Origin of the sequence: Streptosporangium lutulentum, assembly GCF_030811455.1 — a bacterium.
Classification (GTDB): Bacteria; Actinomycetota; Actinomycetes; order Streptosporangiales; family Streptosporangiaceae; genus Streptosporangium; species Streptosporangium lutulentum.
The window spans coordinates 288,357-346,027 of sequence record NZ_JAUSQU010000001.1; the positions used below are offsets into that span (position 1 = coordinate 288,357).

Consider the following 57,671-nt stretch of genomic DNA (forward strand, 5'->3'; position numbering starts at 1 on the left):
TCGGACATCTGCGCTCGCTCGGACACGAGAAGATCGGCATGGTGCTGGGGCCGCCCGACCACGTGCCCTCCCAGCGCAAGCTGACGGCGGCGAGGCTGGAGGAGGAGTTCGTCGAGCACACCATGTTCTCCCTGGAGGGCGGGCACGCGGCGGCTTCCAGGCTGATACGGCGAGGCGTGACCGGCATCATCTGCGCCAGCGACCTGATGGCCCTGGGTGCCATAAGGGCGGCTCGCAGGGCGGGGCTCTCCGTGCCCGGAGACATCTCGGTGATCGGCTACGACGACTCGGCCCTGATGAACTGCACCGACCCGCCGCTGACGACGTTGCGCCAGCCGATCGACGCGATGGGCCGTGCGGTCGTCGACCTCCTCGCCGCCCAGATCGACAAGGCGCTGGTTCCGGCCGATGAGCTGCTCTTCGAGCCGGAACTCGTGGTCAGGGCCTCGACGGGACCCGTGAAGCGCTAGACCTTCTCACGGAGGCCGGCGGGGAGCCGGGCCGCCGGAGCGATCGAGACGAGCCTCGTGGCAAGGGCGAGCCCGGTGAGGGTTCGAGTGATCGTCCTTGAAGCGGTTCCTTTCATACTGTTGTGTCCGCAGTGTGTTGTGGGCCGCTTCCGCCTGGGTCGACCGCTCACCGCAAACGAGCATCAGCCGCCTCTCAGGGGGAAGAAGGTCGAAACAGGAGGTAGCTGTCATGGAAGTGCTGGGAATCGATATCGGCGGTTCGGGCATCAAGGGGGCGCCGGTGGACGTCGCCAAGGCCGAGCTGACGCAGGAGCGGTTGCGCATCCCCACGCCCGTCCCTTCCACGCCCGACGCGGTCGCCGAGGTGGTCGGGCAGATCGCCAAGCACTTCGCCTGGGACGGACTGGTCGGGGTGACCTATCCCGGCGTCGTCGTCGACGGGGTCACGAGGTCGGCGGCGAATGTGGACAAGGCGTGGATCGGCACGGACGCGCGAGGGCTGCTCGCCAGGACGACGGGCCTCCCGGTGACGGTGCTCAACGACGCCGACGCCGCCGGGCTGGCGGAGGTGGCGGCGGGCGCGGCTCGGGGGAAGTCCGGGGTGGTGCTCATGCTGACCTTCGGCACCGGAATCGGCAGCGCGCTGATAGTCGACGGCACACTGGTGCCCAACACCGAGCTCGGCCACCTGGAGATCAGGGGCAAGGAGGCGGAGAAGCGCGCCTCGGATCACGCGCGGGAAGCTCACGACCTGAGCTGGGACGAGTGGGCGGACAAGGTGCAGGAGTATCTGAAGCACCTTGAGGCGCTGTTCTCCCCGTCGTTGTTCGTCATCGGCGGAGGCGTCAGCAAGAAGTCCGAGAAGTTTCTGCCCAGGCTGAAGCTGGACACCCCGATCGTCGTCGCGGCCATGCAGAACGAGGCGGGCATCGTGGGCGCGGCCATGGCCGCCGCGAAATCGTAGGAGCCCCGTGCGGCACCGCCGTCTCCCCGCCGTCGCAGGCGTGCCGGGGAGACGGCGGGCGGGCGGGCGGTGAGCAGACGGCGTGCGGACGAACGGCGGACGGCGGATGAAACGGCGGGCGGACGGCGGGCGGACGGCGGGCGGACGGCGGACGGACGCGGTGGCCGTGACGCGCCGAGAGCTTCCGTCGGGCGGAGCCGCGCACCGTTCGATCCCGGACCCGGAGAGGGATCTGAAACTTTCATCGGGTCCGAAAAACATTCGGTGAGGTCAGGGGCGAGAACGGCTCTTGCGGCGAGCCGACACCATGCAACAAGCTGTACACACTCGTGAAACATCCGGACTATGGGAGCGCTCCCACACACGTCCTGGAGATGATCACGAATGACAGTAAATCCGCGCCGCCATGCCTGGCGTAACCGGGCGGCGACAACGGTGGCATTGCTGGTGGCAGCCGCCGGCCTCGCCACCGGCCAAGCCGCCACGGCGCACGCCGCAGTCGCCTGCGACGTCGCCTACTCCACCAACGACTGGCAGGGCGGATTCACCGCCAACCTCACCGTCAAGAACCTCGGCGACCCGCTGACCAGCTGGACCCTCGGGTTCAACCTCGCCTCCGGGCAGCAGCTCCAACAGGGCTGGTCGGCCACCTGGTCCCAGAGCGGCACCGCCGTCACCGCCAGGAACCTGGCCTGGAACGGCGCCCTCGCCACCGGCGCCTCCATCGGCATCGGTTTCAACGGATCATGGACTGGGAGCAACCCCAAGCCCACCGCCTTCACGATCAACGGCACCACCTGCGGCGGGACCACGCCTCCCGGCAACCAGCCGCCCACGGTCAGCCTGACCGGCCCGACCTCCGGCGCCTCCTTCCCCGCGGGCTCCGCCGTACCGCTCGCGGCGACGGCCGGTGACGACGGCTCGGTCAGCAAGGTCGAGTTCTACGTCGACGGCGCGCTGGTCAACAGCGACACCACCGCCCCGTACTCCTTCTCCGCCACGGGGCTGGCGGCCGGCGCCCACACCGCCAGTGCCAGGGCCTACGACAACGCCACCCCGGCCCTGACGACGCAGACCGCCGCGGTTCCCTTCACCGTGGGCGGGACCACCGCCCGATCGATCATCGCCTCCGCGACCTCGGTCAGCGTTCCCGAGGGCGCCAGCAGGACCGTCGGGTTCAGGCTCAGCGCCGCCCCCACGGGCAACGTCACGGTCAACCTGACCAAGACCGGCGACACCAACCTCACCATCGCGCCCTCGACGCTGACCTTCACCACCGCCAACTGGAACACGGCGCAGAACGTGACGGTCTCGGCCGCCCAGGACACCGACCAGGCCAACGGCACCGCCACCATCGCGGCCGCGGCCACCGGGCACACCGGAGTCTCCGTCACCGCGACCGAGGCCGACGACGACGGCACCCCGCCGCCGACCGGCGAGCACGTCGCGAACCCCTACGCCGGGGCGACCGGCTACGTGAACCCCGACTGGTCGGCCAAGGCGGCGGCCGAGCCGGGTGGCGCCGCGGTGGCGAACATCTCGACCGGCGTGTGGCTGGACCGCATCGCGGCCATCGAGGGCACCGCCTCCGCCATGGGACTCCGCGACCACCTGGAAGAGGCCCTCGACCAGGACGCGGCCAACGGCAGCACCCCGCTGACGATCCAGTTCGTCATCTACAACCTGCCGAACCGCGACTGTTCGGCGCTGGCCTCCAACGGTGAGCTGCTCATCGCGAACAACGGCCTGAACCGCTACAAGACCGAGTACATCGACCCGATCGCAGCGATCATGGCCGACCCGAGGTACGCAGCCCTCCGCATCTCGACGATCATCGAGATCGACTCGCTGCCGAACCTGATCACCAACCTCAACGTGGCGAAGTGCCAGGAGGCGCAGAGCTCCGGCGCCTACGTCGACGGCGTCCGCTACGCCCTGAACAAGCTGCACGCGATCAACAACGTCTACACCTACATCGACGCCGCGCACCACGGCTGGCTGGGCTGGGACACCAACCTGGGCCCCGCGGCCGACCTGTTCGCGAGCACCGTCGCCGGCACCACGGCCGGCTTCGCCAGCGTCGACGGCTTCATCACCAACACCGCCAACTACTCGGCCCTGCGGGAGCCGCACTTCACCATCAACACCACCGTCAACGGCGCCTCGGTCCGCCAGTCCACCTGGCTCGACTGGAACTTCTACGTCGACGAGCTGACCTTCGCCCAGGCGTTCCGGACCATGCTGATCCAGAGGGGCTTCTCCTCGGGGATCGGCATGCTGATCGACACCTCCCGCAACGGCTGGGGTGGCTCGGCCCGCCCGTCGGCTCCCAGCACCTCCACCAACCTGAACGACTTCGTCAACCAGTCGCGGGTGGACCGTCGCATCCACGCCGGCAACTGGTGCAACCAGAGCGGCGCCGGCCTCGGCGAGCGCCCGCAGGCCAGCCCCGCCACCGGCCTGGACGCCTACGTCTGGATCAAGCCTCCGGGCGAGTCGGACGGCTCCAGCTCCCTCATCGAGAACGAAGAGGGCAAGGGCTTCGACCGGATGTGCGACCCGACCTACCTGGGCAACGAGCGCAACGGCAACAACGCGACCGGCGCCCTGCCGAACTCCCCGATCTCCGGCGGGTGGTTCTCCGCCCAGTTCCGCCAGCTCCTCCAGAACGCCTACCCGCCCCTGCCGTAACCAGCCGGCTCCCGGCCCCCGCTCCGGCGGGGGCCACCCGGGGAGCCCGTACGCGACGACCAGGGTCCCGCCGTCTCCCGGGGAGGCGGCGGGGCCCTTCTTCGTGGGTTCGGCGCGGCCCGCGCACGCCGCACGCCGTACGGGCGAATATTGGGATGCGGCGGCTCGCGCGGTCAGGCACCATTGACTGTTGGCTCCTGACGTGTGAGCCGAAAGTATCCTGGGCTCAGTATGGGAACACCTCCTTTGACATCTCCGCTCGCCGACCTGCACGCGCGGCTGCCCGAGCTCACACTGCGTGACCAGGGGCGGCTCCGCCGACGGCTCGACGGGGCCCGCAGGATCAGAAACCGCGCCACCCAGCAGAAGGTCGCCGCGGAGATCACCTCCGACATCGAGAAGGCCGAGCGCAGGGTCGCCACGCGCCGTGCCGGTGTGCCCGCCGTGACCTATCCGGAGGCGCTGCCGGTCAGCCAGCGCAAGGACGACATCCTGGAGGTGATCCGCGACCACCAGGTCGTGATCGTGGCCGGTGAGACCGGTTCGGGCAAGACCACCCAGCTGCCGAAGATCTGCCTGGAGCTGGGCAGAGGCGTCAAGGGCCTGATCGGGCACACCCAGCCCCGCCGGATCGCGGCCAGGACCGTGGCCGAGCGCGTGGCCGAGGAACTGGACACCCAGCTCGGCGACGCCGTGGGATACAAGGTGCGTTTCACCGACCAGGTGAGCGACGGCACGCTCGTCAAGGTCATGACGGACGGCATCCTGCTGGCCGAGCTGCAGAACGACCGCGAGCTCACCCAGTACGACACGCTGATCATCGACGAGGCGCACGAGCGCAGCCTCAACATCGACTTCATCCTGGGCTACCTCAAGCAGCTCCTTCCCCGCAGACCCGACCTGAAGATCATCATCACCTCGGCGACGATCGACCCCGAGCGCTTCTCCAAGCACTTCGGCGACGCCCCGATCGTGGAGGTCTCGGGACGGACCTACCCCGTCGAGGTGCGCTACCGGCCGATCGCCGAGGACGACGACCAGATCCAGGCGATCAGCAGGGCCGTCGACGAGCTCTGCGCCCAGGGCCCCGGCGACATCCTGGTCTTCCTCAGCGGAGAGCGGGAGATCCGCGACACCGCCGAGGCGCTGTCCAAGCGCAAGGATGCCGAGATCCTCCCGCTGTACGCCCGCCTGTCGGCCGCCGAGCAGCACAGGGTCTTCCAGCGGCACAGCAACCGCCGGGTCGTGCTGGCCACGAACGTCGCCGAGACCTCGCTGACCGTGCCCGGAATCAAATACGTGGTCGATCCCGGATTCGCCCGCATCTCCCGGTACAGCCATCGCACCAAGGTCCAGCGCCTGCCCATCGAGGCGATCTCCCAGGCCTCGGCCAACCAGCGCAAGGGACGCTGCGGACGTGTGTCCGAGGGCATCTGCATCCGGCTGTACGAGGAGGACGACTTCCTCACCAGGCCGGAGTTCACCGACCCGGAGATCCTGCGCACCAACCTCGCCTCGGTCATCCTGCAGATGACCTCGATCGGCCTGGGCGACATCGGGGCCTTCCCGTTCGTCGAGCCGCCGGACCAGCGCCAGGTGAAGGACGGCTACGACCTGCTCCTGGAGCTGGGCGCGTTCGACCAGGCCAGGAAGATGACCCCGCTCGGCCGTAAACTGGCCGGCCTTCCGGTCGACCCGCGCCTGGCCCGCATGGTGCTGGAGGCCGACGGCAACGGCTGCGTCAGCGAGGTCATGGTGATCGCCTCCGCGCTGTCCATCCAGGACCCGCGCGAGCGCCCGGCCGAAAAGCAGCAGGTCGCCGACGAGAAGCACCGTCGCTTCGCCGACAAGGAGTCGGACTTCGTCTCCTACCTGAACCTGTGGAACTATCTCCAGGAGCAGCAGAGGGAACTGTCGTCCAGCGCGTTCCGGCGTCTGTGCAAGGCCGAGTTCCTCAACTACCTGCGCGTGCGCGAGTGGCAGGACGTCTACGGCCAGCTCCGCCAGATGTCGAAGTCCCTCGGCATCACGCTCAACGCCACCCCCGGTGACGAGCAGAAGATCCACGTCTCCCTGCTGTCGGGTCTGCTGTCCCACATCGGCGTCAAGGACGTCATCGACAAGAAGGCCACGAACGACGGCGCCCGCCGTCCCGCCACCGAGCCGCGCAGGCCGTTCACCGAGTACATCGGCGCCCGCAACGCCCGCTTCGCCATCTTCCCCGGCTCCGCGCTGGCCAAGAAACAGCCGCTCTGGGTGATGTCCGCCGAGCTGGTGGAGACCTCCAGGCTCTGGGCGCGGGTCAATGCCAAGATCGAACCCGAGTGGGTCGAGCCGCTCGCCGCGCACCTGATCAAACGCACCTACTCCGAGCCGCACTGGGAGAAGAAGCAGGGCTCGGTGATGGCCTACGAGAAGGTCACGCTGTACGGCGTGCCGCTCGTGGTGCAGCGCAAGGTCAACTATGGCCGCATCGACCCCGAGCTGAGCCGGGAGCTGTTCATCCGGCACGCCCTGGTCGAGGGCGACTGGGAGACCCACCACGCCTTCTTCGCCGAGAACCGCAAGCTCCTGGAGGAGGTCGAGGAGCTGGAGGAGCGGGCCCGGCGCCGCGACATCCTGGTGGACGACGAGACGCTGTTCGACTTCTACGACCAGCGCGTGCCCGCCGACGTCGTCTCCGGGCGGCACTTCGACTCCTGGTGGAAGAGGACCAGGACCGACCAGCCCGACCTGCTCAGCTTCGAGAAGTCGATGCTGATCAGCGAGACGGCGGGCGATGTCAGCCAGCGTGACTACCCCGACGTGTGGCGCCAGGGCGACCTGCGCTTCCCGCTGACCTACCAGTTCGAGCCCGGCACCGACGCGGACGGCGTCACCGCGCACATCCCTCTCGCCCTGCTCAACCAGGTCAACGCCGACGGGTTCGACTGGCAGATTCCCGGTCTGCGCGAAGAACTGCTCACCGCGCTCATCCGGGCCCTTCCCAAACCCGTCCGGCGCAACTTCGTCCCCGCCCCCAACTACGCCAAGAAGGTCTTGGAGCGGGCGAAACCCACTCAGGAGCCGCTGCTGGCGGTGCTGGAGCGGGAGCTGCTGAACATGACCGGTATCCAGGTGTCACGCGAGACCTGGCAGCCCGATCTGGTCCCCGACCACCTGAAGATCACCTTCCGGGTGATCGACGGACGCAAGCAGAAGCTGGCCGAGAGCAAGGACCTGGTCGAGCTCAAACGACGGCTCGCGCCCAAGCTCCGCCAGACCCTCTCCAAGGCCTCCGGCGGGCTGGAGAAATCCGGCCTGACCACCTGGAACATGGGGCCGCTGCCCAAGACGTTCGAGCAGCGACGGATGAAGGCCTACCCGGCGCTGGCCGACGAGGGCGCCACCGTGGCCGTGCGGATGTTCGAGACCGAGGCCGAGCAGCGCAGGGCCATGTGGGAGGGCACCCGCAGGCTGCTGCTGCTCAACACCCCGTCGCCGGCCAAGGGGGTGCTCGGCCGCCTGGGCAACCAGGCCAAGCTCGCGCTCAGCCGCAGCCCGCACGCGGGTGCCGTCGCCCTGTTCGACGACTGCATCGACTGCGCCGCCGACAAGCTCATGAGCGAGTACGGCGGGCCCGTGTGGGACCAGTCCGCCTTCACCGTCCTGCACGACAAGGTCCGCGCCGAGCTGTTCGACACCACCGCCGACGTGGTCGCCAAGGTCGAGGGCATCCTCAAGGTCTGGCACACGGTCTCCGGCCTCCTGCCCGCGGCCCGCTCCACCCCCGCGATCGAGGACATCCGCGACCAGGTCGCCGGTCTGATCTACCCGGGTTTCGTCACCGACACCGGCTACAAACGCCTGCCCGACCTGCTCCGCTACCTCAGGGCGGCCGAGCGGCGGCTGGAGAAGATCTCCGACGACCCCTTCCGCGACCAGGAGCGGATGCACAAGGTCCACGATCTCGAGGACGACTACCACGAGCTGGTCGAGAAGCTTCCCCCGGCTCGCCGTTCCGACGACGACGTCCGCCAGATCCGCTGGATGATCGAGGAGCTCCGGGTCAGTTACTTCGCCCAGACTCTCGGCACCCCGTACTCGATCTCCGAAAAGCGCATCCGCAAGGCCATGGAACAGCTCTGAGGACGGGATCTCACCGGGTCCGGTGACGGAGGCGTCGTATCGGCCGGGGCGGGCCGCGTCCGGCCGGCGTCTCTGGGCGCTGTCGCGTGCTCCGGGACGAATGGGGGCGGGCGCTCTCGCGGGGGTCCGGGGCGGGGGACATCCGAGGGGTGGCTCGGATTGTCGCTCCGTTCGCCCGGGGCTAAAGGAAGATCGAGGTGTCGAGGTCGAAGTCGACGGGGGAGGGAAGCCGGACCGGCTTGCCCATCTCGGTGTTGGTGGTGGTCCGATACGTGCCCTCTACGGGATCACTGAGGACGGTGATCGCCGGGGGTGAGGCGACGGGGTCGATGATCAACACGATCGGGATGCCGCAGCCCGCGTAAATTCTGGGCTTTACGGCGCGATCCGTATCCGTGCTTCCGGGCGAGACGATCTCGGCGACCATGATCAGTGTTGAGGAGAGCAACTCACGGTCGCCCCAGAGCGGGGCGTTCACGGGCGCCAGGCAGTAGTCGGGGACCAGGGTGTCGCGCGGACCCTCTATGCACACGTCGACATCGCCGGAGAAACTTTCCCAGTCGTTCTTGTCTTCGACAGGGATCAAGGCGCGGCTGAGGCGTCTGGCGATGCGGGCGTGTTGGGGCGTCCCGGATGGGCTCATGATCAGGTTCCCGTCGATGATCTCGGCGCGAAGGCAGAGGGTGGGGGGGAGGGATTCGAAGAACTCTCTCGGCGTGCGAGGCGTGGGCTGTCCTTCGAGGGAGGTGGGCTGCTCTTCCGAAGGAGCGTGCTGAGCTTCGGGAGAGCTGTGCTGACCGGATCGTTGCGGGGCTGTCATCACCATCGACCTGTATCCCTTCGTGTCCGAACAGGAACTCTGAGTGTTCCATGAGGTTCCCCTGGGCGTGAAAGATATTCGGCACATTCATGGAACACGTCTTCGCCTGATCCACGCCCCCCATCTCGGTGCGACGCATGACGGTGGAGCCGTTGGCGTCGAGGGTCGCCGAACCGCCGACTGACCTGGTCCTGGCGCGGGAAACCCGTTTTCCCGTGGTGGAAAGGATCTTCATGATGAAACGGCCCGGCGAGGACCGGGTACGGGGAGCAAGGGACCGGGTGCCAGGACCCGCCGTGTGGGGAGCCGTGCCGAAACGGGACCCGCCGTACTGAAATAGGATCGGCGGGCCGATCGAAGGGGGAGCATCGTGGTCCGGGCAGTGGTGTTCGACGTCGGGGAGACGTTGATCGACGAGACGCGGATCTGGTCGCGCTGGGCCGACAGGCTCGGCGTCACCCGGTTCACGATGCTGGGCGTGCTGGGCGGCATGGCGGCGCTCGGCCAGTCCTTCGACGAGGCGTTCCAGATCGTCAGGCCCGGCTTCGACCTTGAGGCCGAGCAGGAGGCGTGGCGGCGGGAGGACCCCGACGGGCTCCGGGTGAACTTCGACGCCGACGACCTCTATCCGGACGTACGGCCCGGCCTGGCCGCGCTGCGCGGTCTCGGGTACGAGCTGATCATCGCGGGCAACCAGCCGCCGCAGGCCTACGACGCGCTGACCGCGATGGAGCTCCCCGTCGACGCGATCCACACCTCGGACGGCTGGGGTGTGTCCAAGCCCGACCCCGGGTTCTTCGCCAAGGTGGTCGCGGTGTCGGGGCGGGAGCCCGGAGAGATCCTCTACGTGGGCGACCGGCTCGACAACGACGTCCTCCCCGCCCGTGCGGCGGGCATGCGGACCGTCCTGATCCGCCGGGGTCCCTGGGGCTACCTGCACGCCGTCCGCCCCGAGGCCGCCGAGGCCGACCACGTCGTCGACGACCTGCACGCCCTGGTCGCGGCCCTCACCCGCTGACGGTCACCGTCGGCCGTTTCCTCCGAGGAGCCAGCGGCGGACCACGGCCCAGGCGAGCGGCAGCGGTACCGTGCCCGCGCCGAGTCCCACGTCGACCAGGAGATCGAACACCTCCTTGCGCTGGGCGGCGGTGCCGATCGCGGCGTCGATGAAGCCGGATGACTGGGCGGCGCGGGAGAGCACGTCGGTGGTGCGCAGGTGCCGCCCGAGGGTCTTCGCCAGTGCGCGCCGGTAGGCGGGCAGGGGGTCGCCGGCCGTCCGGACGGCGGCCTCGCCGGCGAGTCTGCCGGAGACCAGCGCGTAGTAGATGCCCTCGCCGGTGAGGGGATTGATGAGGCCGGCGGCGTCGCCGGCCAGCATCACCCGGCCCGCGCCGGGCCTGGGCCGGCCGGGAGACAGGGGCAGGTGGTGGGCACGCAGGTCTCGGGCGGGCAGGTGGGGCAGCAGTTCGGCGAGCCGGCCGTGCAGCACCTCGCGGCCGGGCAGGCCGGTGGCGCGCAGCCGGGGCAGGAGCATCCCGAACCCGACGTTGGCGGTGCCGTCGCCGATCGGGAAGGACCACGCGTACGCGGGCCATCCGTCCTTCTGCATGGCGATGAGCTGGGCGTCGTCGTCGGCGACGGGTATGTCGGCGTAGCCGCGCACCGCGATCGCGACGTGTTTGTCGGGGGTGGCGGGGATGCCGATGAGGCGCCGTACGGTCGAGTTGGCGCCGTCGGCGGCGACGACGGCGCGGGCGTTGACGGTGCCGTCGAGGACGAGGTGATCGTCATGGGCGTCGAGCGCGCGGACGCGGTGGTGGCGGACCTCGACGCCACAAGCACGGGCGGCGTCGACGAGCCGGGCGTCGAAGACCGTGCGGGGGACGACGTGGTTGGGCCGGGCGACGGTGGCGGAGACCCGTGCGCCGCCGGGGGAGACCACCGTCAGGCGTTGCACCGGCCGGTAGTCGGCGATGAGGTCGGGGACGCCGAGCAGGGCGAGTTCCTCGTGGCAGTGGGCGGCGATGCCGTCGCCGCAGGCTTTGTCGCGGGGGAAGTCGGCCTTGTCGAGCAGGAGCACCCGCGCGTCCGGCCGGAGTCGCTTCGCGCGCAGGGCCGCCGCGGAGCCGGCGGGACCACCACCGACGACCACCAGATCCCACATGTCATCCACGTTGGTGAACCTGCCACGTTCCGTCGTGACGAAAACCAATGTGTCGCGATTATGGGTACTTTTCGCTTTGGGTAATCAGCCGATCCGTCTCACCGGCCTGGCCCGAGGCGCGAGCGCGACCGGAACGCGCGGTGTCCGGGCCAGGGGTACGTGGCCTTCCGGAGCCGTCCCGCCGTCCCGCCGTTCCCACGGGAACGGCGGGAGCCGGTGGAACGGCCGGTACGCGGCGCCGGATCGCCCCTGACCCGGCAGCACGCCGGTTCGTGAGAGGCCGGGCGCGTTCTCAGAAGTCGCGGTACTCGATGTCGGGATCGATGTGAATGGCCCGCTCCTCGGCGGACAGGTCGCCGTCGTCGGAGCCGACGTCCGAGGCGTACTCCTCGGACGTCTCGTCCGGGCCCAGCCCCTCATCCGGCGACACCAGGCGCAGGTCGTCACGCGGGGCCCGTTCGCGATCGGGGGCCTCGCGCCAGAGGCGTTCGTCGAGACTGTCCTGGTGCTGGTCGTCGTGCTCGACGATCTCATGGTTGAGGCCGAGGTCGTCGGTCCATTCCTCGACCTCGATCGCCTGCGCGTCGTCCAGACCACCGTTGTCTGGGGGTATTTCGGTCATATCACTGCCTTACCCGTCTTATCGCTAAAACCACAACACTAGACCTCCGGCACTCACCGGGGAGATCCCCCTGATCTGGGGGAAGGCCTCGGTCGGCTCCCCTCAGAGCCCCGCGGCGGCCCCGATGATCGAACGAGGGTCGGCCGCGCCGGCCAGGACACCCGAGGCGAGCACGTCGATCAGGTGGGCGTGGCCGAAGGCGGAGCCGTACGGCTTGGAACCGACGGGGTGGCCCCGCTCGCCGAGGCCCTCAGCCCACGGGCCTCCCTCCTCGACCTCGACCACCGTCTGGTCGGGGGCCTGCCAGGTGTCGAACCCGGTGCCGTTGCCCGCCAGCCGCCAGCGCGGGGCGCCGATGGCCTCGCCGGGGGTCAGGTCGTGGACGAGCAGGCGGATGAGGACCTGGAGCAGGACCTGCGGCTGGGCGTCGCCGCCCATGGTGCCCACGACCGAGCGCAGCGACCCGTCGGGGCGGGTGACCAGCGCGGGAACGAGAGTGTGCGGGGGACGGCGGCGGGGTCCGTACTCGGCGGGGTGGCCCGGGACCAGCGAGAATCCGATGCCCCGGTTGTGCAGGTTGATGCCGGTGCGGGGTTCGAAGATCAGGCTGCCGAAGCCGGAGGCGTTGGACTGGATCAGTGAGACGCCCATGCCGTCGCCGTCCACCGCGCACAGATAGGTGGTGTCGCCGTCGGAGGTGAGGTCGCGCACCGTGGCCCGGGCGGCCGGGTCGATCAGGGCCCGACGGGCGGCGGCCGAGTCCAGCACGGCGTCGACGGACGCGCCCTCGAACAGGACGTCCAGCCGGTCGTGCCCGGCCAGCCGCGCCGCCTCCACCAGCAGGTGTGCCCAGAGCGGGTCCGCCGGGTCGTCGGGCAGGTCGAGCCCCTCGGCGATGCGGAGCGCGAGCAGCAGCAGGTATCCCTGCGAGTTGGGCGGCATGGTCCACACGTCGTGCCCGAAGGCCCGGACCCGCAGCGGGTCCACCCAGTCGGCGTTGGCGGTGGCCAGGTCATCCTCGGTGTACTCGCCGCCGCCGACCGCGAGCAGCCCCTCGCCGAACTCGCCGAGGTAGAAGCCGTCCCGGCCGTGGGTCAAGGCCTCCAGGGCCCGCGCCACCCCGGGCCGCCTGATCAGGTCACCGGCGTCGCGGGCCGTCGCGAAGTCCTCGCACAGCGGGCCGACGGTGGCCAGCCCCGGCACCATCAGCGGGGAGGCGGGGAATCCCTCGCGGGCGTGCCCGATCGCCGGGGCCAGCACCTCCGCCAGGGGCAGCTTGCCGTACCGGTCGTGCAACGCCAGCCAGCCGTCCGCGCAGCCGGGCACCGGGACCGAACGGATGTCGTGGTGGTGCGGCATGCGGTCGTGTCCCTCGGCCCTGAGCCGCTCGGGGTCGGCGCCCGAGCCCGAGCGCCCGGAGGCGTTGAGCGCCGCGGGCGTGCCGTTCCCGTCGTAGACCAGCGCGAACAGGTCCCCGCCCAGCCCGCACAGGTGGGGTGAGGTCACCGTCAGTACGGCGTTCGCCGCGACCGCCGCGTCGGCCGCCGATCCACCCCGCTCCAGCATGGCCACACCCGCGCCGGAGGCGAGATGATCAACGGTACAAACCATTCCAGAACGCGCATATCGGGTGTTTTGCATGTTCAGATCGTAAGGCCCGGCCGTCCGGCGGTAGATCCGCCCCTCCTCCGCCTTCCCCGGCGCGTAGAGCTTCCCGGACGCCTGGCTCGCGCGGAGCCCCGCGGACGCCTGGCCGGTCCGGGAGGCGAACGGCCGCGAACGACGGGGAGGGGGTCTCTCAGCCGCCGGCCGCCTCGGGCTCGCCGGGCAGATACACGGGACACCGGCTCCCGCGGGCGCGATGTGCCGCGGGCAGGCGTGCCGCGATGTTCGCCGGAAGCAGGGTGGCGGCGGTGTCCCAGGGGAAGAACGCCGCATCGTCGAGCTCTTCGACCTGCAGCCGGATGCGGCCCGGATCGCTCAGGACGCCGCCGTCGAACATAAAGTTGATCATTGAGCGGGGGCGTTCCCCCGACGGGGGCAGCCAGTGGACCACGAGGAGGTCCTCCGCCCTGACCGAGACGCCGAGCTCCTCGGCGGCCTCGCGCATGGCGCAGTCGTGGGGCGCCTCACCCGCCTCGGTGATCCCACCGGGGAAGCCCCAGCCCGGCCGATAGTTCGGCTTGACCAGCAGGACGTGGTCCCTGGCGTCGGTGAGCAGCAGGCAGGCCGAGGTGAACACGCTGGGCAGACCGGCATACCACTCGGTGGGTTCAAGATAGGGCGTGCTCATTCGGGTCACGTTACCCGAGGGATCGGCGCCGCCCCGTGACCTGGCCTCACTCCGCGCCCGCGGACGGCCGGCGCCCCATGTCGCTTCGCGCCCGCGGACGGCCGGTTCCCCGTGTCGCGCGGCGCTCCGGCCCGCGTCGGTAAAGGCGGGGTCCGTTCCGGGTAAAACTCGGAATTCGTCCGTGACGCTCAAAATCAGCGGCCGTCGTTTGGGCATGGGCACTGGGGGAGGGTCGACTACGCCGATCGGGGGTGGCGTCCATGTCAGACCGCCTGTTTCAGGACCGGCAGGACGCCGGTCGCGTCCTCGCGGGACTCCTGGCGAACCACCGGGACACGCCGGACGTCATCGTCGTGGGACTGCCCCGGGGCGGTGTGCCGGTGGCGTACGAGATCGCCATGGCCCTCGACGCCCCGCTCGACGTCTTCCTCGTGCGCAAGCTGGGCGTCCCCGGCAGGGAGGAACTGGCGATGGGGGCGATCGCCGGCGGCGGGGTCCTCGTGCTCAACGAGGACGTCATCCAGGGGATGGGGATCTCGCCGGAGGTCGTCCAGCAGACGGCCGAGCGTGAGGGCCGCGAACTTCTCAGACGGGAGAAGACCTACCGCGAAGGACGCCCCCAACCGGACTTCACCGGAAAGACCGTCATCGTGGTGGACGACGGGCTGGCGACGGGCGCGAGCATGCGCGCCGCCGTCGAGGCCCTCCGCCGCCACCGTCCGGCCAAGATCGTCGTCGCGGTCCCCGCCGCGCCCGAGTCGACCTGCCGCGAGATCGGTGCCATGGGCGACGAGCTGGTCTGCGCCAGCACCCCGTCACCCTTTCTGGCGGTCGGACGGTCCTACGGGGACTTCGCCCAGACGACCGACGAGGAGGTGCGCGACCTCCTGCGCGCCGTGTCGAGATCACGGTCGGCCGGAGCGGGCTCGCGGGACCTCGCGGAGGCGGCGGACATCCGCTCGGAGGCCCTCCCCACCGAGGAGGGCATGCCGCGCGAGGCGGACCTCTTCGAGCTGGTCGGCGACGCGCGTTTCGTGCTGATCGGGGAGGCCTCGCACGGCACCCATGAATTTTACGAGGCCCGCGCGCGCATGACGCGGCGGCTCATCGAGGAACTGGGCTTCTGCGCGGTGGCGGTGGAGGCCGACTGGGCCGACGCCTACAGGGTGAACCGGTACGTCCACGGGCGCGGCGGGGACGCGACCGCCGAGGAGGCGCTGCGCGGCTTCGATCGTTTCCCGGCCTGGATGTGGCGCAACACGGTGGTGGCGGACTTCGCCGGATGGCTGCGTGAGCACAACGACCGGGCCGGCAGGGACGAGCGGGCCAAGGTGGGTTTCCACGGGCTGGACCTCTACGGCCTGTACCGGTCCGCCCAGGAGGTCGTCGCCTTCCTCGAACGGGTCGACCCGCGGGCCGCGGCCCGCGCCCGGGAGCGCTACGCCTGCTTCGATCACCACACCGGCGGCGACGGCCGGTCGTACGGCTTCGCCGCCGCGTTCGGAGCCGGCGAGCCGTGCGAGCGGCAGGCGGTCGAGCAACTGGCCGACCTGCGGCGTCACGCGCTGGAGTACATCCGGCGGGACGGGATCCTCGCCCAGGACGAGCTCTTCCACGCCGAGCAGAGCGCACGCGCCGTGAAGGCCGCCGAGGCGTACTACCGCATGATGTTCAGCGAGAAGGCCTCCTCCTGGAACCTGCGCGTCCGCCACATGGCCTGCACCCTGGACTCCCTCGCCGAACATCTGGCCCGCCGGCGGGCCAGGCCGTCGAGGATCGTCGTGTGGGCGCACAACACGCATGTCGGCGACGCCCAGGTGACGGAGGCCGCCGCTCGCGGTGAGCTCAGCCTCGGCCGGCTGGTGCGCGAGCGGTACCCCGGCCAGTGCCGTCTCATCGGGTTCACCACCTACACCGGCACCGTGACGGCGGCCGACGACTGGGGCGGCCCGGCCGAGCGCAAGCGGGTGCTGCCGGCGCTTCCCGGATCGGCCGAGGCGTTGCTCCACGAGGCGGGGAAGAAGGAGTTCCTCCTGTCGTTCGGCGTCGCGCCCCGGGCCTTCGAAGCGCTGCGCCCACCGCGGCTGGAACGGGCGATCGGCGTCGTCTACCGCCCGCGGACCGAACGGCGGAGCCACTATCTCCACGCGCGTGTGGCGGAACAGTTCGACGCGGTGATCCACATCGACGAGACGAGGGCGGTCGAGCCGCTGGAGCGAACGGCCGGATGGACGGAGGGAGAGATCCCCGATACCTACCCGATCGGGCTGTGACCGCCGGGCCGTCCCGAGAGGAGAGGGGTGGCCCGCCCCTCCCCTCCCCGGAGAGAGCAGCCCTTTCCCGCCCGAAGGGGGAACGCCGTGAACGCCGTCCGGATGAACCTGGAGCGCCTGGAGATTCCAGCCATGGACGTCGTGCTGGAGGCCGATGTCGTGGTGCCACGGCCGGCGCGGGGAATGGTGCTCTTCGCGCACGGCAGCGGCAGCAGCCGCCACAGCCCGCGCAATCGGTACGTGGCGGGTGAGCTCCAGAGGGCGGGCCTCGCCACGATCCTCGCCGACCTGCTCACACCGGCGGAGGAACGGGTCGACGTCCAGACGGGCGAGTTCCGTTTCGACATCGGCAGGCTCGCCGTACGGCTGGCGGCCCTGACCGACTGGCTGGGGGAGCACAGACCCACCGCGGGTCTTCGCGTCGGGCTCTTCGGCGCCAGCACGGGCGCGGCGGCCGCGCTCGTCGCCGCCGCGGCCCGTCCCGCCCCGGTGAAGGCGATCGTCTCCCGTGGAGGGCGGCCGGACCTCGCCGGTGCGGCGCTCCGATCGGTTCACCAGCCCACGCTGCTGATCGTCGGAGAGCGCGATCCCGCCGTTCTCGAGCTCAACCGTGAGGCGATGAGGGAGTTGCGCGATGAGACGCTCCTGGAGGTCGTCCCCGGTGCGTCACACCTCTTCGAGGAGCCCGGGACGCTGGAGCGGGTGGCTCACCTGGCCCGGGAGTGGTTTCTCCGCCATCTGCCGCAGACGCCGGGCGGAGAGGGAGACGCTGCTGAAAGCCCCGGACCGGGCCCTCGAAAGAGGTGACCCGAACCGGCGCTTTGACCGGTCGTGCGTGATCTGCCCGCCGGGAGCCGAGCCCCCGGGCCGGGCCGGCGGGGTGGGGCATCGGATCAGACGGCGACGGTCAGGGGCTGGTCGCGGCTGACGAGGGCGGAGTAGGGGCCGTCGGCGGTGAGAAGTTCGGCGTGGGTTCCGCGCTCGACGATGCGGCCGTGGGCCAGGACCACGATCTGGTCGGCGTCGATGACCGTGGACAGGCGGTGGGCGATCGTGATGGTGGTACGGCCGCGCGACAGGGCGTCCAGCGCCTCCTGGACGGCCCGCTCCGTCTGGGTGTCCAGAGAGCTGGTGGCCTCGTCGAGGATCAGCACGGGCGGGTTGCGCAGCAGCGTCCGGGCGATGGCCAGGCGCTGCTTCTCGCCGCCGGAGAACCGGTAGCCGCGCTCGCCGACCATGGTGTCGTAGCCCTCGGGCAGCGACATGATGTGATCATGGATTCGCGCCGCCCGCGCGGCCTCGACCATCTCCTCGTCGGTCGCGGACGGCTTGGCGAAGCGGAGGTTGTCGGCGATCGAGGAGTGGAACAGGTAGGTCTCCTGGGAGACCACGCCGACCGTCTCGGCCAGCGTCTCGAAGGTCAGCTCACGCACGTCCACGCCGTCGACGGTGACCCGGCCGCCGGTCACGTCGTAGAGCCGGGGGAGAAGGTAGCTCAGCGTGGTCTTCCCCGACCCGGTCTCGCCGACCACGGCCAGGGTCGTGCCCGCGGGAACGGTGAGGTTCACGTCCGACAGCGTCGAGGGCCCATCGGGCTCAACACCGGGCTCCCCGCCGGGTTCCCCGTGCCCGGCGTCGTCGCCGGAGGGGCCGGGCACGGCGGGCTCGCCGGCGGACCCGCGGGAGGCGGAGGGCCCGGGGGAGGCGGAGGCATAGGAGAAGTCCACGTGCTCGAAGCGGATCTCGCCGCGCACGTTCGTCAGCGTCCTGGTGCCGGGGTGGATGTCCACGGGCAGGTCGAGATACTCGAAGATCCGGCCGAACAGGGACAGGGAGCTCTGCACGTCGACGCCGAGCCGCAGCAGCGACACCGTGGGCCGGAACAGGTTCGTCTGGAGCGTGGTGAAGGCGACGACGGTGCCGATGGAGATGGCCGAGGTCAGCCCGGTGGCCCAGTAGATCATCGCGGGCATGGCCGCCATGATGATCTGGATGGTCGACTGCCGCCAGCGTCCGGCCATGCTTGAGCGGACCCCCAGGTCGGCCAGCTCGTCGGAGGCCGTGGCGAACCGCCGGGTGAGCTCGGGGCTGCGGCCCATCGTCCGGCCCAGCAGGATGCCACTGATCGACAGCGACTCCTGGACCATCGACGACATGGCGGCCAGCTTCCGCTGCCGCTCAGAAGTGATCTTCCTGCGTTCCTGGCCCACCCTGCGGCTGATCCCGACGAAGACGGGGAGCAGCAGCAGCGACACGACGGTCAGCCGCCAGTTCAGCACGAGCATCGCGATGATCGTCGCGATGACGGTGGTCAGGTTGGAGACGATCGAGGCGGCCGTGGCGGTGACCACCGACTGCATGCCGCCGATGTCGTTGGCGATGCGCGACTGCACCTCGCCGGTGCGGGTGCGGGTGAAGAAGGCCAGGGACATGCGCTGCAGGTGGCCGTAGACGCCGGTGCGCAGGTCGTGCATGACGCGCTGGCCGACCCCCGTGGAGATCAGCGTCTGGAGGACGTCGAGCACGCTGGTGGCGACGGCGACCGCGATCATGCCCAGCGCCAGCAGCGTCAGCAGGCCGGTCCTGCCGTGGGGGATGGCCTCGTCGAGCACCTCGCGAAGCATGAACGGCGAGGCCAGCGAGACGAGCGAGGACAGCCCGATGAGAACGCCGACCAGGGCCAGCCGGCCGCGATAGGGGCGGAACAGGGCGACGATGCGTCGCAGGGGTACGCGGGGTTCGTCGTTCACGAGGGGGTCGCGGTTCATGTGCGTTCCTTCGTGCGGACCGGCCCCTTGGGTTCGTACGGCCATGAAACTCCTCTCTGAGGTTTACTCAAACAGAGTCTTACTCATAATCATTCCCATGAACAATGAGATACGTTCATGTCCGTGGAGACGGAACTGGCCGAGCTCGTGCACGGCGTCGGCCATCGACTGCGGCGAGGGTACGGCGAGCAGCTCGGACCGCTCGGGATGAGTCCCGGCCAGGCTCGGGCGCTGAGAGTGATCGTCGGCTCCGAGTCGCCGCTCAAGATGGTGCAGCTCGCGGAGAGGCTGAAGATCGTGCCGCGTTCGGTGACCTCTGTGGTGGACGCCCTGGAGGAGGCCGGCCTGGTTCGCCGCGAGATCGACCCGGCGAGCCGTCGTTCCACCCTGCTGGTGGCGACCTCCGAGGGCCGCGCACGGTACGAACGGGTGCGCGAGGCCCGGAGGCGAGCGGCGGGGGAGTTGTTCTCCGTACTCACCCCCGAGCAGCAGGATCAGCTCAAAGAGCTGCTGAGCGTGGTGGATCGCCAGCCCGGGTAGTGGTTCGCGCCGCGAGGGTATGCTTTTGCGGCTTTTCGGTGTTAATGACGGCATCGAAAAGGGATGGTGTGTCTGACGGAGGGTGCCTTTCGGGTCACCCTCGGCAGCCCACCGGTGGGTGAGCGCGCTCGTCCGCGCTCCGCTCGAACCCCCATTCCCCCCGATCCCCTGTCCCGTCTGCCGTTCGGCATCACACGCCAAGGAGCGCCCGTCCTCATGCCCACGCTGCATGTCATCGTCGCCAGTACCCGCCCCGGCAGGATCGGCCTGCCCGTCGCCCGGTGGTTCATCGACCAGGCGGTCAAGCACGGCGGTTTCGAGGTCAACATGGTCGATCTGGCCGAGTTGAACCTGCCGCTCATGAACGAGCCCAACCACCCCCGGTTGCGCCGCTACGAGCACCGGCACACCAAGGACTGGAGCGCCACGGTCGACGCCGCCGACGCGTTCGTCATCGTGATGCCCGAGTACAACCACGGATTCACCGCTCCGCTGAAGAACGCCCTGGACTACCTGCACAGCGAGTGGGCGTACAAGCCCGTGGGGCTGGTCAGCTACGGCGGCGTCTCGGGCGGCCTGCGCGCCGCTCAGATGATCAAGCCGGTGCTCAACGCGCTGAAGATGGTGCCCGTGTACGCGGGCGTGCCCATTCCGTCCGTCATGCGGTTCCTCAACGACGACGGTGAGATCCAGGCCGACGAGCCCGTGGAGAACGCCGCCACCGCGATGCTGGACGAGCTGCTGCGCTGGGCCGGCGCGCTGAAGCCGCTACGCGACACCGGCGCCGCCTGACCGGACGGATCTCCGCGTGTCACCGGCCCAGCTCACCGGCGCCGCCTGATCGGCGCGGCCCGCTCCCGGTGACCGCCTCGCCTCCCGGCGGCGGTCCGGCGTACGGGGTGCCCGCCCCGGGTCACGCCGGACGTCTCGTCTCGACGTCCTGGGTCTCGTCGGGGCGCCAGTGGGGCCGGCCGCCGACGATCGTGGCCACGCATCGGCCCGGCCCCTCATGGAGAAGGGCGGAGTAGGCGGTCCGCTCGTCGGCCTTCACGGCGAAGACGGCAAAATCGGCTCGGCTGCCCGGCCCCAGGCACCCCAGGCGGCCGGGGCCCTCGGCCAGGCCCAGCGCCCGCGCCCCGCCCAGCGTCACCGCCTCGACCAGAAGCCGGTCGAGACCGCGGTCGGGGCCGGGTTCGCGGTCGAGACCGGGATCCCGGGCGAGCACGCGGGCCGCGGCCAGCGGGTCGCCGCCGGTGTGGGTCCCGATGGCGATGATGTTCGCGCCGTCCAGCAGGCCGTCGGCGGCGAACGGCGACGAGATCGCCACCGCCGTGCCGCGGATCCGGAGAAGCTTGCGATCGGCCTCGTCCAGCGGTCCGGAGGTCGCCACGTGGCAACCGGGTCCGAGGGCTCCCACCTCGTCCAGGAACCCGGCCGGATGGCGGCCCAGCTCGACGTGGAGCCGGAGCCCGAACGTCCGGGACAGGATGGCCAGATCCTCCATGACCACGGGATCGGGGGAGTGCGCGGCGATTCCGATGATCCCCGGGTGGTCCACCTCGCGGATCGCGGTGATCAGCCGGTCGCGCCCGTCTTCCTCCCACCGCGTCTCGTCCTCGCAGCGGGTCTCGAGATAGGTCACGCCCCCGAGTCCGGCCTCACCGAGCGCGGACGCGGCCTCCAGGTCGCCGGCCACGCCCCCGACCGCGGTGACGCCGTGGACGACGGCCGGGGCGAGAGCGGTCCGGCCGAGCCGGAGATGCGCGTCGATCAGGCCGGGCACGATCATGCCCGGCCAGCGGACCGGGGTGAGGTCGGAATAGGCGGCCTCGATCTCCGCGCGAGGCCCGACCCTGAGCACCCGGTCGCCTCTGACGAGGACGGAGCCGTCCTCGACCGGTGGGGCGCAGACCGGGAGGATCAGCGGGGCGCTGTGTATGGAGACGGCTGCCGACGCGCGCGTGCCGATGGTCTGGTCGGCCCGCGTCGGCATAGGCGCTCCTAGGTTCGTCCCCCGGCAAGATTACGGCGATCAGCCCGTCGATCTCAAACGCGGCACGGAGAAAACGCTCAGACAGCCCAGCTTCTTTACATATGGTGTTGATCTCTATGAAACTGATCTATAACGTCTCTTACCGTGACTCGCCCCCCTAGGTCGCTGAAAGCACTGATCGCAGCCGTGGTGCTGTTTCCGATCGGCTTCGCCTCCGTACCTGCGTCCGCCGCTCCCGCTCCCGATCCCGAACAGCCCTGGCGTCTCAACCAGTGGCCCCAGACGCAGCCCTGGCAGTTGGACGCCCCCGCCGAGGGCACTCCCGACGCCGCCAGGCTGCGCACCCAGCCGAGCGGTCCGACCCCGATCGACCCTCAGAACTGGAAGAACCCGGACCACATGACGTGGGCCGACTACATCAAGCCCCCCGGCACGAAGTGGGCCGACCCCAAGGTCGCGGGCTCCAAGCGCACCTTCCGCGGCGCGCTGGTCCTGCTCGACTACCCCAACCAGCCGTTCGTGGTCACCCAGCCCAAGGGTTCCACCGTCTTCAAGAACCCCAGCGCCGAGGCCCACGACATCCCCCGGGACCAGGTCGCCACGTTCTACAAGGACTTCCTCAACACCCCGAACGAGCTCAACCGGGGCCACACCATCCACGAGTACTGGATGGAGGACTCCGGCGGTCGTTACGGCGTGGACCTGACCGCCTTCGGCCCCTACCAGATGCCGGGCAAGTCGCATGAGTACGCCATGGAGTTCCAGAGCGGCACCGCCTGCCCTGCCGGCGACTCCTGCAACAAGAACATCAGGACCGACGGGCGGGCCGCGTGGGACGCCGCCGTCGGCCCGGAGATCCCCGCCGGATTCGACTTCGTCTTCTACCTGAGCGCCGGTCAGGACGAGTCGGCCACCTGGCAGGAATTCGGCCCGATGAAGTTCCCGACCAAGGAAGCGGTGACCGACGACTTCGGCCCGCCGGACGCGGCCCTGACCAACTGGGCCAGGACCCGCTACGTGGACTGGACCTCCTGGGCCTCGGCCTCCTCGATCTGGCCCAACGCCGGAGGCGGTTCGTCCACCCAGGCGGAGAGCTCCGGACAGGGCGTCTACGCCCACGAGCTCAGCCACATCCTCGGCATCGGCGACAACTACAACAACCCGTACGGGGTGCCGGCCCGCCGGGCCTACACCGGCGTCTGGGAGATGCTCAGCCGGGGCAGCTTCAACGGACCCGGCGGCCCGCACAGCCGCTGGACGATCCCGCCCACCGGTGGCGGATCCATGGGCGCCCAGCACATGCTCCGCAACAAGATCAAGCTTGAGATGGTGGACGAGAACAACGTGCTGCGCCTGTCCCGCGAGGCGCTGGCCGAGTCGGGTCTCGTCGTGGCCAACATCACCGCCCGGGTGAACCAGCCGGGACCGAAGGGCCTGTCCGGGGTCAACATCGCCTTCGGCGACGGCGACCGCAGCCCGGCCTGCAACGTGAACACCGATCCCCTCTGCGACGGCGGCGGCTACAACAACTACACCGTCGAGGTCGTCGACAGGATGGGCGCCGACTCCTTCACCCCCGACTCCGGCGTGCTCCTGGCCAAGACCAAGGACCAGGACCGGGCACCGTTCGAATGGGTGATCGACGCCAACCCGCAGGACATCGGCATGACCGACTACGTCCTGCCGGACGGCACCGCCGTGCCCATCACGATCGGCGACTACCGTCAGCTGGCGGACGCCCTGTTCCACGCGGGCACCAACTCGGGATCGGAGTTCGAGTACGTGGACGAGGCCAACCGGCTTCACTTCTACGTCCTCGACGTCAAGCGTGACCGCAAGGGCATCCTGTCCTACACGGTGGCGATCCGCTCCCTGGACGGCGCCGGCCCGAACAAGCGCGGCGTGAAGCTGCTCCCGGCCGTCGGCGTCCCCGGCTCCAAGGGCCTGACGAACTGCACCTTCCCGCTGTTCAACACCGGCAAGGCCGCCCCGGCCAAGGGACAGCACCCCGAGGACGTGAGTTCCTACCTCAAGGGTGACGTCTACCGGCTGTCGGCGACCGTCGACGGCAAGGGCTGGACGGCCTCGCTGCCCAACGAGCTCGTGACCGCCGACTCCGGCAAGAACACGAAGGTCACCGTCAACGCCCAGCGGGCGAAGGGCGGAAGCCTCCTCGGCAAGGTCACCCTGACCGCCACCTCGGAGAGCGACCCGACCAAGACGGCCAAGGCGACCTGCCACGCGATCGGTCTGTAGCAGCCCGCGGAGGTCCGCGGGAGTCCGCAGAAGGGCACGGCCGCGAACGCGGCCGGTCCCTGGAGGATCCGTAGAAGGTCTGTAGAAGGTCTGTAGAACGGCGGCGGGGGTACGCGGCAATGCCGTACCCCCGCCGTCTGTCCTGCGGGATGTCGTGCGCGGCCGGGCCGTACCCGTTCCGCGGGAGAGCGTCCGGATAACTCCCGGTGTTCACTTCATGAAAAATACGCGTACCGACTAGTGCAACGTTCCTCATTGCATGTTGCGTTTGCCTCTGGTCAGCGGTCCTGACCAGGGGCATCGTGGATGGTGGGGAGGTGATGCTGTCATGCCGAAACTGCTGCACGCCCGGACACCGCGTGATGGCGAGGAAGAGCGTCAGATCCGCAGGCTCGCCGGTGCCCGACATGCCCCTGCCGACTGGATTCAACGTGCTCAGATCGTCGTGTTGAGCTGGGAGGGGATGCGCGGCCCGGCGATCGCCGCCCGGCTGGGCTGTCACCCGGAGACGGTGCGCCGCCGGGTGCGCCGGTTCAACGCCGAAGGCATCGACGGGCTCGGTGATCGGCCCGGGCCCGGCCGTAGACCGCGGATCACTCAGGCCGAGCGATCGCGGATCATCGCGCTGGTCAAGACGACGCCGCCGGGGCGGTTGCGCTGGCGGCCCTGGGGGGAGTTGGAGGCTGACGATGAGGAGGGGCCAGCGGTGTGGACCCTGGATGCCCTGACCGCCGCCGCCCGTGAGCAGGGCATCAACATTGCCCGCTCCCAGGTGCGCCGGATCCTGCTGAAGGAAGGGGTGAGATGGCGCCGCACCCGATCCTGGACCATGAGCAAGGACCCGGACTTCGCCGCAAAAGAACACAGGTCGTCGGCCTGTACACCGACCCGCCGCCCGGCGCGGTCGTCGTCTGCGCCGACGAACTGGGGCCGGTAACCCCGCGCACGTTCCCGCCCGCGCCCGCCTGGTCACCCGACGGCCACCGGATCAAAGCGTCGCTGGAGTACTTTCGCGGCCCTGACAAGACCTGGGTATACGGCGCGCTTCGTGTTGCCGACGGTACTGCGGTCACGATGACCGCCTCGTCTCGCAACAGCTTCTTCTACCAGCGGTTTCTCCAGCAGGTCGAGGAGGCCAATCCCGGCGAGAACGATATCTGGGTCATCGCCGACAACCTCTCCAGCCATGACAGTCTGGCCACCCGGACCTGGCTGGCCGATCACCCGCGGATCCGGCACGCGTTCATCCCGGTCGGCGCCTGCTGGCTCAACCTGCAGGAGGCGTGGTGGCGGATCTTCCGTCACCACGCGCTGGCCGGAGTGTCCTTCGCTGACGGCAGGGACATCGACCACGCCACTCGCATCGCCACCGCCCAGCTCAACCAGCGGGCTAAACCTTGGGTCTGGGGACGGCCACCACCAGCTCCCAGGCACCTACGCCGTCAGTTCACCTACAGCATTTGAGGAACGTTGCACTAGTAGGACTTGGTTACCTCGGGTAGGAGACGGTATGTCACCTGCGTTGGGGGTGAGGGAAGATGACCCCTCAAGAACTCGAGGCCGTGCGGGCGCGACTGGAGACGTTCGCCGCCGAGGTGTTCTCCTGTTTCGCCCGTGCTGATCAGCGGCGATGGGGCGAACGATATGTGCGCGGCCTGCTGACCGACGGGGCCCGTAAATCGATGGAGCCGATGGCGGCCCGGCTGGGCGTGGACCGCCAGGGGCTGCAGCAGTTTCTCACCGACGCCCCCTGGTCACATCAACTGGTGCTGGCCGAGCTGGCCTGGCGGATGGACACGGCGATCAACCCGGCCGCCTGGGTGGTCGATGATGTGTCCTTTGTCAAGGATGGTGAGGAGTCGCCGGGAGTGGCCCCGCAGTACTGCGGGGCGCTGGGCAAGACCGCTAACTGCCAGGTCGCCCCGAGTGTGCACCTGGTCACCGACGTCGCGTCCTGTCCGGTGAACTGGCGGCTGTTCGTGCCCGAGGGGTGGGATGCGGCCTCACCGCGCACGGAGGATTCGGCCGCGGTGGCGGCGCGCAGGCAACGGGCCCGGATCCCCGCGGACATCACTCATGTGCCCAAGTGGCAGCTGGCTTTGGACATGATCGATGAGCTGTGTTGCTGGGGGCTGGAGGCGCCGCTGGTGGTCGCCGATGAGGGCTATGGCCAAGACGGGGCCTTTCGTCTGGGCTTGACCGAGCGTGGCATCGGCTACGTGGTGGGGGTGCGCTCCGATACCGCGCTGCTGGGCATCGATGCCGGCCGGACGGTCGCGCCGTATGCGGGGACTGGGCGGCGGCCGGTGCCGCGTTATCGAGACAAGCCGCGCTCAGCCCAGCAGATCGTGACCGCCGCCGGACGGCGCGCGCTGCACGCGGTGACCTGGCGGGCCGGGTCCAAGGGGCCGTTGCGCTCACGGTTTGTCGCGCTGCGGGTACGGCCGGCGGGGCTACGGATCCGCCGCGCGCACATGGGCGAGGATCTGCCGGTGTGCTGGCTGCTGGCCGAATGGCCACCTGGTGAGAGCGAGCCGACCAAATACTGGCTGTCCACCCTCCCGGCAGACATCCCGCTACGGCGCCTGGTGCGCCTGGCCAAAATCCGCTGGCGCATCGAACACGACTACCGGGAGTTGAAGACCGGCCTGGGTCTGGACCACTTCGAGGGCCGCACCTGGAGTGGCTGGCACCATCACGTGACCCTGGCCTCGGTCGCACACGCCTTCTGCACCCTGGAGCGGCTCGACCCAAAAGTGCCGGCTGCGGTTTGAGCACCTACCGGATCATCGCCGAGTTGCAACTACTCCTGGCGTGCTGGGCCGGAATCTGCCCCACCTGCCGCCGAGCGTTACCCAGACACGCCCAGCCCGTCCCCACCTAACCAAGCCCTACTAGTTGGCATCCGCGGAGATACGAGGCCGTCGGCCCGGCGTCTGGTTCAATGAATCTTGAGAGAACGCGTCGGCTGGGGCGGGGGCCGCGGACGTGCCGTGGTCTTGTCCGAGGGGCGTGGATGGATGGCCGGGCCGTCGAACGTGCCTGATCGACGTGATTCCAGACCGTCGAGGCGGCGCATTCCGCTGGCGGCGCCCGCCGCGGCCGGGATCGCCGCGGCCGTGGCCAGCGTCCTGGCGACCTCGCTGGACGTCTGGGACCTGCCCACCGGGGCCAAGGTCGGCATCACCGTGCTGGCCGGACTCCTGGTCGGCCTGCTCACCTGGGCGACCGCCGGCACGCGGGACGCGGAGCAGGGCGGCGGCGACGAGACGCCGTGGCGCCCGCCGGACCAGTGGCCGCCGGTCTCCGCACACTTCACCGGCCGCACCGAGTCGCTGGCCGAGCTGCGCGAGGTCTTCGCCAAGCACCGCTCCCGGAGCCGCGCGGAGAGCGCCTCGCCGCTGGTCGTCTCGGTGTGCGGCAGGGGCGGGGTGGGCAAGTCCGTGCTCATCACCCGGTTCGGGCACGAGATCGCCGGGAGCTTCCCCGACGGCCGCCTCTACGCCGACCTGCGCGGCACGGTGGCGGCCCCGATCAGCCCCGAGGAGGTGCTGATCGGCTTCCTGCGCGCGCTCGGCGTGCGGCTCACCACCGACCCCGGCGGCCCGGCCGAGCTGCGCAAGCTCTGGTTGACCTGGACCAAGGGCAAGCGCATCCTGATCTGCCTGGACAACGCCCGCGACGCCGACCAGGTCAAGGATCTGATCCCGGCCGAGCCCGGTTGCGCGGTCATGGTGAGCTCGCGGCAGCCGCTCTACCTGCTCAACACCTATGACAAGAAGCTGTCGGTGTTCAGCGAGGCGCAGGGCGTGGAGCTGCTGGCGCGGCTGGCCGGAGACGACCGGGTCGCCGCCGACCTGGAGTCGGCCCAGGAGATCGTCCGGATGTGCGACCACCTGCCGCTGGCCCTCAGCATCTGCGGCGGACGCCTGGCCACCCGGGAGCACTGGACCCTGCGCGAGCTCGCCGACCGGCTGAAGGACGAGCGCCGCCGTCTCAAACACCTTGAGCTCGCACCCACACTCGAGAAGAGCGTACGCGCCTCCCTCCAGCTGAGCTACGACGACTGCACCGGCCTCCAGCGCCGCCTGCTGCGCCTGCTCAGCCTGGTCAGCGCCCCCGATGTGCCCAGCTGGGTGGCGGGGGACCTGCTGGCCACCTCCGAGCCGGACGGCGCCGACCAGCTGGAGGCGCTCATCGACGCCCAGCTCGCCGAGTGCTCGGGCGTCGACTTCTCCGGGGTGATGCGCTACCGGTTGCACGACCTCGTCCGGATCTTCGCCCACGAGCTGGCCCTCTCCGACGATGAGGACGGCCACCGCCGGGCGGCCGTCGAGCGGGTCTTCTCCGGCTACCGCCGCCGCGCCGAGACCGCGGCCGTGGCACGCTGGCCGCAGGACTGGGGGCGCAGGGCCAGGCCCGCGGACCCGACGTCCGCGACGCAGGCCCAGAGCTCGGCGGCCGACTGGCTCAACGCCGAACGGCTGACCCTGGTCGCCGCGATCAACCAGGCCAGGAGCCTGGAGATGTGGGAGCTGGCCTGGGGCCTGAGCCGGGCCTTCTGCTCGCTCTGCCACTCCCTGAGGGCCTACTGGTCCGACTGGCGAATGGTCGCCCACACCCTGTGCGAGGCCGCGGTCCACATGGACGACCGGAGGGCACTGGGCATCGCGCTGCTGGACCGGGCGGCGGTGATGGGCGCGCAGGGCGGCCACAGGTCCGCCGCGGCGGACTCCGAGCGGGCACTGGAGATCTTCACCGACCTCGGTGAATCCTGGTGGGCGGCGCGGGCGAAGCGCACGGTCGGCATGACCCTGTTCAGCGACGGCAACCTCGACCGCGGGCAGAACTACCTGATCGACGCCATCGCCGGTTTCAAGGGCGAGGAGGACCGTTGGTGGGCGGCGAGGACCCAGCGGAACCTCGCCGAGCTCCGGCTCGCCCAGCACAAGCCCAGGGAGGCGCGGGAGTTGCTGGAGGAGGCGCTGGAGGTGTTCCAGGACGACCGTAACCGCTACTCCGAGGCGCAGACACTGCGCGCCTACGGGGAGGTGCTCGGCGCGACGGCCAGGGTGCTGCACGCCGACGGCGACAGCCGCGCCGCGGAGGAGGACTTCACGCGGGCCGGCTTCAGCCTGGACCGAGCCGCGGAGATGTTCCGGCTCCGCGGCGAGCTCTGGGAGGAGGCCAGGTGCCTGCGTGCGGCGGGGGAGGTCGGCAATCCGGCCAACGGGCTCAGCGAACTCGTCTACGTGCGCCGGGCCGCCGAGATGCTGGCCGCGCTCGGCGACTCGTGGGGTGTGGCCAGGGCCGAGCTGTCGGCCGGACGCGCCCACGGGCGGCTGGGCCGTACGCGTGAGGCGCAGGAGTCGCTCCGGCAGGCCGTACGCCACTTCGAGGAACTGGGCGACCGCTGGTGGATGGCCAGGTGCCTGCGCTATCTGGGGGAGACGCACCTGGAGGCGGGCGATCCGCAGGCGGCGCTCACCTCCCTGCGGCAGGCCCATGACATCTACCGCAGCCTCGGCAACCAGGCCGGGGTGGAGCGAACCCTGAAGCTCCTGCGCCGAGCGGAAGGCTGAAACGGGCTGGAAGGCGCTTTCTTCGCATAACGGTTAATGCGGCACAGTTGTGCGCCTGATGAAAGGGAACCGCTATTTCTGGCAACGGGCGTCCATCGTTAACTGCTTGCTCATATTTCCACGTATAAGCTGGTGAGCGATGAACGACTTGACGCGATGGATTGATCTTGAAGGCGCCGTCAATGTGCGCGACCTCGGCGGGCTCGCGACGGTGGACGGCGGGACGACGCGCTTCGGCCGGATATACCGGTCGGACAATCTGCAAGGACTGACCGAGCGTGACGTCGAGCTGCTCGTCGGCGATCTCCAGCTCCGCCATGTCATCGACCTGCGCTCCACCCCCGAGGTGATGCTTGAGGGGCCCGGGCCGCTCACCGCCGTGCCGGAGGTGAACATCCACCACCTCACCCTGTTCGCCGAGGGGGGCAGGCACACCGACGTCGAGGCCGACAGGATCGAGGCCGACAGGGTGCTGCCCTGGCAGGAGCGGGAGGAGGAGGATCTCGCCGAGCTCAGGGTCACCGGTTTCTACTACGGCTATCTCCGTGAGCGCCCCGACTCGATCCTGGCCGCCCTGCGCGCCCTGTCCGGTGATGACGGCGCCGCGATCATCCACTGCGCGGCGGGCAAGGACCGCACCGGAGTGGTCAGCGCCCTCACGCTGGAGATCGCCGGGGCCACCCGCGAGGCGATCGTCGCCGACTACGTCGCCACAGGCGAACGCCTGGAGGGCATCCTGGGGCGGTTGCGCTCCAGCACCACCTACCGCGACGACCTCGACACCCGCCCGGCCGACGACCACCGGCCGCGCCCCGAATACATCGAGCAGTTCCTGCGGGTCCTCGACGACCGCTTCGGCGGTCCCATGGAGTGGCTCACCTCACACGGCTGGACCGAGGCCGACTCCCTGGCCGTCCGCTCCCGTCTGCGCGGCTGATCGAACCGGGAGCCGCCGGTCCCCCTGCGGCCCCCAGACCCCCGGGGTCTCGGAGAGACGGCCAGGGATCTGGGCGGGCCGGCCTAGATGATTGATTCCAAGGGGTAGCGGCACGAAGACGTGGCTGCGGAGATAGGGCGAGGGTGTCCACGCTCAGTTTGTGACGACCAAGATAGACACCCTCGCAACCGCACTCTACGTGCGGGTGGACGATCTGCTGAAGGCTTCGCCCGATCTGCTTCCCTGGCGCCCGAGGATCGGCTTGTCTCCGAAGCTGAGCGATGCCGAACTGGTCACCCTCGCGGTGATGCAGGCCCTGCTCGGCTTCACCTCCGAGGCCCGCTGGCTGCGCCACGCCCACGCCCACCTACGCCCGCTGTTTCCCTACCTGCCCAAGCAGCCCGGCTACAACAAGCGGCTGCGCCGCAGTGCCCCGCTCATCCGCCACCTCATCCGCCTGCCGGCCGCCGACACCGCGTTGTGGTCCGATGACGTGTGGGTCATCGACTCCACCCCGGTGGAATGCGGCCGCTCACGAGAGACCACCAAGCGCTCGGCGTTGGCAGGCCGGGCCGAGTACGGCTACTGCGCCAGCCACTCGCGCTACTTTTGGGGCCTGCGGCTGCATCTGGTGTGCACCCTGCACGGCCTGCCCATCGCCTTCGCCCTGACCGGCGCCAAAGCCGTCGACCTCGGGGCCTTCACCCCGAGGTGTGGACATCTTGAGTGCCAGATCATAGAGATCTGGAGACCAAGGAGTTCCTCGTGGCCATGAAGGCCTACTCAGTTGAGTTCAAGACAGACGCCGTCGCGTTGTATCTGTCGGACCCGTCGCGGACGTACGCGTCGGTGGCCAAGGACCTGGGCGTCAACCGTGAGACGTTGCGCCTGTGGGTGCACCAGGCGCGGTCTGCCGGCACTGCTCCGAAGACGGGCTCGGTGAAGAGGCCGCCGACGGGATTGGTAACCTCCGGCAACGTGCTGGAAGAGGAGAACAAGCAGTTGCGGGCCCGGATCCGGGAACTGGAGCTGGAGCGCGAGATTTTGCGGCGGGCGGCCAAGTATTTCGCCGGGGAGACGAACTGGTGAGTCGCTTCCAGTTCGTTGCCGATCACCGTGACGCCTTCGGGGTGAAGCGACTGTGCCGAGTGCTGGAGGTCTCCCGGTCGGGGTTCTATCGGTGGGTGGCCGCCACACCGGCGAGGGCGGTGCGGACGGCGGCCGACGCTGCGCTCGCGGCGGAGATCAGGCAGATCCACGCCGACTTCGATGGCACCTACGGCAGCCCGCGGGTGACTGCCGAGCTGCGCGATGCGGGCCGGCGGGTCAATCACAAGCGGGTGGCGCGGATCATGCGGGTCTTCGGCATCGTCGGGCTGCATCTGCGTAAGAGGGTCCGCACCACGGTGCCCGAGCCCTCCCATCAGAAGATGCCCGACCTGATCAAGCGGGACTTCACCGCGGCCGCGCCGAACCAGCGGTACGTGGGCGACATCACCTATCTGCCCGTCGGTGAGGGACAGTTCTTGTATCTCGCGACGGTGCTGGACCTGCATTCACGTCGCCTGGCTGGTTGGTCGATCGCCGATCACATGCGCACCGAGCTGGTGACCGACGCGCTGCGGGCAGCCGCCGCTACGCGGGGTGGTGACCTGGCCGGGGCGGTCTTTCACTCCGATCACGGGGCGCAATACACCTCCGCCGACTTCGCCGCCGTGTGCAAGGAGTTCGGTGTTCGCCAGTCGATGGGCGCCGTCGGGACAAGCGCGGACAACGCTGCCGCCGAGGCGTTCAACGCCACTCTCAAACGCGAGACGCTGCAGGGCGCCAAACGCTGGTCCTCGGCCCGCCAGGCTCGCCTGGAGGTCTTCAAGTGGATCACTCGCTACAACACCCGAAGGAGGCACTCCAGCCTGAACTACCTCAGCCCGATCACCTACGAGCAGCGGTCCGATAGGGTCCTGCTCGCCGCATGACAGCTGGTGTCCACATTTTGGGGCCAAGGCCCTCGAGGTCTTACTCGACCTGCTGGCCGCCGACTCAGTCCTGATCGGTAACCGGCCGGGTCAGACCCTCATCGCCGATAAGAACTACTACGGCCGAGCCTTCGAGCAACAACTGGCCCAGTACGGTGTGCACCTTTTGAGGCCGGCCCGCAAAGACGAACCCGCGCGGGCCGGTGCTTCGTTGTTCAAGCCGCTGCGGCAGATGATCGAATCGGTCAACCAAACCTTGAAAGGCCAGCTCGATCTGGAACGGCATGGCGGCCGTACTCCTATGGGAGTGATCGTTCGTATCCTGCAACGCCTTCTCGCTCTGACCACGGCCATCTGGCACAACCACACCATCGGCCAGGCCGTACCGCGCTCACTGACCGCCTATGACCACTGATTCCCCTTGGAATCAATCATCCAGTGAGGCTCCGCCTCGGACCGCCGAGGTGAGGGGTTGCGCGGGTGAACCCGTGCGGGCGGGTTCACCCTGGTAAGTGAGAGTCATTTCGGGGGGTGACCATGGGATCGCGTCTGATCAGAGACAACCCGGTGACGGTCAACGACCTGCTGGACGGGCACGTCAAGCTCGACATCGAATGCCTGGATCGGATCTACCTGCACGGCTATATCGCCAATCTGCAGGTCGGCGGTCAGGTCATCAACTTCCTGCAGCAGCGCGGATTCCCCATTCCATCCCCGGCGTGCATGAAACAGATCGGAGACGCCTTCCGCCGCGGTGTGCAGTCCTACGTCACCGCCAATGACAAGCCACTGATCACGCTCAAAAGCGCCGATCGCAACATCGACGTCATGCGCCCGTATCTGGACCGCGCGGCCGCCACCGGGCGCTCTCAGGTGGCGGCCGTCGGGGTGGCCCAGGAGTTCCAGCGGGTCTTCACCGCCCGCCAACGCGACACCGACCCGGGTAAATGCCCACAGTTCTCCTTCGATAAGACCGACCGGCGTGTCACGGTCTACTACTTCTACCTGTGGGATGAGGACTTCGGCCCGGCCTTCATCAAGGTCTGCGCGTACTTTCCCTACCCGATCAAGGTATGGGTCAACGGGCACGAATGGGCCAAACGCCAGTGCCGCAAGGCCGGACTCGGCTTCACCGCACTGTCCAACGGATTCGCCGCCTGCGATGACCCCGAGGCGCTGCAGGAGATCTGCGACCGGCTCGGCCCTGGCACCATCGAGGTGTTCTTCCAGCGCTGGCTGGCGCGGATCCCGCTACCGCTCACCGGCGCCGACCGTGACGCGGGCTATTGGTGGGAGCTGTCGATGGCGCAGATCGAGACCTCCCGCACCATCGTGTTCACCCAGCCCCGCTACGCCCGCGCCTTCACCGACGCCCTCATCGTCGACAACCTCGACCTGGGCCGCCCGGACACCCTGGAGATCATCTTCGACCGGCAGGTGCGCACCAACACGGCCGGAGACTTCGCCACCAAGGTCGTCACCCGCGGCGTCGAGGTCACCGTCAACGCCTTCTACAAGCATTCGCGGATCAAGCAGTACCTCAAAGACGGCAGGGCCCTGCGGATCGAGACCGTCATCAACGCTCCCAAAGATCTAGGCTGCCAGCGCCGTCTGCACAATCTTGATGAGCTTGCCACCAAGGCGCGCGCCTGCAACCGCCGCCTGTTGGAAACTGAACGTGTCGGCCAGGGCTGTGTCCTTGCGAGTCCAGTCTTTGAGCGGATCGCGCGCTCCACCGTGGATGCGGCGGGGCGGAGGGCTTCAGCGCTGTCTTTTGGCCACCCTCGGGTCCAGGCCCTGGCCGGCGCCCTATGCGTCACCCTGCTTGCCGTCACCGGCATCACCAACCGGAGCCTGCGCGCCCTGATGACCGGACTGCTCGGCACGCCATACTCGATGACACACGCCAGCTACGATCTCACCCGGCTGCGCCGCAACGGCCTCATCGCTAAACGCGCGCACTCCAACACCTACGACCTGACCTCCGACGGCCTGAAGTTCGCGATCTTCTACACGAAGGTCCACGACCGCGTCCTGCGGCCCGTCTTCGCCGCCGGACAGCCTCAGACCCCACCCGAACTCACCGCCGCCATGCGCTCCATCGAACGACACCTCGACGACCGGCTCGCTCAAGTGCGCCTACCCACAGCGGCTTGAAAACGCTGCTCAACTACCAAAGTCCTCGTCAGCAAGGACTCAGCAAGGACCTAGGGGAGAGAACCGGGCCAGAGGTGTTCTCGGCAGGAATCCGGCCGGAGGTGTCGTGACTCCGTGGGAGGCTTCGACCGGGGACCTCGGCAGGTATCAGCGAACGTTCACCAGGAGCCTCCGTACCGTAGTCCTGGAAGGAATGGCATACGGACCGTACGTAACCTCTGGATCGGATAAATTTCACAGTGTGAAATTTGTTGTGCAGGTCAGGCTGTTCCCCACGTCCGCCCAGGAGGCGGCGCTGGCGGAAACGCTGCGCCTGTGCAACGAAGCCGCCAACCTGGTCTCCCGCACCGCGTGGGAGAGCAAGGTATTCCGCAACTACGACCTGCGGGTGCACGCATATGGTGAGCTGAAGGGCATGGGTCTGTCGGCCCAGCCCGCGCAGCACGTTATCAAGAAGGTCTCCGACGCCTACACGACGGTGAAGGCCCAGGTGAAGGCGGGGCTCCGCAAGCCCCTTGCCAAGCCGATCGGGTTCCGCCCGGACGCGGCGCAGCCGTTCGACGACCGGTGCCTGTCCTGGCAGGTCGAGGCCCGCACTGTGAGCGTCTGGACCATCGGTGGCCGGATGAAGGGCCTTGCGTTCGGTTGCTCCGATGAGCAGGCCCGCGCGTTGGCCGCCTACCGCAAGGGTGAATCGGACCTGATCCACCGGGACGGCATGTGGCTGCTGGTCGCCACATGCGACGTCCCGGATACCGACGTCGCCGAACCCGACGGGTTCCTTGGCGTGGACCTGGGCATCGCGAACATCGCCACCACCGACGACGGCACGCGCCATTCGGGCAAGCACCTCAACGCGGTCCGGCACCGCAACCGGGAACTTCGCCGACGGCTGCAGGCCAAGCAGACCAAGTCCGCCAAGCGCCTGCTGAAGGCCCGCAGGCGTAAGGAGTCCCGATTCGCCCGGGATATCAACCACGTCATCTCCAAAAGCATCGTGATCGAGGCTGCACGCACCGGACGCGGTATCGCCCTGGAAGACCTCCAAGGCATCCGTGAGCGGGTACGGCTCCGTAAGCCCCAGCGGGTCACCCTGCATTCGTGGTCGTTCCACCAGCTCGGCCGGTTCCTCGCCTACAAGGCTCGGCGCGCCGGTGTCGCCGTGGTCTATGTCGATCCGGCCTACACCTCGCAAGGGTGCTCGGCGTGTGGTCACGTCGACAAGCGCAACCGGCCGAACCAGGAAACCTTCTGCTGTACGTCGTGCGGCTTCGCTGAGCACGCCGACGTCAACGCAGCCCGCAACATCGCCTCACGCGGCGTTGCGGGCTGGGCTGCGGTCATGCAGTCACACGCGGCCTGAACCCTCACACCCAGTGAGCGGCGAGGAGCTGCAAGCCCCCGACCTTAGCCGTGGGGTCATGACAGGGAGACGACCAGGCGCTCGGTGGCCGAGCGGCGGGCGGCCTCCAGAACGGTGAGGCACCCGACGACCTCCTCCGGGTCGACCGGAGGCGGGGCGCCCTCGCGCAGGCTCGCCGTCACGGCCCCGTAGAACTCGCGGTAGGCGCCCGGCTCCGTGGGGACGGGGCGGTTGTCGTCGTCGGTGCCGAGGGTGCCCCACCGGTCCTGCGGTTCCTCGCCGAAGCCGGGGGAGTCGGGGCCGAGGCCGGCGCGCAGGCGCTCTTCCTGGACGTCCAGGCCGTACTTCACGTAACCCGCCCGCGAGCCCAGCACCCGGAAGCGCGGGCCGAGCCGGGGAGTGAGCGCGCCGGCCCACAGGTGGGAGCGGGCTCCGCTCGCGTGCGTGAGCGCGACGAACGCGTCGTCGTCGGCGGTGACCCCGGGACGGCGGACGTCGAGCTCGGCGTAGACCTCGGTGACCGGGCCGAGCAGCCGCAGGGCCTGGTCCACCAGGTGGCTGCCGAGGTCGTAGAGGAGGCCGCCGACCTCGTCGGCGCCGCCGACCTCACGCCAGCCCCCCTTGGGGGTCGGGCGCCAGCGATCGAAGCGGGACTCCAGCCGGGTCACCGTGCCGAGCTCTCCGGCCGAGAGCAGCCGCCTGATCGTCAGGAAGTCGCCGTCCCAGCGCCGGTTCTGGAACACGGTCAGCATCAGGTCGCGATCGCGCGCCAGCCGTACCAGGCCGCGGGCCTCCTCCGCGGTCGCCGCCAGCGGCTTGTCGACCACGACGGGCAGCCCCGCCTTCAGGGCCTCCGCGGCCAGCGGGACGTGGGTGCGATTGGGAGAGGCGATCACGATCAGGTCGCTGGAGTCCCACAGTTCGGAGGCGTCGCCGACCGCGGGCACGCCGTACTTCTCGCGCACCTCCGCCGCCCGCCCGGGATTTCCGGTCACCACGGCGGACAGCCGCAGCCCCGGGGTCGCGGTGATCAGCGGGGCGTGGAAGAACGCCCCCGCCGCGCCGTACCCGATGAGACCGACGCGGAGGTCAGTCACCACGCTGCTCGTCACGCTCGGCGAGAAAGGCCTCGAACTGGGCCGCGAGCTCGTCGCCGGTGGGCATCTCCGAGGGCTCGGCCATCAGGCTCTCGCGCTCGGATCCGGCGGCGAACGCGTCGTACTGCTGCTCCAGGCCGGTGATGGCGGTGGACAGCTCCTCGGAGGCCTGGATCTGCTCGGCGATCTCGATGTTGGTCTTGTCGGAGGACTCCCGCAGGCTCTCCAGCGGGAACACCAGCCCGGTGCCCTTCGTGATCGCCTCCAGGGCGGTCACCGCGGCCGCCGGGTATTCGGCCTGGGCGAGATAGTGCGGGACGTGCACGGCGTAGCCCATGACGTCGTGTCCCTTGGCGCCGAGCCGGAACTCGATCAGCGAGGCCACGCTGCCCGGCACCTGGACCCTGCCGAAGGAGCTCGTCTGGCCGGTGATGAGCTCGGGACGGCTGGCGTGACCGGTGATGCCCAGCGCGCGGGTGTGCGGGACGGCCATCGGGATGCCGTGGACGGTCACCAGCTTGCTGACGTTCAGCCGGGTGGCCAGCGCGCCGAGGGCGGCGGTGAACAGCTCCCACTCGCGGTCCGGTTCGGGGCCGGTCAGCACCAGGAACGGCGTGCCCGTGGTGTCGTGTGCGAGGTGCAGGACGAGGTCGGGGGTGTCCACATCCACCCACCGGTCGGTGTCGAAGGTCATGATCGGACGCCGGGACCGGTAGTCGAGCAGGCGATCCACGTCAAACGTCGCGACGACCCGGTGCTCCAGCTCGTCGAGCAGGTGACCGATGGCGAGCCGTCCGGCACCGCCCGCGTCCACGAACCCGTCGAATTGGTAGAGCAGCACCGGATCGGTCAGCTCAGGGATGTCTCCGCTGAGCCGGTAGAGATCCGTCGGGTCGAACACCGTTTTCCAGCCTTTCGTCGGTCGTCTCTCAGATCAACCCGTGGGGCGTCCGTTGAATTCCGCCTACCTGGGGCGATCACAGGGCACCCTATCGGGGCACAATGGGTCGCATGCAGCCTGACCCGGAGCTTGAGGAGTTCGCGACCCGCCTGTTCGACCTGGCGAGGGCGGGGGAGACCGACCGGCTCCGCGCGTACATCGAGGCAGGGGTCCCGGCGAACCTCGGCAACGACAAGGGCGACACCCTGTTGATGCTCGCCGCCTACCACGGTCACGCGGAGACCGTCCGGATGCTCGCCGAACTCGGAGCCGACGCGGGCAGGGCCAACGACCGCGGGCAGACGCCGCTTTCGGGCGCGGTCTTCAAGAAGGAGCCGGAAGTGGTCCGGGCGCTTCTCGAAGCCGGCGCGGACCCTGACGAGGGAAGTCCTTCGGCGACGGACACGGCCCGGATGTTCGGCCAGGACGAATACCTGAAATGGTTCGGACATTAAGTCCGAAAATCGACCCAATCTATTATTTAAAGACGTATAGGAATTCATCAGTGCTTCCGGCATCCTTGGGGAGTGGGAACTACAACGCGTAGGTTCGACCTACCTCTCCGCATCCCCCCGCTTCCCTGTCCCTTTCCCAGCGAAGTGAACCCCCACGTGGAAAGGGTCAATACCGAAACCCTGGACTGGCTCGTCGGCTCGGGAATCCTGGACGACGTCGAGACGGTGGAACGTTACCGTCAAGCCAAGTACGGCTGGCTGGGAGCCCGTACATATCCTTACGCCCAGCACCACACACTCCGCCTGGTGACCGACTGGTGCGTGTGGTTGTTCGCCTTCGACGACGCCTTCTGCGAGTCGGACCGCCGGGCCGCCGAGATGGCCAGGGCCCTACCCCAGTTGATCGTGGCCCTCGACGACCTGGAGGGCGTGGACGAGGCGGACGACGTCTTCGCCAAGGCCCTGCTCGAGATCAAGGGCAGGATCGTCAAGTACGGCGACGAGGACCAACTCGACCGCTGGCGCTCCGTCACCAAGGACTACCTCTTCGCCCAGGTGTGGGAGGCGGCCAACCGTGAGGACGAGGTGGTGCCGTCGCTGGACGATTACATCTTCATGCGGCGGCGCACCGGCGCCATGCTCACGGTCTTCGCCCTCATCGACGTCGCCAGCGGCTACAGCCTCACCCCCGCCGAATGGCGGCATCCGAGGGTGAGGGCGATCACCGAGAGTGCCAACGACGTCGTCGTCTGGGACAACGACCTCATCTCCTACGCCAAGGAGAGCGGCGAGGGCAACTCCCGCAACAACCTGGTGAGCGTGCTGGTCAGTCACCGGGGTTACTCCCGCCAGCAGGCCATGGAAGTGATCGGCACGATGCGGAACCGGGCCATCGACGAGATGGTGACGTTGCGCCCCTCGCTGGAGGCGCTCGGTTCCGAGGCGGTGCTCGCCTACGTCCGGGGCCTGGAATTCTGGATCAGCGGGAGCGTCGACTACTCGCTGACCAGTTCCCGCTACACGGGAGCCTGGCAGCGGGACGATCGAATGCCCGGCCCGCAGTGATCACATCTGGGGGGCCGGGCCGTCTTCCTGGTCCCCCAGCGCGAGCTCGATCAGCTCGTCCAGGCTGAGCTTCCTGCCGTGCGCGAAGGCCTCGTCGTAGGCCGCCTCGCCCAGGAGCCGCTTGCACTCCTTGATGCACCGGTCGTGCTCGGTGTTGAAGAACGGCGAGTTCATCTGCGGCATGCCGAAGGTCCGCCAGTTGGCCTGGCCGCCGCCCATCAGCCGGGCCGCGAGCACCGGCTGCCCCTCCTCCAGCGCCTGCTTGGCGACCACCTCGATCGCCAGGCCGATGCCGAGGACGTCGTGGAAGTAACGCTTGATCCGGAGCGCCTCGCGGGCGTTCGACATGGCCTCGGAGGAGCGGCCCATCACCTGGTAGACGCTGGCGAGCGCGTAGATCGCGTATGAGCGCAGCCAGAGCTCGCCGCGCTGGGTGCAGACCGCGATGCAGTCGCGCAACAGCACCTCGGCCTCGGCCGGCTCGTTCTGGATGAGCAGCACCATGGACAGCTCGACGATGGAGGGGAGCAGTCCCGGGTTGAGCTCCCGCCCGCTCTTGTGGAACTCGATCGCCACGCCCAGCAGCGCGCTGGCCTTCTGCAGGTCGTTCTGGAGGAACGCGGACGTGCCGAGCATCTTGGTGGCGAGGATGACCGCGCCGGAGTCGCCGACCCTGACGGCGTCGGAGCTGCACTTCTCCGCCGCCTCCATGGCCCCGGCGATGTTGCCCTGCGCGCTGTGGATGTACGAGAGCACCCAGAGCGCCTTGCACCGCTCCGAGCTCGGCTGGGACACCAGCTCCAGGATCTTCTCCAGGTAGAACCTGCCCTCACGGGCCAGCCCGCAGGCCACCCACATGAACCACAACGAGGACAGCAGCTTCAACCCTGACTGCTCCTGGCCGGGAGTGCGCAGGCAGTAGTCGAGGGCGACCCGGATGTTGTCGTGCTCATGGCGCATCCGGACGTACCAGTAGACCTGGCGGGCACCCGACCAGGCCTCCTCGCTCCGCGTGGCGAGCTGCAGGTAGTAATCCCGGTGCCGCTCCCGGATCTGCTCCGTCTCCTCCAGCTTCTCCAGCCACTCCTCGCCGTATTTGCGCAGGGTGTCGATCAGCCGGTACCGGTGCCCGGAGGGCGTGCCGTCACTCAGCAGGATGGACTTCTCCACCAGGCTGGCGATGAGATCCATGATGTCTTCGGACGGGAGGTTGTCCCCGGCGCAGACGTAGCGGGCGGCGTCGAGCTCGAAGTCGCCGGAGAAGACCGACAACCGGGCCCAGAGGAGCCGCTCGGCCGGCTCGCACAGCTCGTGGCTCCAGCCGATCGCGGCGCGCAGCGTCTGGTGCCGGGGCAACGCCGTACGGCTGGCGCCCGCGAGCAGGCTGAACCGGTCGGCCAGCAGGCCGAGGATCTGCTCCACCGACAGCGCCCGCATCCGGACCGCGGCGAGCTCGATGGCGAGGGGAATGCCGTCCAGGCGGCGGCAGAGCTCGGCCACCGGGCCGACGTTGCGCTCGTCCACCATGAAGTTGGGCACCACCGCGCCCGCTCTCTCGGCGAAGAGCTGCACCGCCTCGTTGGTGAAGATGTTCTCCCCCGGCAGGTCTCCGGGGACGGCCAGCGGCGGGATGGTGACCGTGTGCTCGCCCTTGGCGTTGAGCGACTGGCGGCTGGTCGCCAGGATGGTCAGGCCCTTGGCGCTGGCCATCAGCTCTTCGAACAGCGCGGCGCAGGCGTCGACCATGTGCTCGCACGTGTCGATGATCAGGAGGATCTCGCGGTCGCCCAGCCATTCGATCAGCGTCTCGTTCGCCGAGCGGGCGGACTGGTCGGTGATCCCGAGCGCCGAGGTGATCGTGTGGCGGACCATTCCCGAGTCCTGCAGCCGGGCCAGGTCGGCGAACCAGACGCCGTCCCTGAAGTGATCCCGCATCTGGTGCGCGATGCGCAACGCCGTACGGGACTTGCCGACGCCGCCGATGCCGGTCACCGTCACCAGGCGATGCTCCTGGAGCCGTTGACGGAGGGTGATCAGCAATCTGGTGCGTCCCACGAAGCTGGTGAGCTCATTGGGAAGATTGCCGCCTTGCCGCCGTCCTGGTGGCGTTGTCATGGCGCCTCTCGGGGGGTAGCCGACACCTGCCCTCGCATCGTACAGTCTGAGCCCCGCCCTGTCCTTGACGTCGGAAGTGTACGGAGATGAGCTTTCCCCCGGGGAGGATGATCACCGTGGGGATGGCTAGCATGGACGGGTGACCTCGCATGAGCCTGATGATCTGCGCCCTGTCGACTTCTCCGAGGACGGCCTGCCGGTCCTGCCCGACCAGACCAGCGACGACACCGACCTCGGGTGGAGCGAGTGGCGCGAGGCGGACGACGACGCCCGGCTGATCGAGGACCGTCCGCCCCACTGGGGCTGACCCGCCTCCCGGCGCCGAGACCCCGAACGGGACCGGCCGAGGCCGGCCCCGAACCGGCCGGGTGGCCGGAACCGGCCAGGTCCGGCCGGGGCCGGGATCGGCTAGGAGACGACGTCCTTGCTCCGGAACCTGCGGAAGGCGAACGCGATCAGGATCACGGAGTAGGTGACCGAGACGGCCACACCCTTGATCATGCCGTCGTATTCGGGTTGCGGGGCCAGGGCGTCCAGCCAGGCCGTGTTCCAGAACGTCGGAAGAAACTCCCGGACCGAGCCGAGCGTCTCGACCGCCTGGAGGATGTTGCTCACGATCACCAGGCCCACCGCTCCGCCGACCGCGCCGAGCGGGGAGTCGGTGCTCACCGAGAGCAGGAAGGCCAGCGCGGCGACCACGAACTGGCTGACCAGCGCGTAGCCGATCACGACGCCGAACCTGGGCAGCACCTCCAGCGCGGCGATGGTCTCGCCGGTGCCGGGCACCCGGACGTCGTTCCAGCCGAAGGCCAGGGTTCCGGCCAGCAGGGCCATCAACGGCAGGCAGATCACCGCCGCCGCCGAGTAGCCCATCGCGACGACCAGTTTCTGCCGCAGCAGCCGGTCGCGGGGGATCGGGGCGGCCAGCAGGTAGCGCAGCGAGGACCAGCTGGCCTCGCTCGCCACCGTGTCGCCGCAGAACAGCGCCACGGCGACGACCAGCAGGAAGCCGACCGACACCGACAGGGCGAACGCGGCGAAGTTCAGCGCGCCCTCGGTGGCCAGGTCGGAGATGCGCAACGAGTTGGCCTGCTGGCTCGATCCGGCGCCGACCTTGAAGGCGACCACCAGGATCCACGGCAACGCGAGCAGCAGCCCGAACATCGCCAGCGTGCGGCGCCGCTTGAACTGGCGGACGATCTCCACGACGAGTGGCAGCGTGCGTCCCGGAGCGTATCCGGGCGCCGAGCCGCTCCCCGCGAGGTCGCTCCCGCCCGCCGTGCCGCCGGCGACGGCCGTGGCCGGGCTCTGGGCGTCGCTCATGCCTTCTCTCCGATCAGGTCCAGGAAAACGTCCTCGAGCCGGGGGCCCGACCCGTTGACGGGGGTGCGGCTGCGCAGCAGCTCGTCCACCGGTCCGGTCGTGATGAGGCTTCCGCGGTGCATGACCACCACATGGCTGCAGGTCTGCTCCACCTCGGCGAGCAGGTGGCTGGAGACGATGACGGTACGGCCCTGTGCGGCGTAGCGGATCAGGACCGCGCGCATCTCGCGGATCTGGGGCGGGTCGAGGCCGTTGGTGGGTTCGTCGAGGACCAGCAGGTCGGGCAGGCCGAGCATGGCCTGGGCGATGGCCAGGCGCTGGCGCATGCCCTGGGAGTAGGTCCGCACGGCCCGTTCCAGGGCCTTGCCGAGCCCGGCGATCTCCAGGGCCTCGGCGAAGTGGGCGTCCTCGGTGGGGCGGCCGGTCGCCTTCCAGTAGAGCTCCAGGTTGTCCCGGCCGTTCATGTGCGGCATGAAGCCGGGACCCTCGACGAACGAGCCCAGCCTGGACAGGACCGGGGCGCCGGGGACGACCTTGTGACCGAAGATCCGGATCTCACCCGCGTCGGGGTGGATCAGGCCCATCAGCATGCGCAGGGTGGTGGTCTTACCCGCCCCGTTGGGGCCGAGGAGGCCGAGCACCTGGCCGTGCTCGACGGTGAACGACAGGTCGTTCACCGCCAGCTCGCCGTTGCCGTAGGCCTTGGTCAGGCCGTCGATCCGCAAGGGGACGGAGTCCAGGGCGGGGTCGTGGTCGTCTCTCATGCGGCGGCGCCCGGCGAGCAGCAGGACGGCCGCGGCGACGAGGGAGGCCAGCGGCAACGCCCACGTCCACCACGCGGGGCCGGTGGAGGGCGTGCGCAGGGCGGCGTAGGTGGGGACGGTCACCGCCGGGGAGGCCAGGGCGACCTTGTAGACGGCCGGGGCCGCGGGGGTGCTGTAGCCGAGATCGGTGGTGGTGAACGCGACCCGCAGCCGGTGCCCGACGTCGAAGCCGTGGTCGATGGCGGGCAGGGTCACCGTCGCCTCACCCGAGCCGCCCTCGGGGACGGTGATCCTGATGGGGGCGACGAGCCCCTCGGGCAGGATCGGAGCCTGGGTGTCGCCCGCCACGTCGTAGAGCTTGGCGAACAGCGTCACGTCGCCCCGCCGGGCTTCGCCGTCCTCGTTCCCGCCTTCCCCGGCGCCCGCCGGATCGGCGGGGGAGGGCTCGCCGGGCTCCACGCTCACCCGCACCTTCACGGTGGAGCTGCCGGTGACCTGGAGCGGGGCGGTGAGCGGGGCGGAGTCGAAGACCGCGCTCTGGCCCGCCATGTCGATGGACAGGCCGAGGTTGGCGGAGCCGCCGGCGAGGCCGCCGAAACCGGGGACGGCGGAGATCGAGGAGGGGGATCCGCCCGGCGGGCTGGCCACCCGCTGCTCGGGGCCGCCGACCGGCACCGAGGTCTGGCCGGTGCCCGACAGACCGGCGTAGCCGGCGGCGGTGGCGTGCAACTGGACCGGACGGCGGGTGCCGGGGTCCCGGCCGCCGTCACGGGTGACGGTGAACGCGTTGTCCGCCCGGTCGGTTCCGGCGGTCTTCTTCAGGTAGCGGTCGAACCAGCCGAGCGTCTCCTCGTGGATCCAGTCGACCTCGCCGTTGCCGCCGTCGTGGCCGCCGTCGAACCAGGCGACGTCGACCGGGGCGCCGGTGGCGGCGATGGCCCTGGCGTTGGCGTCCGCCTGACCCAGGGTGAACAGCGAGTCCCGCTGCCCCTGGAGCAGCAGCGTCGGGATCTTGATCTTGCCGGGTACGGAGATCGGGCTCGACCTGCGCAGGGTCTCGACCGCGCTCGCGGTCGCCTGGCCGGTCTGCGCCACCTGCTGGTACATGTCGCAGATCTCCGGCAGGAACCGGCCGCAGCGGACCTCCTGCGCGGTGGGCGGCGCCGCGGGCCGCGCGGCGAGGCCGCCGGGCGTTTCCTGACCGGCGGCCGTGCCGATCCCCGGAACGGCCGGGGACGGGCCGCCCCGGCTGAAGAACAGCCCGGCCCACATGCGTTTGAACACCCCGTTCTGCGGCCCCTGCCCGGTGGCGTTGGGGAACAGCGCGTCGGCCAGGTCGTACCAGGTGATCTGCGGCACGATCGCGTCGATCCTGCCGTCGTGCGCGGCGGCCATCAGCGCGATGGCCCCGCCGTACGAGCCGCCCGCGATTCCCACCCTCGGATCGCCGTTCGCGTCGAGCTGGACCTCGGGCCGCTTGGCGACCCAGTCGACGAGCTGGCGGACGTCCTTGACCTCGTAGTCGGGGGAGTTCAGGGCGATCTCCCCGGTGGAGCGGCCGAATCCCCGCGCCGACCAGGTCAGCACGGCGTAGCCCTCCTGCGCCAGCCGCAGGGCGGGCTCCCTGACGCTCTGCTTGCTGCCGCCGAAGCCGTGCGCGAGCAGCACCACCGGCGCCTTGCCGCCTCCGGCGGGCGGGAAGAAACTCGCGTCCAGGGTCACCCGCTGGTCGTCGCCCGGCCCGTCGAGTACCTGGATCATCTGATCCTGAGCCCGCACCTGTGGTGCGGACGGCCACAGCAGCCAGGTCGCGACACCGACGACAAGCACGGCGACCACCGCTACCCAGGTGGCCGGCCTTCCCACAAGCTTCATGCCGAGAGACTACTGATCACAGCTGAGATGCTCCTGAGACGGCTCTCAGGTATCGCGGCAGGTCGGCCTCGGCGACCGGCCGGGGTCACGGGGCGCGGCGGGACTCCGGGGAACGGGCCTGGGTGATCATTCGGTCGGGATGGGACAAGTCCCTCGTATGCCTAAGGGATGTCCCCGATTGCGGACCAAGGTAAGGGCGGGCATCATTTCGACGCGTGAAGCCAGTCGCGAGCGTCAGAAGAAGAGTCACCCCGTTCATGGAGTGGGCCCTGCCCCACTGGACCCGGGGGAAGGCCGGCAGGGAGACGCCCGAGGATTTGTTCCGGCTGCTCTACCTCGGGTGGCTGGTGGCCTTCTCCTTCAAGGTGCTCGGAGCGTCCTGGGACGTCTCCTGGCACTTCAAGTGGCTCCGTGACGACCTGGCCCCGCCGCACCTGCTCAACAGCGTCGGCACGGCCATCGCCCTCGCGCTCACGATCATCCACGTCTACACCGGGTACGGCGTGGACAAGACGGCACAGCGCCTCATCGCCTGGGGCACGGGCATCTTCCTGGTCGCGGTGCCGCTGGACCTGATCAACCACCGGATCAACGGGCTCGACATCACCTCGTGGAGCCCGTCCCACCTGATGCTCTACATCGGCACGTTCTTCATGATCTGCGGTGTGATCCGGGGCTGGTTCATCCGGGCGCGTCCCGGGCGGATGCGGACGCTGGTGCTCGGCGGGCTCTTCGTGTTCCTGTTCGAGAACGTCTGGTTCCCGGCCCAGCACCAGGAGTACGGCGTGTACAGCATCGCCGCCTGGGACCGCGGGCAGCCGGAGGCCGAGCCGATCCTGATCAAGTTCGCGGCCGACCAGATCGGCCTGCCGGTGGACGACCGGGCCGTGGCACTCCATTTCGCGTTGCCCGTGCCCGATCAGCTCTACCCGCTCTACGCCGTGATCGCCGCCGTGCTGGTCGCCGTCTACGCCCGCGCGATGATCGGCCGGATGTTCTCCGCCACCGCGATGATCGGCGTCTACATCGTCTTCCGCACCCTGATCTGGCCGCTCCTCGCCCTCGCCGGCTTCCCGCACTCGGCGGTGCCGGTCTTCCTGATCGTCGGGGCACTCGCCGTCGACCTGGCGTTCCTGATAAGGATGCCCGTGCTCCGGGCGCTGGCCGGCTCGCTCGGGGCCACCGTCCTGGTGGACCAGGCGCTCCGCGTCCAGCACGAGATGTTCATCGCCCCGCCGCTGGTGACCCCCATGACGATGGTGATCGGCTGGGCCGGGCTCGCGGTCCTGTGGCTGGCGGCCGAGTGGTCTCTCGGCCGTTACACCCTCCGGGCTCAGGAGAGGGAGGCCGTGGTCAGCGCCACCGCCACCCCGTAGGCGAGTCCCATCACGATGATCTCCGCAGTCGCCCACGCGACGACCGTCGTCGCCTGCCGTTCCGCGATCCGCGACAGCAGGCGAAAACGGATGTGGGCGGCGAGCGGGACGATGAGCGCCACGCACGCGGCCTTGGCCACCAGGAGAGGCCCGTACTCGCCGGTCAGCAGCGCTCCCGGCAGTTCGACGCCCGGGGTGAGGGCCATCGTGGCCAGGCCGTTCACCACACCGGAGGCGCCGACCACGATCAGCGCCAGCGTCGCCAGCCGGGAGAACCCCGGCAGGACCCGCGCCAGCAGCTCCCGATCCCGGGCGACCAGCAAGATGATCGTGACCAGTCCGCCGGTCCAGGCCGCCGCGCCCATCACGTGCAGCTCCATCGAGATCATGATGGGGTCGTGCCAGATCGAGGACACCGCGTGGCCGGTGACCGGGATCGGGAGCAGCCCGAAGAAGGCGATCACGATCCGCAGCTCGGCCGGGACCTTCTCGCCGAACCGCACGGCCAGGAGCCCGATTCCGGCGTAGGACAACGCGCAGGCGGCGCTGAAGAGCATCCCCTGGCCCGCGCCGACGCCGTCGACATACTCGACGATCATGCCGGGGGTCGGGATCAGCCCGGGGTTCAGCTCGGCGGTCTGGAAGACGATGACGACCAGGGCCAGCACCGCCCACGCCCACGCGAACGTCACCGCCATCGGCCGTGCCCGGCGCATCACCGGCTCGGTCCGCTCGGGGTCGTCGAAACCCAGCAGCTTGGGCAGCAGGCTCAGCCCGACCACGGCCACCGCGGCCAGGTCGAGCAGCACCCGCAGCACCGGCAGGCCGTACTCCACCAGCGGGCCGGGGATCGCGATCCCCGGCACCGCCTCCTGGGCGGTGAGCGCCGTCGCGGCCAGCACGGCCAGCACGGCCGCCGAGACGAACGCGCCGGCCACCAGCCTCCTGACCGTGTTCGCCTGGGGGGCGCGCTCAAGGGTGACGGTCATCGCGTGGTCTCCGGCTCTCTCGTACGGCGCAGCGCCACGACGGTGGCGCCGCCCAGCAGGATGAGGGACCCGACGATCCAGAGCACGGCCATCCCCGCGCCGCCGTTCTGCGCGGCCTCGGCGGCCTGGGCGCCCAGATCGGGAGCCTGCTGAGCCTGCGGCCCGGTGGACGACAGGGCCGAGGTCTGCTGGGACGCGGTGCCCGTGCCGGCCGTGGTCAGGGTGAAGGTCGTCTTGCTCGCGACGGGGTGGCCGTCGGAGGACAGGATCCGGTAGCCCACGACGTACTCGCCCGCGGGGCCCAGGGGGTTGACGCCGACGCTGACCCGATGGCTGTCGACGGTCGTCGTGCCGTTCTCCCAGCGGGTCCCGTCGGGGCCGGTCACGCTGATCTGCGCGAAGCCCTGCCGTACGGGCTGGTCGAAGGTGAGTGTGATCTTTCCTGGACCGGTGGCGAGCTGCGCGCCGTCCTTGGGGTCGCTGCTGATCAGTATGTTGTGGGCCTGCGCCGGCGCGACCGCGCCGAGCAGCGCGGCGCACGCGAGCAGCAGAACCGTGAGTAGCCGCCTCACCGATCATGGCCTTCCGTTGGGTTTGTCATGACCCGGCCATGTTCCCATCGTTCGCCGGGTCTCCGGGTCTCCCCGTGTGAGCCGGAGAGCTGCCGCGTTGCCTGACAGCGCTTTCCCTTGCAGGGGTTCTTGTTTCACCGGCGCGGGCCCGGCCCGGCGATGAGGTTCACTGAGGGGCGAGACGCTATGGGAGCGCTCCCAAATGGGTGCGCGAATCGGGGGCGTCCGGCCGTCGGCGGCTCGACGGCGGAAGCTCCCGAAGCGAGGGGTAGCGATCCTCATCTGGGAAAAGGTGTGAAAGGCCGGTTTTTTCGGGTCGGCCGCACTCGAAAACGGGCGCGAAACCTTGACGAGTTTGGCGCGTGATCTCTAGCCTCGTTCGTGGGAGCGTTCCCATTTCATCGCGTTCCGCACGAGACGAGGTGTGCCGGGGAGGGCGTCCCCGCCCCGCCGGCGCGCTCCCGGCCCTCGGCGCCGGAGAGGATCCGCGCCAGGGCGTGTCCGGGGGTCCTCGCCACGACGGGAGTCCACGAGCACGCCCCCACCCTCACGTCACCGGGTCGACCGACCGTCAGGCGGGCCGGTCTGGCCGGCCCGTCATGGAAACGCCCGCGAGAGTGATCCCGTTCTCCGCCGCGACGGGTCAGACGGAAGGCATGTGAGATGTCGACAGCTCCGATGGACGGATGGGTCCGAGCGTCCTTGGCCCGGCACGGAATTCGAGTGGGCCTGGAACCCTCCCTCGCGACGTTCGGCGGCTCCCCGGCCGTCGCGGGCGTCACCGAAGAGATCGTCCGATCGCGATGACGAACGGTCTCACCTGGCAGCGGACGGAGACGGTGGAGTTCACCGGCGCGCGAGGCGGCGAGGCCCGGCTCACCTGGGGCCAGCAGGCGTTGTGGCGGCTGACCCGGTGGCTGGACGACGGCGACCCCTACTTCAACCTGCCCTGGTCGCTGCCCGTCTACGGCAGGCGGGACCTCGGCGCCGTCCTGCGGGCCCTGCGCGGGCTCGTCGAGCGGCACGAGGCTCTCCGGACGACCTATGAGGAGGTTCCCGGCGGCCCGGTCCAGCGGGTGGCGCGCGAGGGCAGGTTCACGGTCGAGGTGTTCGAGGCGGGAGAGGCCAGACCGCTCGCCGCGGCGCGGGAGCTCTCCGCCGAGCTGGCCGCCAAGGGATTCGACTACGCGACCGAGCCGCCGCTCCGATGCGCCGTCGTGACCGGCGACGGGAGGCCGCGGGCGGTGGCCTTCGCCCTGAGCCACCTGGCGGTGGACGGGTGGTCGCTGAACGTCCTGGCGACCGAATGGAGAGGACTGCTCGCCGGAGAGGAGCTGCCCGCCCCGGTCTGGCAGCCGCTGGACCAGGCCGCCTTCGAGGGGGAGGGGGAGGGCGCCGAGCGGGGGGAGCGGGCGCTCCGCCACTGGCGCGCGGCGCTGGAAAGGGTGCCCAGGTCCCTGTTCGACTTCCCCGGCAGGACGCCGGAGGAGCCGCGGTTCGTCCGGATCGGCATGGAGTCCGCCGCGACCGCGGCCGCGGCGGAGGTTCTGGCGGAACGCTGGGCGGTCAGCACGGCCAGCGTGCTGACCACCGCGAGCGCCGTGCTGCTGGCCGTGCTGACGGGACACCGGGAGCCGGCGATGCAGCTCATCGTGGCCAACCGGCACGCCTCCCGGAGCGAGGCCATGGTGGGCACCGCCGCGCAGGACGGGCTCTTCGTCCTCGATCTGCCCGGGGGGACGTTCGCCGACGCCGTCCACGCCGGGCACCGGCAGGCGCTGTCCACCTACCGGTACGCGCAGTACGACCCGTTCCGGATGATGGCGCTCCGCGAGGAGGCCGGTCTCCGGCGCGGCGGCGCCATCGACCTGTCGGCCTACTTCAACGACGCCCGGACCCTCGGTCACTGGCCGGACCTGCCCGGCGTGGAGCCCGCGGGCGATCCCGCCGCGATAGCGGCCCTCACCGAACGGACCAGGACCTTCTTCGTCGGCGCGTGGCCGAAGGTGGACGCGACGGCCTTCTTCGCCACCGGTCCCGCCACGAACGCCTGCCTGCTCTACCTGCTGGTCGACACCGCCCGCCTGTCACGGTCCACGGCCTACACGCTGCTGCGCGGAGTGGAGACGCTTCTGGTCGGCTGCGTGGCCGGGGAGGTGCCGCTCGACGGGATCGCCGAACTGTGCGGCATCACCCCGATCGAGCGGCCCGGCGACTGGGTGATGACGGGCCCCGACTGGTCCGCCCCGCAGGAGACCGGTCCGGCGAGGACCGGCCAGGTGGACACCGGCGGATCGCACGGTCACGCCCTCGCCGAGGGAGGCGGCCGGTGAACGCGCCGGACCGGCGCGCGGCGCTGCTCGGCCGCCTCGCCGAGCTCCCGATGGAGCGACGTGTGGCCCTGCTGCGGTCCCGGCGCGGCGGGACCGCGGGCCGGGAGTGGCCGCTCTCCTTCGGGCAGGAACGGCTCTGGTTCCTCAACCGGCTCGATCCGGCCGACACCACCTACCACACCCCCTGGTGCGTACGGCTGCGCGGACCGGTCGACGCCGAGGGGCTCGCCGCGGCCTTCACCCGCGTCGCCGAACGGCACCACGTGCTGCGCGCCCGGTTCCGCCTGGCCGGCGACCGTCCCGTGCAGGTCGTCGCGGAAGCCGGGCCGGTTGCCGTGGAGTCGGCGGAGGTCACGGGGGACCCGGCGCCGGCCGTCGTGGAGTTCGTCAACCGGCCGTTCGACCTGGAGTTCGGCCCGCCCCTGCGGGTGGCGCTGCTGCGGCTGGCCGACGACCACTTCCTGCTCTGCATCGTCCTGCATCACCTCGTGGTCGACGGCTGGTCGCTGGACGTCCTCATGCGCGAGCTGGCCGAGTGCTACACGGCGTACCGGGAGGGAGGGGAGCCGTCGCTGGAGGAGCTTCCCATGCAGTACATGGAGGTCGCGGCGGAAGACAGGCGGAGGGCCGAGCAGAACTCCGAGCAGAACAGGGACACCTCCCACCTCGACCACTGGACGCGGACGCTCACCGGCGTGCCCGCGCTCGACCTCCCCACCGACCGTCCCCGTCTGGCCCGCTGGACCGGGGAGGGCGCGCAGGAGGGCTTCCTCGTGCCCGACGAGGTGATCACCCGGCTGGAGGAGGTCGCCAGGCGGCAGCGCTGCACCCTGTTCATGGCCCTGCTCGCGGCCTACCAGGCGACCCTCGGGATCGCCTCGGGACAGCGCGACCTGTGCGTGGGGGTGCCGGTCGCGGGACGGAACAGGGCCGAGATCGAGCCGCTGATCGGTTACTTCGCCACCACCCTCGTGTTCCGTGCCGACCTGTCCGGCGCGCCCACCTTCCGTGAACTGATGAAACGCACCCGCCTGGCGGTCTTCAAGGGGCTGCAGCACGCGGAGGCGCCCTTCGAGCAGGTTCTCGGGGCGCTGCGCCTGCCCCGCGACCTGAGCCGGCCGCCGCTCTTCCAGGCGATGTTCAACCTGCACAACACGCCCAAGGGCGATCTGCTGCGGACGACGATGGCGGACCTGGCCGTCGAGGTCTACCCGGTCCCGGCGGCGGGCCGTACCAAGGCGGAGATCTCGGTGGACGCGTGGAGGGGGCCCGAGGGACTCGGCGGAGTCCTCGACTACAGCAGCGACCTGTTCTCCGCCGCGACCGCACGGCGGCTGGCCCGCGCCTTCACCGGTGTGGTGGAGCGCGTGGGGGCCGACCCGGATCTCCGGCTGTCCGATCTGAACCATCTGATCTGAGCCGTTCGACGTGAAATTCGACGTTAAAGGCGTAGGACGGCGGTGACGAGGCGGCGCCGGCATCGCGGCCGAGATCTCCGCCGTTCCCGTCCGGACGCCTTTCCCATGGTCGATACCGACCAGGACGGTAAGAATCGCCACAACGGTAATGAGAAAGGCGGCCGCGGCGACAACAACGGCGACGGGTCTGCTCCATCGGGCCCGTCGCCGTGATCGCGGCCGGGTCGCCGGTGAAGGGCGGAGACGGACCCGGGAGTTAACCGTCGGCGGGCCTCGCGTTGGCGGATAAATCACGCGAAAAGCCCCGAACTTCGGTCCGGTCGCCACGGTTTGGGCTTTTCGGAGGTTCAAAAATGCGCCGCGCATTCGTGATATGTGGCTTTTGTTCATTAAATGCGTGATGCGAAAGGCGGGTGGCGACCCGGTGCGAGTCCGGTGGCCGCTGAGCCGCCGGGGATAAAGATCGGAGTGCTCCGCGAACGGGCTTTCCCGGCGGCTGCCGTCCGCCGGGACCCGACCGGGTACGGACCCCGGATTTCTGTGGCTTTATATCGGGCTTTATCCCGTTCTGTCGCTCTCTCCGCCGACGGTGACCGGTTGGAGTCGGACCCATCCCGGCCGTGACGGCGACGGAGGCGGGCGCCGGCGCCGCGCTCTCATCGGATGTTCGGCGCCGTGGTTGCACAGGGCGTCCAATAGCCCGAAAAGAGCCCGCGGAGGTATGAGGTCCCTCGTGCCGGTGTGATGTCCTTAACTCAGGGTTGTATTCAGACCACTCCCCATCCGGTCCGTGACCCGGTGGTAGCTCGCGGTGATGGAATCCTGCGGGCATGGCAGTGGTAGCAGCTCCCCGCCCCCTTCTGGGAGCCGTGCTTCTGTTGTTCGTCAGCGCCGCATGGGGGTCGGCTTTTCCACTGATGAAAGATCTCATCGCGCGTATGCCGGTGGCGGACCTGCTCACCGAGCGGTACGGCATCGCGACGCTCGTCCTGATCGCGCTCCGGCCACGCTGTCTACGGGGACTGCCGGAAAGCACGTGGACGACCGGCATCCTGCTCGGGCTGCTGTTCGGCGTGGGTCAGACGGTCCAGGCGGTCGCGCTGCACGACCTGCCCTCGCCGGTCTCGGGGTTCGCGGTCGGTTCGTACGTGGTGATCACCCCGGTCCTCGGGCTGATCCTGCTCGGCGCGAAGATATCCGGCCGCGTCTGGGTGGCGGTGGCGCTGGCGCTGGCCGCGATGACCGCCTTCACCCTGCTGCGCGAGATGGAGGGGGGTGAGATCTCCCTGCTCGCGCTGGCCGTCACCATGCTGTCGGCGGTGCTCTACTCGGCGCACACGCTGATGCTCGGCAACTCCGCCGTGGCGCGGCAGAACGCCTACGCGGTCACGGTGATCCAGCTCGGCACCATCGCCGTCATGACGGGCGTTCTGGCCGTACCGGACGGCCTCACCCTGCCCGCCACGCCGGGTGACTGGGCGATCCTCGGCCATCTGTCGATCGTGGCCTGCGCCCTGGGCTTCCTGGCCCGCTCGTTCGGCCAGGTCCACGTCCCGCCGACGCCCGCCGCGGTGATCCTGTCGGCTCAGCCGCTCTGGGTGACCGCCCTCGCCGTCGCCATGTACGGCGAGCCGCTCACCTGGACCCTCCTGCTCGGCGGAGGGCTGATCGCCTTCGCCATGCTCCTGGTCGTGCTGCCCGGGAGGCTGTTCAGATCAGCTCGTCGGGGGAGAGGCCGAGTTCCGCCGCGGTAGCCGTACGGACGTATTCGGCCATGCGGGCACGGGTCAGCACGCGCCTGTGCACGGTCACCTGGGTGGACAGGCCGTCAATGAGCGAGATGATCCGCCAGGTCGATCCCTCGGAGTCGGCGCAGGTGAAGGCCCCGGCCTGGACGCCCTCGTCGATGATCGCGCGAAGGGCCTGCTTCCAGCGCATGTCGATCCTGAGGCACATCTCCTCCAGTTCGGCGTTGCGTATCGACTCGGCCCAGGCGTCGATCCACAGGGCCCACGCCTTGGACTTGCCGGTCGGAGGGTAGAGCTTGAGCAGGGCGCGCAGCCGTTCCGCCGAGGAGCCCCCCGACTCCTCCAGTTTGGCGAGTGCGTCCAGATCGAGCCGGGCCGCGTGACTGAAGGCCTGTGCGAACAGTTTTTCCTTGGTTTCGAAGTGGTAGAAGAGCAGCGCCTGGCTGACTCCGGCCGCTTGGGCGATGTCCGCTGTTCGCGTATGACCGAACCCCTGTGTCGCTATGACATCACATGCCGTTCGGAGCAGATCTTCACGACGTAATCGCCCAAATCCCCGTGCCACAAAAGAACACTAGCGGGTCAGGGGGAGGCGCAATACAAATCGCGCACCTTGAGAGCCGTCCTCCGCTTTCAAAGTGCCTCCGTGCGCCTCTGCGATCTCCCTGGCAATGGGCAGTCCGAGCCCGGTGCCCCCGGCGTCCTTGTTGCGCGCCGCGTCCAGCCGGGTGAAGCGGCGGAATATCACCTCGCGTTGTTCGGGTGCGATTCCGGCGCCGTCGTCGATCACTTCCAGAACGGCCATGTCATTCTGTTCGGTCACGTTCACCGTGATCCGCGACGCGGCGTGCCGCTCGGCGTTGTCGGCCAGATTCGTCAGCAGGCGCGCCAGCCGGAGCCGGTCTCCGATCACCATCACGCCGGGGCTCAGCTCCCGGCTGACCTCGACGCAGCGCTTACGGCGATCGAGCTCCTCGCCGACCAGTTCGCCCAGGTCGATCCGCTCCCTGGCGGCGGAGACGCCGGAGTCGAGCCTGGCCAGCATCAGCAGGTCGGAGACGATCGCCTGGAGCCGGTCCAGGCTGAAGATCATCGCATTGGCCTTGGTCTTCCAGTCGACGTCTTCGGGATAGTGCAGCGCCTCCTCCACCTGGGCGCGCATGGCGGTGAGCGGGCTGCGCAGGTCGTGGGAGGCGTCGGAGGCGAACCTGCGCTGCTGCTCCGCCGTGTTCTCCAGCCGGTCCAGGGTCTGATTGATCGTCTCGGCCAGTTGCCTGATCTCGTCTCGCGCGGGCGGTACCGGCACCCGGCGGCCGATGTCGGTCTCGGTGATCTCCTCCAGCTCTTTCCTGATCGCGTTCACCGGCGTGAGCGCCGCGGTGACCGTCCGGTAGGCGGCGAGCCCGGAGATCAGCACGGTCAGCAGGCAGGCGCCGGCGATGAGGGCGAACAGTCCCGGGTGGACGTACCAGGGAACCGGGCTGCCGACGGAGTAGACGATCCAGTCGCCCTCAGGCTGGTAACTCCGCAGGGCCACGACGTTCACGCACCTGTCGGGCAGCCGGGGGACGCCGCAGACCTCCCTGTTCTCGCTGACCTTCGAGTCGGAGGGGGTGAAGTTCGTTATCCGGGGGGCGCCGACCAGATTGGGGGTCGCGGCGACGACCTGCCCGTCGGAGTTCAGGACCTGGATGCCCTCGGCCTTCCCCTCCGGCAGTACGGCGGGCAGCCGCCTCCCCTCGATGAGGCGGGCGATGTCGTTGCCCGCGTTCGTCACCTCCGCGAGCTTGAAGGTGCCCGTCAGGCCGTACAGGGAGATCGTGGCGATCACGGTGAGGGCGACGCCGGACACGGCGGCCAGGACGACGGCGACCAGTGTCAACCGCGTCTTGATGGAGTACGTGTTCCGTACGTTCACACTCATCCCTTGGAATCAACGGCCACATTAGACGGACTGATTGCCGTTTCCTGGACATTCATGGCCAAGTCGGGGCAAAGATCCCACATGCTTACGCCGTAAAGCTCAGTAGAGCATTGCTCTGTACGGGTGATCGGTCGCTGGTTAGAGTAAGTAAGCGCTGATTGGAGCGAATATGAACCTTGCCGAATACCGGCTGCGGGCCAGATCCTGGCTGGAGGCCAACGCCCCGGACGCCGAGGCCGAGGGCGGCTCGGACGCGGGTGGCGTCACCGCCGCGCAGGACTTCATGGCGCGTCTGTACGACGCGGGCTACTCGGGGATCACCTGGCCGCGAGAGTGGGGCGGGCAGGGGCTGACCCAGGCGGAGGAACGGGCCTTCGCGGAGGAGGCCAAGGACTTCACGCTGCCGACCTACGTGTTCTCCATCGGGCTGGGCATGTGCGGGCCGACCCTGGTCGACCTCGGAACCCCCGAGCAGAAGGCGCGTCACCTCCGGCCCCTGCTGCGGGGCGAGGAGATCTGGTGCCAGCTCTTCTCCGAACCGGGGGCGGGCAGCGACGTCGCCGCCCTGCAGACCCGGGCGACGCAGACAGAGGACGGCTGGGTGGTCGACGGCCAGAAGGTCTGGACCTCGGTCGCCCAGCACGCCTCCTTCGGCCTGCTGCTCACCCGCACCGACGTGGACGTCCCCAAGCACAAGGGGCTGTCGATGTTCATCGTGGACATGCGCGCCCCCGGCGTCACCGTCCGGCCGCTGAGGGACATGACCGGCCGCGCCCATTTCAACGAGATCTTCTTCGACGACGTGCACATCCCCGCGGAGAACCTGATCGGCCAGGTCAACGACGGCTGGAGCTGCGCGGTCACGACCCTCCTGCACGAGCGCCTGTCCATCTCCAGCGGCGTCGGCATGGGCGGCCAGAAGGACAATCCAGTCGCCTTCGAGACACTGCGCCACACCGTCGACACCGCGGATCCCGTGGTCAAGGACCAGCTCGTCGAGCTCTACATCCGCTCCCGGGCGCTCGCCCTGTTCAACCAGCGGCTCTCCCAGGAGACCAAGGCCGGGATCTTCCCCGGCGCCCGGGGCAGCGCCGCCAAGCTGCTGCTGGCCGAACTGACCATGTTCCAGGCCGACCTGGCCACCTCCCTGGCGGGTCCCGAGGCGGTCGCCTACGAGGACGACGGCCGGCTGGCCGGCTCCATCTCGACGGCCCCCGGCCTGTCCCTCGGCGGCGGCACCAACGAGATCATGCGCAATATCGTCGGCGACCGGGTGCTGAACCTGCCGCCCGAGCCCCGGGTGGACAAGTCCGTGCCGTTCAAGGACCTGAAGGTGAGCGGGTGATCTCCCGCGTGAGGCCGGGGAGCCGGCCCGGCGGCGAGGACGCCGCCGCTCGCGCATCCGGCGGCGCGGCCGTTCCCGCCGCCGGACACACCGTCGCGTCACGCGGCACCATGCGGCGTTTCCTCCCCGGGGCCGAAGCCCGGGATCTCCACCCTGGAGGTACCCGATGAAACTCGTGCTCACCGAGGAGCAGCGGGAACTGCGCGGCGCGGTCCGTTCCTTTCTCGCCTCCGTCTCGCCGCTGCCCGCGGTCCGGCGGGCCGCCGAGTCCGAGCTCGGCCACGACCCCGAGGTCTACCGGCGGCTCAACGGCGAACTCGGACTCGCCGGACTCG

43 protein-coding genes and 2 pseudogenes (2 of these 45 cut by a window edge) are annotated in these 57,671 nt (G+C 69.5%); 29 read left to right on the top strand and 16 right to left on the bottom strand.

Annotated features, from left to right (window positions below; genetic code table 11):
* The 4 genes from J2853_RS01210 to hrpA form a co-directional block, all read left to right on the top strand.
* A protein-coding gene (locus J2853_RS01210; RefSeq protein ID WP_307554019.1) for a LacI family DNA-binding transcriptional regulator crosses the window boundary here: on the top strand, positions 1 to 470 show its final stretch. It extends 511 nt beyond the left edge of the window; only the last 470 of its 981 coding nucleotides appear in the window; its start codon lies off the left edge, out of view; it ends in the stop codon at positions 468 to 470.
* A 229-nt stretch (positions 471 to 699) separates the two neighbouring features.
* Positions 700 to 1,434, top strand: coding sequence for a polyphosphate--glucose phosphotransferase (gene ppgK / locus J2853_RS01215; RefSeq protein WP_307554021.1), 735 nt, complete (start codon positions 700 to 702; stop codon positions 1,432 to 1,434).
* A 384-nt stretch (positions 1,435 to 1,818) separates the two neighbouring features.
* Positions 1,819 to 4,125, top strand: coding sequence for a glycoside hydrolase family 6 protein (locus tag J2853_RS01220; RefSeq protein ID WP_307554024.1), 2,307 nt, complete (start codon positions 1,819 to 1,821; stop codon positions 4,123 to 4,125).
* A gap of 231 nt (positions 4,126 to 4,356) precedes the next feature.
* Positions 4,357 to 8,253, top strand: a complete 3,897-nt coding sequence (gene hrpA, locus J2853_RS01225; protein WP_307554026.1) for an ATP-dependent RNA helicase HrpA — start codon at positions 4,357 to 4,359, stop codon at positions 8,251 to 8,253.
* A gap of 181 nt (positions 8,254 to 8,434) precedes the next feature.
* On the opposite strand, the gene J2853_RS01230 is transcribed toward hrpA, so the two are convergent.
* Positions 8,435 to 9,079, bottom strand: a complete 645-nt coding sequence (locus tag J2853_RS01230; protein ID WP_307554028.1) for a Uma2 family endonuclease — start codon at positions 9,077 to 9,079, stop codon at positions 8,435 to 8,437.
* Positions 9,080 to 9,443: 364 nt separating this feature from the next.
* Here J2853_RS01230 and J2853_RS01235 point away from each other — a divergent pair, with 364 nt between their 5' ends.
* Positions 9,444 to 10,091, top strand: a complete 648-nt coding sequence (locus J2853_RS01235; protein WP_307554030.1) for an HAD family hydrolase — start codon at positions 9,444 to 9,446, stop codon at positions 10,089 to 10,091.
* 3 nt (positions 10,092 to 10,094) lie between these two features.
* Here J2853_RS01235 and J2853_RS01240 read toward each other — a convergent pair whose 3' ends face one another.
* The 4 genes from J2853_RS01240 to J2853_RS01255 form a co-directional block, all read right to left on the bottom strand.
* Positions 10,095 to 11,237, bottom strand: a complete 1,143-nt coding sequence (locus J2853_RS01240; protein WP_307568554.1) for an NAD(P)/FAD-dependent oxidoreductase — start codon at positions 11,235 to 11,237, stop codon at positions 10,095 to 10,097.
* A 292-nt stretch (positions 11,238 to 11,529) separates the two neighbouring features.
* Positions 11,530 to 11,859 carry a DUF5709 domain-containing protein gene (locus tag J2853_RS01245; protein WP_307554032.1) on the bottom strand — a complete coding sequence of 110 codons (330 nt, stop codon included), beginning with the start codon at positions 11,857 to 11,859 and terminating at the stop codon, positions 11,530 to 11,532.
* Positions 11,860 to 11,961: 102 nt separating this feature from the next.
* Positions 11,962 to 13,500: a gamma-glutamyltransferase family protein gene (locus tag J2853_RS01250; RefSeq protein WP_307554034.1), complete on the bottom strand. Its 1,539-nt coding sequence runs from the start codon at positions 13,498 to 13,500 to the stop codon at positions 11,962 to 11,964.
* A gap of 157 nt (positions 13,501 to 13,657) precedes the next feature.
* Positions 13,658 to 14,152 carry an NUDIX domain-containing protein gene (locus J2853_RS01255; RefSeq protein ID WP_307554035.1) on the bottom strand — a complete coding sequence of 165 codons (495 nt, stop codon included), beginning with the start codon at positions 14,150 to 14,152 and terminating at the stop codon, positions 13,658 to 13,660.
* Positions 14,153 to 14,412: 260 nt separating this feature from the next.
* On the opposite strand from J2853_RS01255, the gene J2853_RS01260 reads away from it, so the two are divergent.
* Together J2853_RS01260 and J2853_RS01265 are read left to right on the top strand one after the other, a co-directional pair.
* A complete protein-coding gene (locus J2853_RS01260; protein ID WP_307554037.1) occupies positions 14,413 to 16,425 on the top strand; it encodes an erythromycin esterase family protein in 2,013 nt (670 codons plus the stop codon).
* Positions 16,426 to 16,512: 87 nt separating this feature from the next.
* A complete protein-coding gene (locus J2853_RS01265; RefSeq protein WP_307554039.1) occupies positions 16,513 to 17,232 on the top strand; it encodes a dienelactone hydrolase family protein in 720 nt (239 codons plus the stop codon).
* Positions 17,233 to 17,318: 86 nt separating this feature from the next.
* Here the strand turns inward: J2853_RS01265 and J2853_RS01270 are convergent, their stop codons facing one another.
* Positions 17,319 to 19,193 carry an ABC transporter ATP-binding protein gene (locus J2853_RS01270; RefSeq protein WP_307554041.1) on the bottom strand — a complete coding sequence of 625 codons (1,875 nt, stop codon included), beginning with the start codon at positions 19,191 to 19,193 and terminating at the stop codon, positions 17,319 to 17,321.
* Positions 19,194 to 19,310: 117 nt separating this feature from the next.
* Here J2853_RS01270 and J2853_RS01275 point away from each other — a divergent pair, with 117 nt between their 5' ends.
* A complete protein-coding gene (locus J2853_RS01275) occupies positions 19,311 to 19,733 on the top strand; it encodes a MarR family winged helix-turn-helix transcriptional regulator (protein ID WP_307554043.1) in 423 nt (140 codons plus the stop codon).
* A 216-nt stretch (positions 19,734 to 19,949) separates the two neighbouring features.
* A complete protein-coding gene (locus tag J2853_RS01280) occupies positions 19,950 to 20,525 on the top strand; it encodes an NADPH-dependent FMN reductase (RefSeq protein WP_307554045.1) in 576 nt (191 codons plus the stop codon).
* Positions 20,526 to 20,646: 121 nt separating this feature from the next.
* On the opposite strand, the gene J2853_RS01285 is transcribed toward J2853_RS01280, so the two are convergent.
* Positions 20,647 to 21,726, bottom strand: coding sequence for an amidohydrolase family protein (locus tag J2853_RS01285; RefSeq protein WP_307554047.1), 1,080 nt, complete (start codon positions 21,724 to 21,726; stop codon positions 20,647 to 20,649).
* Between the two features lie 144 nt (positions 21,727 to 21,870).
* On the opposite strand from J2853_RS01285, the gene J2853_RS01290 reads away from it, so the two are divergent.
* From J2853_RS01290 to J2853_RS01340, 11 genes and pseudogenes are all read left to right on the top strand, one after another.
* Positions 21,871 to 23,982 carry a M6 family metalloprotease domain-containing protein gene (locus tag J2853_RS01290; RefSeq protein ID WP_307554049.1) on the top strand — a complete coding sequence of 704 codons (2,112 nt, stop codon included), beginning with the start codon at positions 21,871 to 21,873 and terminating at the stop codon, positions 23,980 to 23,982.
* A 328-nt stretch (positions 23,983 to 24,310) separates the two neighbouring features.
* Positions 24,311 to 24,919 (top strand): helix-turn-helix domain-containing protein, encoded by a 609-nt coding sequence (locus tag J2853_RS01295; RefSeq protein ID WP_307554050.1) that lies wholly within the window; start codon positions 24,311 to 24,313, stop codon positions 24,917 to 24,919.
* Positions 24,907 to 25,446, top strand: coding sequence for a transposase (locus J2853_RS01300; protein ID WP_307568556.1), 540 nt, complete (start codon positions 24,907 to 24,909; stop codon positions 25,444 to 25,446). Before J2853_RS01295 ends, J2853_RS01300 begins: the two co-directional genes overlap by 13 nt.
* 74 nt (positions 25,447 to 25,520) lie before the next feature.
* Positions 25,521 to 26,756 carry an IS701 family transposase gene (locus J2853_RS01305; RefSeq protein ID WP_307554052.1) on the top strand — a complete coding sequence of 412 codons (1,236 nt, stop codon included), beginning with the start codon at positions 25,521 to 25,523 and terminating at the stop codon, positions 26,754 to 26,756.
* Between the two features lie 264 nt (positions 26,757 to 27,020).
* On the top strand, positions 27,021 to 29,564 hold the full coding sequence (locus tag J2853_RS01310) for a tetratricopeptide repeat protein (RefSeq protein WP_307554054.1): 2,544 nt from the start codon (positions 27,021 to 27,023) through the stop codon (positions 29,562 to 29,564).
* A 139-nt stretch (positions 29,565 to 29,703) separates the two neighbouring features.
* On the top strand, positions 29,704 to 30,501 hold the full coding sequence (locus J2853_RS01315; RefSeq protein ID WP_307554055.1) for a tyrosine-protein phosphatase: 798 nt from the start codon (positions 29,704 to 29,706) through the stop codon (positions 30,499 to 30,501).
* 160 nt (positions 30,502 to 30,661) lie between these two features.
* Positions 30,662 to 31,186: pseudogene (locus J2853_RS01320) on the top strand (transposase family protein); the annotation flags it as partial.
* Between the two features lie 80 nt (positions 31,187 to 31,266).
* Positions 31,267 to 32,477 (top strand): IS3 family transposase gene (locus J2853_RS01325; protein WP_307568558.1). Its coding sequence is split into 2 segments (ribosomal slippage): positions 31,267 to 31,576 and positions 31,576 to 32,477, totalling 1,212 coding nucleotides; the frame shifts between segments, so codons are not numbered across the junction.
* 19 nt (positions 32,478 to 32,496) lie between these two features.
* A pseudogene (locus J2853_RS48105) lies at positions 32,497 to 32,892 on the top strand (IS982 family transposase); the annotation flags it as partial.
* A 122-nt stretch (positions 32,893 to 33,014) separates the two neighbouring features.
* Entirely contained in the window at positions 33,015 to 34,634 is a 1,620-nt protein-coding gene (locus J2853_RS01335) for a hypothetical protein (protein ID WP_307554061.1), read from the top strand.
* 241 nt (positions 34,635 to 34,875) lie between these two features.
* Complete coding sequence (locus J2853_RS01340) at positions 34,876 to 35,997, top strand: RNA-guided endonuclease InsQ/TnpB family protein (RefSeq protein WP_307554063.1); 1,122 nt, start codon at positions 34,876 to 34,878, stop codon at positions 35,995 to 35,997.
* Positions 35,998 to 36,053: 56 nt separating this feature from the next.
* Here J2853_RS01340 and J2853_RS01345 read toward each other — a convergent pair whose 3' ends face one another.
* Complete coding sequence (locus J2853_RS01345) at positions 36,054 to 37,094, bottom strand: Gfo/Idh/MocA family protein (RefSeq protein WP_307554065.1); 1,041 nt, start codon at positions 37,092 to 37,094, stop codon at positions 36,054 to 36,056.
* Positions 37,087 to 37,995, bottom strand: a complete 909-nt coding sequence (locus tag J2853_RS01350; RefSeq protein ID WP_307554067.1) for a proteasome assembly chaperone family protein — start codon at positions 37,993 to 37,995, stop codon at positions 37,087 to 37,089. Before J2853_RS01350 ends, J2853_RS01345 begins: the two co-directional genes overlap by 8 nt.
* A gap of 101 nt (positions 37,996 to 38,096) precedes the next feature.
* Here J2853_RS01350 and J2853_RS01355 point away from each other — a divergent pair, with 101 nt between their 5' ends.
* Both J2853_RS01355 and J2853_RS01360 read left to right on the top strand, forming a co-directional pair.
* Positions 38,097 to 38,489, top strand: a complete 393-nt coding sequence (locus J2853_RS01355; RefSeq protein WP_307554069.1) for an ankyrin repeat domain-containing protein — start codon at positions 38,097 to 38,099, stop codon at positions 38,487 to 38,489.
* Positions 38,490 to 38,645: 156 nt separating this feature from the next.
* Positions 38,646 to 39,554 (top strand): 4-epi-cubebol synthase, encoded by a 909-nt coding sequence (locus J2853_RS01360; protein WP_307554071.1) that lies wholly within the window; start codon positions 38,646 to 38,648, stop codon positions 39,552 to 39,554.
* Here J2853_RS01360 and J2853_RS01365 read toward each other — a convergent pair whose 3' ends face one another.
* Positions 39,555 to 41,609, bottom strand: a complete 2,055-nt coding sequence (locus J2853_RS01365) for an ATP-binding protein (RefSeq protein WP_307554074.1) — start codon at positions 41,607 to 41,609, stop codon at positions 39,555 to 39,557.
* A 199-nt stretch (positions 41,610 to 41,808) separates the two neighbouring features.
* On the opposite strand from J2853_RS01365, the gene J2853_RS01370 reads away from it, so the two are divergent.
* On the top strand, positions 41,809 to 41,976 hold the full coding sequence (locus tag J2853_RS01370; protein ID WP_307554076.1) for a hypothetical protein: 168 nt from the start codon (positions 41,809 to 41,811) through the stop codon (positions 41,974 to 41,976).
* A gap of 101 nt (positions 41,977 to 42,077) precedes the next feature.
* On the opposite strand, the gene J2853_RS01375 is transcribed toward J2853_RS01370, so the two are convergent.
* Positions 42,078 to 42,992, bottom strand: a complete 915-nt coding sequence (locus tag J2853_RS01375; protein ID WP_307554078.1) for an ABC transporter permease — start codon at positions 42,990 to 42,992, stop codon at positions 42,078 to 42,080.
* Entirely contained in the window at positions 42,989 to 45,631 is a 2,643-nt protein-coding gene (locus J2853_RS01380; RefSeq protein ID WP_307554080.1) for a CocE/NonD family hydrolase, read from the bottom strand. Before J2853_RS01380 ends, J2853_RS01375 begins: the two co-directional genes overlap by 4 nt.
* Before the next feature lie 215 nt (positions 45,632 to 45,846).
* On the opposite strand from J2853_RS01380, the gene J2853_RS01385 reads away from it, so the two are divergent.
* Positions 45,847 to 47,007, top strand: a complete 1,161-nt coding sequence (locus J2853_RS01385) for a hypothetical protein (protein WP_307554082.1) — start codon at positions 45,847 to 45,849, stop codon at positions 47,005 to 47,007.
* Here J2853_RS01385 and J2853_RS01390 read toward each other — a convergent pair.
* Both J2853_RS01390 and J2853_RS01395 read right to left on the bottom strand, forming a co-directional pair.
* Positions 46,965 to 47,996 (bottom strand): CopD family protein, encoded by a 1,032-nt coding sequence (locus J2853_RS01390; protein ID WP_307554084.1) that lies wholly within the window; start codon positions 47,994 to 47,996, stop codon positions 46,965 to 46,967. The genes J2853_RS01385 and J2853_RS01390 overlap by 43 nt on opposite strands.
* Positions 47,993 to 48,568: a copper resistance CopC family protein gene (locus J2853_RS01395; RefSeq protein WP_307554086.1), complete on the bottom strand. Its 576-nt coding sequence runs from the start codon at positions 48,566 to 48,568 to the stop codon at positions 47,993 to 47,995. Before J2853_RS01395 ends, J2853_RS01390 begins: the two co-directional genes overlap by 4 nt.
* 803 nt (positions 48,569 to 49,371) lie before the next feature.
* On the opposite strand from J2853_RS01395, the gene J2853_RS01400 reads away from it, so the two are divergent.
* From J2853_RS01400 to J2853_RS01410, 3 genes are all read left to right on the top strand, one after another.
* On the top strand, positions 49,372 to 50,901 hold the full coding sequence (locus J2853_RS01400; protein ID WP_307554089.1) for a condensation domain-containing protein: 1,530 nt from the start codon (positions 49,372 to 49,374) through the stop codon (positions 50,899 to 50,901).
* Complete coding sequence (locus J2853_RS01405) at positions 50,898 to 52,319, top strand: condensation domain-containing protein (RefSeq protein ID WP_307554091.1); 1,422 nt, start codon at positions 50,898 to 50,900, stop codon at positions 52,317 to 52,319. The genes J2853_RS01400 and J2853_RS01405 overlap by 4 nt, the downstream gene beginning before the upstream one ends.
* Positions 52,320 to 53,149: 830 nt before the next feature.
* Positions 53,150 to 54,073, top strand: coding sequence for a DMT family transporter (locus J2853_RS01410; protein WP_307554093.1), 924 nt, complete (start codon positions 53,150 to 53,152; stop codon positions 54,071 to 54,073).
* Here J2853_RS01410 and J2853_RS01415 read toward each other — a convergent pair.
* Together J2853_RS01415 and J2853_RS01420 are read right to left on the bottom strand one after the other, a co-directional pair.
* A complete protein-coding gene (locus tag J2853_RS01415) occupies positions 54,030 to 54,632 on the bottom strand; it encodes a TetR/AcrR family transcriptional regulator (protein WP_307554095.1) in 603 nt (200 codons plus the stop codon). The two genes, J2853_RS01410 and J2853_RS01415, sit on opposite strands and share 44 nt — an antisense overlap.
* A gap of 9 nt (positions 54,633 to 54,641) precedes the next feature.
* Positions 54,642 to 55,985: a sensor histidine kinase gene (locus tag J2853_RS01420; protein WP_307554097.1), complete on the bottom strand. Its 1,344-nt coding sequence runs from the start codon at positions 55,983 to 55,985 to the stop codon at positions 54,642 to 54,644.
* A 175-nt stretch (positions 55,986 to 56,160) separates the two neighbouring features.
* Here J2853_RS01420 and J2853_RS01425 point away from each other — a divergent pair, with 175 nt between their 5' ends.
* Positions 56,161 to 57,336 (top strand): acyl-CoA dehydrogenase family protein, encoded by a 1,176-nt coding sequence (locus J2853_RS01425; RefSeq protein ID WP_307554099.1) that lies wholly within the window; start codon positions 56,161 to 56,163, stop codon positions 57,334 to 57,336.
* A 166-nt stretch (positions 57,337 to 57,502) separates the two neighbouring features.
* Positions 57,503 to 57,671: the 5' end (the start) of an acyl-CoA dehydrogenase family protein gene (locus tag J2853_RS01430; RefSeq protein ID WP_307554102.1), read on the top strand. The gene runs 812 nt beyond the window's last position; only the first 169 of its 981 coding nucleotides appear in the window; it begins with the start codon at positions 57,503 to 57,505; its stop codon lies beyond the right edge, outside the window.

What these genes read in the sequence shown, in the direction of transcription:
- J2853_RS01380 (WP_307554080.1), bottom strand. Translation starts at nt 45,631, where the DNA reads ATGAAGCTTGTGGGAAGGCCGGCCACCTGGGTAGCGGTGGTCGCCGTG.
- J2853_RS01375 (WP_307554078.1), bottom strand. Translation starts at nt 42,992, where the DNA reads ATGAGCGACGCCCAGAGCCCGGCCACGGCCGTCGCCGGCGGCACGGCG.
- J2853_RS01315 (WP_307554055.1), top strand. Translation starts at nt 29,704, where the DNA reads ATGAACGACTTGACGCGATGGATTGATCTTGAAGGCGCCGTCAATGTG.
- J2853_RS01305 (WP_307554052.1), top strand. Translation starts at nt 25,521, where the DNA reads ATGACCCCTCAAGAACTCGAGGCCGTGCGGGCGCGACTGGAGACGTTC.
- J2853_RS01280 (WP_307554045.1), top strand. Translation starts at nt 19,950, where the DNA reads ATGCCCACGCTGCATGTCATCGTCGCCAGTACCCGCCCCGGCAGGATC.
- J2853_RS01295 (WP_307554050.1), top strand. Translation starts at nt 24,311, where the DNA reads ATGCCGAAACTGCTGCACGCCCGGACACCGCGTGATGGCGAGGAAGAG.
- ppgK (WP_307554021.1), top strand. Translation starts at nt 700, where the DNA reads ATGGAAGTGCTGGGAATCGATATCGGCGGTTCGGGCATCAAGGGGGCG.
- J2853_RS01425 (WP_307554099.1), top strand. Translation starts at nt 56,161, where the DNA reads ATGAACCTTGCCGAATACCGGCTGCGGGCCAGATCCTGGCTGGAGGCC.
- J2853_RS01270 (WP_307554041.1), bottom strand. Translation starts at nt 19,193, where the DNA reads ATGAACCGCGACCCCCTCGTGAACGACGAACCCCGCGTACCCCTGCGA.
- J2853_RS01230 (WP_307554028.1), bottom strand. Translation starts at nt 9,079, where the DNA reads ATGGTGATGACAGCCCCGCAACGATCCGGTCAGCACAGCTCTCCCGAA.
- J2853_RS01255 (WP_307554035.1), bottom strand. Translation starts at nt 14,152, where the DNA reads ATGAGCACGCCCTATCTTGAACCCACCGAGTGGTATGCCGGTCTGCCC.
- J2853_RS01260 (WP_307554037.1), top strand. Translation starts at nt 14,413, where the DNA reads ATGTCAGACCGCCTGTTTCAGGACCGGCAGGACGCCGGTCGCGTCCTC.
- J2853_RS01400 (WP_307554089.1), top strand. Translation starts at nt 49,372, where the DNA reads ATGACGAACGGTCTCACCTGGCAGCGGACGGAGACGGTGGAGTTCACC.
- J2853_RS01335 (WP_307554061.1), top strand. Translation starts at nt 33,015, where the DNA reads ATGGGATCGCGTCTGATCAGAGACAACCCGGTGACGGTCAACGACCTG.
- J2853_RS01220 (WP_307554024.1), top strand. Translation starts at nt 1,819, where the DNA reads ATGACAGTAAATCCGCGCCGCCATGCCTGGCGTAACCGGGCGGCGACA.
- J2853_RS01285 (WP_307554047.1), bottom strand. Translation starts at nt 21,726, where the DNA reads ATGCCGACGCGGGCCGACCAGACCATCGGCACGCGCGCGTCGGCAGCC.
- J2853_RS01390 (WP_307554084.1), bottom strand. Translation starts at nt 47,996, where the DNA reads ATGACCGTCACCCTTGAGCGCGCCCCCCAGGCGAACACGGTCAGGAGG.
- J2853_RS01240 (WP_307568554.1), bottom strand. Translation starts at nt 11,237, where the DNA reads ATGTGGGATCTGGTGGTCGTCGGTGGTGGTCCCGCCGGCTCCGCGGCG.
- J2853_RS01355 (WP_307554069.1), top strand. Translation starts at nt 38,097, where the DNA reads ATGGGTCGCATGCAGCCTGACCCGGAGCTTGAGGAGTTCGCGACCCGC.
- J2853_RS01275 (WP_307554043.1), top strand. Translation starts at nt 19,311, where the DNA reads ATGTCCGTGGAGACGGAACTGGCCGAGCTCGTGCACGGCGTCGGCCAT.
- J2853_RS01250 (WP_307554034.1), bottom strand. Translation starts at nt 13,500, where the DNA reads ATGCAAAACACCCGATATGCGCGTTCTGGAATGGTTTGTACCGTTGAT.
- J2853_RS01245 (WP_307554032.1), bottom strand. Translation starts at nt 11,859, where the DNA reads ATGACCGAAATACCCCCAGACAACGGTGGTCTGGACGACGCGCAGGCG.
- J2853_RS01410 (WP_307554093.1), top strand. Translation starts at nt 53,150, where the DNA reads ATGGCAGTGGTAGCAGCTCCCCGCCCCCTTCTGGGAGCCGTGCTTCTG.
- hrpA (WP_307554026.1), top strand. Translation starts at nt 4,357, where the DNA reads ATGGGAACACCTCCTTTGACATCTCCGCTCGCCGACCTGCACGCGCGG.